We start from the raw sequence: 53,179 nt of genomic DNA on the forward strand, positions 1-53,179 counted from the left end.
GCGTCCGCATGAACAACTCCGACTCGGTGTTCGTCCTGGACCGGGACTCCCACTGGAGCCTGTGGAAGGCGGTGGAGGGCCTGGGATACGGCAAACGCGTCTTCTTCTTCCGCCACAACGACCCGGAGCACCTCGACCGCGTCCTCACCAAGGTCGGCGGCGGCAAGGTGGTCGTCGTCATGGAGAGCGTCTACTCGGCGGACGGCACCATGGGCCCCATCCCCGCGCTCCTGGACCTGTGCGAAAAGCACAACGCCATCAGCTTCGTCGACGACGCCAACGGCTTCATGATCTACGGCCCCGCCCACCGCCCCTTCGCCACCGAGTACCAGCACATGCGCGACCGGGCGGACTTCGTGATGATGTCCTTCTCCAAGGCGGTGGGCCTGGAGGGCGGGGCGATAGCCGGCCCGTCGGCGGCGGTGCAGTCCTTCGAGCTCCTGTCGGGAACCTCGATGTTCACCGCCGCCATGCAACCGCCCACCGCCGTCACCGCCAGGGAGATCATCCGCCGGCTGAGCCACGATCCCGAGATCGTCGACTCCTACCTGGCGAAGGTGACCGCGTTCCGCCGGCGGCTGGCCGACATCGGCTGCGAGACCAGCGAGACGAGCACCTACATCGTCTCGGTCCCGGTCAACGACGACGACGTCGCCGTGGAACTGCGGCAGGCGTTCCTGGACCACGGCTACCTCGTGCCCGTCTTCGTCTATCCGGCCGTCAAGCGCAACAAGGCCCTGCTCCGCCTGATCATCAGCGACGGCCACACCGAGGAGCAGCTGGACGGCTTCCTCTCCACCCTGGCGATGCTCAAGGAGCAGTTCAGGTTCTGACCTGCTTCACGCCATGATGTAACGCGTGTTACTTTCCTCTGGTGAACGAATGGGTGGTGCTGATCGTGCGGCTGCCCGCGCAGCCGTCCCGGCACCGGGTCGCGGTCTGGCGGGAGCTGCGCAAGGTGGGCGGGCTGTCGCTCGGGCAGGGCGTGTGGGCGGTGCCGCGGGTGCCGGTGTTCGCCGACGGCATCGAGCGGGCCGTCCACCTGACCGAGCGCGCGGACGGCGAGGTCGTGGTGCTGCGTGCCAGCGGACGCGAGCCCGCCGACGCGGCCCGGTTCCAGGCGATGTTCACCGCCGCCCGCGAGGAGGACTGGGCGGAGTTCACCGCCGACTGCGGCAAGTACGAGGCGGAACTGGACAAGGAGATCCGCACCGCCAAGTTCACCCTGGCCGAGCTCGAAGAAGAGGAGCAGAGCCTGGAACGGCTGCGCCGCTGGCACCGCGACCTGAAGGCCAGGGACGTGTTCGGCGCTCCGGGAGCCGGTCCCGCCGAGCGACGGCTGGCCGATTGCGCGCGCCGCTTCGAGGACTACAGCGAGCGGGTGTTCGCCCACCTGCACGCCTTCGACCAGGGCGAAGAGCCATGACCGTCTCCGTCCGGCGGACCTGGCCCCTGTACGCGGCCGGGTTCACCACCGCCTTCGGCGCGCACGGCATCGCCGCCAACCTCGGCCAGGGCGAGGCCGGCCTGGTCAGGTCGGTGCTCTACCTGGGGCTGCTACTCGCCCTGTACGACGGCGCCGAGGTGGTGCTCAAGCCGGTGTTCGGCGCGCTGGCCGACCGGATCGGCGCCCGGCCGGTCCTGCTCGGCGGGCTGATCGGCTTCGCCGCGGCCTCCGCCCTCTTCGTCCTGGTCCGCGACCCCGGCTGGTTGTGGGCGGCCCGGCTGGGCCAGGGCGCGGCCGCCTCGGCGTTCTCCCCGGCCGCCTCCGCGCTGGTGGCCCGGCTCAACCCCCAGGCGAGGCACGGCCGCGCGTTCGGCTCCTACGGCTTCTTCAAGAGCATCGGCTACACCGCCGGACCCCTGCTCGGCGGCGCGCTGGTGTGGGCCGGCGGGCTGACGCTGCTGTTCGTGGTGCTCGCCGCGCTGGCCGCCGCGGTGGCGGTGTGGGCCTGGCTCGCGGTTCCGGTGGTGCCGCCCCTGCCCAGGGCCCGGCAGAGCGTCGTGGACCTGGTCCGGCGCCTGACCGACGGCGCGTTCCTCCGCCCGGTGGCCGCGCTGGCCGCCGCCACCGCCGCCCTTTCCGTGGGGGTCGGGTTCCTGCCGCTGTCCGGAGCCACGGCCGGGCTGTCGCCGCCGGCCACCGGGGCGGCCGTCTCGGTCCTGGCCCTGTGCGCCGCGCTCGTGCAGCCGTGGGCGGGGCGCGCACTCGACTCCGGCCGCCTGCGCACCGGCACCGGGGTGGCGGCCGGTCTGCTGCTGACCGCGAGCGGCCTGGCCGCCGCCCTGCTGCCCGGCCTGCCCGGGTTGCTGCCGGCCGCCGCGCTGATCGGGGCCGGAACCGGGCTGATCACCCCGCTCGCCTTCGCCGCCCTCGCCGCCGCGACCCCGCCGGAGCGGCTCGGCCAGACCATGGGCACCGCCGAACTCGGCCGCGAACTGGGCGACGCGGGCGGGCCGTTGCTGGTCGCCGCCGTCGCCAGTGCGGCCACGCTGCCCTGGGGCTTCGCCGTCCTGGCCGCGGCCACCGCGGTCCTGCCGCTCTTCCTCCGGAGATCCGGCCCGCTCTCGCTAGTTAGATGAGGCTTACCTTATTCTCGGGAGATGAGTTCCTCTGAGATGCGTGTGGTGACGACCGATGCCGAGCTCCGGGAGATCGTCAAGGAACCGCATCAGGTCATCTGGGACAAGGACATCGCCCGCATCGACGAGCACGCGCGCACGATCATCGCGCACTCGCCGTTCGTGCTGCTGGCCACCTCGAACACCGACGGCACCTGTGACGTCTCGCCCCGCGGCGACCCCGCCGGATCGGTGCTGGTACTCGACGACCACCGGCTCGTCCTCGCCGACCGGCCCGGCAACCACCGGCTCGACAGCTTCCGCAACATGTTGCGCAACCCCCATGCCGGACTGCTGTTCATCGTGCCGGGGATGAACGAGACGCTCCGGGTCAACGGGCGCGCCTCGCTGGTGGCCGACGCGCCGTTCTTCGACGACCTGGTCGTACAGGGGAAGCGGCCGCGGCTGGCCGTACTGATCGAGGTCGAAGAGCTGTACATGCACTGCGCCAAGGCGTTCCTGCGCTCCTCGCTCTGGAAGCCGGAGACCTGGCCGGACCGCAAGAGCCTGCCCACGCTCGGGCGGATCGCCAAGGACCAGATGAACATCAAGGACGTCCCCGTGGCGGCGATCGACGAAGGGCTCGCCCTGGACGCCCGGACGAACCAGTACTGAAGCCCGTCACACCACCTTGTACGTCAGGTGGGTGACGAGGCCGGTGCCCCAGGGCTCGCCGACGGGTTCGAGCGCGTGCTCCCCGACGCCGTGCAGCAGCCGCTCGCCCCGGCCGAGGGTCAGGGGCGCGACGTGCAGGCGCAGCTCGTCGATGAGCCCCGCCGCCAGGTACCGGTTCACCGTCTCGGCGCCGCCGGCGATCGCGACGTCCCGGTCTCCGGCGGCCGCGCGCGCCCGGGCCAGGGCCGATTCGATCCCGTCGGTGACGAAGGTGTAGCTCGTGCCGCCCTTCATCGTCAGCGGCTCGCGCGGGTGGTGGGTCAGGACGAAGACCGGCGCGTGGTACGGCGGCTCGTCGCCCCACCAGCCCTTCCAGTCCAGGTCCCAGGCGCCGCGGCCGGGGCCGAACATGTTGCGGCCCATGATGAACGCCCCGGCGGCGGTGACGCCCTCGATCACCTTGGCGTGCCGTTCGGCCTCGTCGAACATCCACTGGTGCAGGCGGTCGCCCACGCCCTCGCCGAACGGGTTGTCCATGCTCTGGTGCGGTCCGGCCACGTAGCCGTCGAGGGACATCGACATGTCTGAGATGACCTTGCTCATCGTGCTTACCTCCTGCGATTCCGTGTGCTTTCACAGGAGGGTCGGAGCCGCCCGCGCGTCCTCTACACGTCCTTGGGAAAATTCCTGATGCTCTCGATGATCCGGGCGAAGCCCTCCTGGCCGTGGCCCGCGTCGATCTGGCGGCGGACGAGCGTCTGGACCATGCCGATCACCTCGGTGCTGACGCCCTGCTCGGCACTGGCCGCCACGAGGTCGTTGAGGTTGGAGAACTCCAGGCTCTGCTGCCCGGCGACGGTGTAGTCGCCGCCGTCGACGACCGCGGCGAACCCCTGGAAGGAGCCGGTCATGGCCGACAGCCAGGGCGCGGCCATGGAGGCGAACTCGCCCGCCGTCACCCCGGCCGGCGCGACCATGGCGGCGCCGTGCAGGAATCCGGCGAACATCACGTACATGCCCGCGAGCAGGGCGAGGTCGTACAGAGACGCGAGACCGGCGTCCTGCCCGAAGTAGGTGCTCGTTCCCCACAGATCCAGCAGCGGCTTGTACTGCCCGAAGACCTCGGCGGAGCCGCTGTAGAGGATCGACGACCCGGGCCCGCCGATCATGGCGGGCACGGCCATGATCCCGCCGTCCAGGTACGCGATCCCGGCACGGGCCGCCCACTCGGCCAGCTCCCGCGACTGGGCCGGTGACGTCGTGGTCACATTGACCAAGGTACGGCCGGCCAGCTCACCGGCGATCGGATCGAGCACCTCATGGACCGACGCGTGGTCCAGCAGGCACGCGATCACCAGCGGGCCGGCGAGGACCGCCGCACCGGCGCTGCCGGCGTTCCGCGCGCCGAGGGCCACGAGGTCGTCCGCCCTGCCGGGGGAGCGGTTCCAGACGGTGGTCGGGTGCCCGGCCTTCACCAGGGCGCCCGCGAGTGCGCCGCCCATCGCCCCCAGCCCGAGAACGCTCACCTGGACGTGGTCCGTCATCCTGGGTCCCCCTTCGAGTTCGTCTTTCCGGTCATCCTTCCCACCACCGGTAAAGTTGGCCAGTACCGACTATTTAGTGGGGTACCCACCCACAGGTAAGTACGTCTGAGGAGGGCGGATGGCGACATCAGCACGGCGGGGCCCCTACTTCTGCGGGATCGACGCGGCGATGGACGTGGTCTCCGGGAAGTGGAAGTCGCTGATCCTCTGGGAGCTGGACAACTACGGGACCCGCCGCTTCGCCGAGCTCCGGCGCGGGCTGCCGGGCGTCAGCGAGAAGATGCTGATCCAGCATCTGCGCGAGATGGAGGAAGACGGGCTCGTGCGTCGTGAGGTGTATCGCGAGGTGCCGCCGAAGGTCGAGTACTCCCTGACCGAGGACGGCCGCTCACTCAACGTCGCCCTGCGCTCCCTGGGACGCTGGGGCACCGAACGCATCGAGCGGATCGGGGCGGAGAAGGTGAACCTGCCGCTCTAGCTCCGCAGGCGTTCCTCGAGGATCGCCGTCATCTCCGTGGAGAGCTTGCCGAGCAGGCGGGTGAGGTCGGCGCGGTCCTGCGGGTCCCAGGCGGCCATGGCGGTCTCGAAGAGTTCGAGGTTGACCCGCAGGCAGACCTGGGCCACGTCGGTTCCCCGCGGAGTCAGCCAGATGCGCCACGCCCGGCCGTCGTCGGGGTCGCGCACGCGTTCCAGCAGGCCCTGCCGTTCGAGCTTGGTGACGGTCCTGGTGACGTGCGGGCTCTCCACGTGCAGGGCCTGCGCGATCGCGCCGACCCGCCGCGGCTCGCCGGAGTCGAGCAGGTGGATCAGGACTTGCGCGTCCGGCTGATCGACCCGCATGCCGGCGACGGTGCCCATCATGTCGTGGGTCTTGGCGCGCTTGAGCGTCGACACGACGCTGCGGAAGGCGGCGACGGTGGAAGCGAGCTCCTGGTCCATCTATTTGCTTACCTAACTTACGTATGTATTATCGTTTCCCAGTTACTTACCTAAGTTACCTAAGGAGCCGTCATGGCGACAGTCGCCGCGACCGCCGAGCGCATGACACCCACCAGGAACCCATGGCCAGGAGTGGTGGTGCTGGCGTTCGCCGCCTCCGTGGCCGCCGTCCAGAACACCGCGGTCGTCCCGTTGCTTCCCATCCTCCAGCGCGAACTGAACGCCTCGTTGACCGCCGTGAGCTGGACGCTCACGATCAGCTTGCTCGTCAGCGCGGTCGCGACACCGCTGTTGTCGCGATTCGGCGACATGTACGGCAAGCGCCGCGTGATCCTCGGCGCGCTGGCCCTGCTCATCATCGGCTCGATCATCGCCGCGGTGGCCACCACGTTGCCCTGGCTGATCGTGGGCCGCGTGCTCCAGGGCTTTGTCGCCGCCCTGGTCCCGCTGGCGATCGGCGTGGTCCGTGACGTACTGCCGCGCAACCAGCTCGCCACCGGCATCGGCGTGCTCAGCGCGACCATGGGGTTCGGCGCGGGCGGCGGCATGCTCCTGGCGGGCCTGGTCGCCGGTGACTACCACATGCTCTTCTGGGTGACGACCGCGCTGTCGGTGATCGGCTCGGTCTTCGTCTTCTTCCTGGTACGCGACACCGCGCCGGCCGGCGGCGGCCGCCCCGACCTGGCCGGCGCCGCACTGATGATCGTCTGGCTGGTGGCGCTCCTGCTGGCGATCAGCCAGGGCGGCACGTGGGGCTGGACCTCGGCGGCGACGCTCGGGGTGTTCGCGCTGGCGGCCGTGGTGGCCGTCGTCTGGGTGCTGGTCGAGCGCCGGGTGGCCGAGCCGCTGGTGCAGATGGCGATGCTGGTCCACCGCGGCACCGTCGGCGCGACCGTGGCCTCGATGCTGCTCGGGTTCGGCTTCTTCATGAGCATGACCGGCATCTCCGGCTTCGTACAGGGACCCGCGCTACGCGCCAGCGTCCTGCAGGTCGGTCTCTACCTGCTGCCCAGCACGCTGTTCATGCTGGTGATCTCGCTGTTCGCGGGCCGGCTCATGCGCCGCTTCGCCGCCGCCTCGCTGGTCGGGACGGGTTCCGCGATCGCCGGCGCGGCGGGTCTGTGGCTCGTCTTCGCGCACACCGGCCCCGCCGACATCCTGGTCGCCACCTCGCTCATGGGCATCGGGCTGGGCGTCAGCTACGCCGCGCTGGGCACGATGGCGGTCGAACACGTCCGGCCCGAGCAGACCGCGGTCGCGGCCGGGATCAACGCGCTGGTCCGCATCGCGGGCGGCAGCACGGCCGGCGCCGTGATCGCCGCCATCCTGGCCTCGCTGCCCGGGGAACACGGCTACCAGTGGGTCTTCGGCGTCGCCGCCGGGGCGGGCGCGCTGGCCGCCGCCTTCGCGTTCGTCTACGGCAGGCTCAACCGCGACCTGTCGCCCACACCGGACCCCGCCTGACCGGCCGCCGGACGTCGAGAGCCGGACGCCCGACGCAGGACGACGAGCGCCGGGCACCGGGCGACGGGCGAGGCGGCGGGAGCGCCGGGTTTTCGTTGGCCGCGACGATGCGCCGCGAGCAAATCCGTGCGATGGCCCGGTGTCCGCGTCAGGCGGGCCCTGGACAGTGTGAACATGATTTCGAAGCCCACCGCGACACCCCGCACGCTCACCCTCACCCGCGCCCGCCTCGCGAGCCCGTTCCCGGACGGCGACGGGCAGCTCATGGACATCGTGCTGCGGGACGACCGGGTCTCCGCCGTCCACCCCACGGGGACCGTTCGGAACGACGGCGCGACCCTCGACCTGGACGGCCGGGTGGTGATGCCCGGCCTGTGGGACCACCATGTGCACTTCGACATGTGGGCCCTGCGCGAGAGCCGCCTGGACGTATCGCCGGCCCGGTCGGCGGCCGAGTGCGCGGCGCTCGTGCGCGCGCGGCTGGCCGACCGGCCGCTGGATCCGGGCGCCACGCTGGTCGGCACCGGGTTCCAGGACGGGACCTGGCCCGACCTGCCCACCGCGGAACTGCTCGACGCCTGCAGCGGACCCGTCCCGGTCGTCCTGATCAGCCACGACATCCACTGCGCCTGGCTCAACACCGAGGCGCTACGGCGGTGGGCGCCGTCCCTGCGCTCGGACGGGCTGGTCCGTGAGCAGGACTGCTACGAGCTCGTGGCCAGGCTCAACGACCTCCCCGCCGAACACCTCGACGCGCTCGTGGCCGAGTCGGTCCGCCGGGCGCACGCGCGCGGAACCGTGGGGATCGTCGAGTTCGAGCGCCGGCCGAACCTGGACAGCTGGGAGCGCCGGGCCCGATCGGGGGTGACGATGCGGGTGGCGTGCGGGGTGTACACCGACCACCTCGACGACGCGATCCGGCGCGGGCTGGCCACCGGCGACGTGCTGCCCGGCACCCGGGGCCTGGTCGAGATGGGATCGTTCAAGATCGTGGTGGACGGTTCGCTGAACACGCGCACCGCGTGGTGCCACGACGCGTTCCCCGGGCTCGACGGGGAGGAGGCCTTCGGCCTGCAGGCGGTGGAGGCAGGCGACCTGCGTGACCTGGTCGGCCGGGCACACGCCGCCGGCATCGCCTCCGCCGTCCACGCGATCGGCGATCGCGCCAACACACTCGCCCTCGACACGTTCGAGACGACCGGCGCCCGCGGGACGATCGAGCACGCGCAACTCCTGAGCACGCGGGATCTGGATCGCTTCGCCCGGCTCGGGGTGGCGGCGAGCGTGCAACCGCGTCACGTCATCGACGACCGGGACGTGGCCGACCGGCACTGGCGGGGGCGTACCGAGCGGGCCTTCCCGCTGGCGTCGCTCCTGTCGGCTGGCGCCCGGGTCCTCTTCGGCTCGGACGCGCCGGTGGCGCCGCTGGATCCGTGGGTCTCGATGGCCTCGGCCGTGTCCCGGGCCGGCCGCGGTCAGCAGCCGTGGCACGCCGAGCAGCGGATCTCCGTCGACCAGGCCCTGCGCGCCTCGACCCGCCACGACCGCTTGGCCCCCGGCGTGCCCGCCGACCTCGTCGTCCTCGCGGCGGACCCCCGCGCCCTCGACGCCGAGGAACTGGCCGCCATGCCCGTCGAGGCCACGGTGGTCGCCGGTGACCTGGTCCACCGGCGCTGGTGATCTTCGGCGAACCGGGCGAACCTCCTGCCCGACCGGCTCGGCGCGCGCGAGGAGGTCGTCAACGGCGTCTGCCGTACGCACGGATCGGCGGCGCAGAGTTCGTCGGGATCACTGACGAAGTGCGGCGATGTGCCGACCTAAGGTATGCCGCACCCCAGACCGGGTTCCAGAACGTGGAGGAGTGGTCCGGCATGATCAGGCCATCGGCAGGCAGCGCGTTGCGCGCCACCTCACAGAAGAGTTTCGGACGGCGTGGCTTCTTGGCCGGGCTCGGCGCGCTGGGCATGGCGCTCGCGGTGCCGGGCTGCGCGAAGGAGGACGGCAAGCCGTCGCCGGCCGGAGCCACCGGCAGCGCCGACAAGGTGGTCGAGCACGCGTACGGCAAGACCACGGTTCCCAAGGACCCGAAGCGGATCGTCGCTCTGGGCCAGACCGACATCGACGTCCTCGTCGCGCTCGGCGTGCCGCCTGTGGCCGTCGGGGTGTTCAGCGGTGACTGGTACTCGCCGCTGCACCCGTGGAACAAGGACGCCTTCCCCAAGAACCCGGACTTTCTCGACTTCGAGGAGTACTCCATCGAGAAGATCCTGGCGCTGAAGCCGGACCTGATCACCGGGGTCATGGGCGGCATGACGAAGAAGGAGTACGACAAGCTCAGCTCGATCTGCCCGGTGGTGGCGCAGCCGAAGGGGTTCACCGACTGGAACGCGCCGCTGGAGCAGCAGACCCAGATGCTCGCGACCGCCCTGGGCCGGGAGGACAAGGGCAGGACGCTGGTGGCCGGCATCACCGACCAGGTGAAGGCGGCCGTCGCGGCCAACCCGGGCTTCGCCGGCCTGACCGTGGCGATCGCCGAGTGCTGGGGGGACACGTTCAAGGTGATCGGTCCCGCCACCCCCCGCTCCAAGTTCTTCACCAACCTCGGCTTCAAGAGCCTGCCCGAACTGGACGCCCTGGTGGGCACCGGCTACAGCGCGGACATCTCCTCCGAGAAGCTCTCCCTGATCGGAGCGGCCGACCTCGTGCTGTGGACGACCGACGGCGGCCAGGTGGAGGCGCTGAAGAAGAACCCGGTCGTCTCCGGGCTGAAGTCCACCAAGGAGGGGCGTTCCCTCTGGTCGACCGGGATGAAGATCGACTCCGCGTTCTGGTCGATGGACTGGGGCACGGTGCTGAGCCTGCCGTACGCCATCGAGCACGTCATCCCGCAGATCAAGGCGGCCATCGACGGGAACACGGGCACCAAGGTCGAGAACTTCTCCTCCTGACGGCCGGACGAGACGACACAGGAGGAACGCATGATCGAGTCCGTCGAGATACGCACCGTGCGGCTGCCGCTCCGCGCGCCGTTCCAGACGTCGAACGGCGTCAGCACCGAGCGCGAGCTCGTCCTGGCCCGGATCGCGGGAGGAGGGGCCGAGGGCTGGGGCGAGTGCGTGGCGGAGCGGGAGCCGACCTACTCCAGCGAGCACAGCCGCGGCGCCGTGGACGTCATGCGTTCGTTCCTGCTGCCTCGCCTGCTCGCGGCGGAGGTGCGCACCGCGGAGGAGGTGGCGCCCGCGCTGCGCGGCGTGGTGGGCCATCCCATGGCGAAGGCGGCGCTGGAGCTGGCGGTCCTCGACCTCGTGCTCCGTCAGCGGGGGGTGTCGCTCGCCCGGTACTTCGGCGCCACCAGGACGAGGATTCCCGCCGGCGTCTCGGTCGGCATCCAGCCGTCGGTCGCGGCGCTGCTGGACGTCGTGGGCGGGTTCGTCGACGAGGGGTACCGGCGGATCAAGCTCAAGATCCAGCCCGGCTGGGACGTGGAGCCGGTCCGGGCGGTCAGGAAGAAGTTCGGCGACGAGCTGCCGCTGCAGGTCGACGCCAACGCCGCCTACGACCTCGCCGACGCCCCGCACCTGCGCCGGCTCGACGAGTTCGGGCTGCTGCTCATCGAGCAGCCCCTGCATCACGACGACCTCTATCAGCACGCGCGACTGGCCGGGATGCTGACGACGCCGCTGTGCCTGGACGAGTCCGTGGTCTCGGCCCGCTCGGCCGCGGCGGCGATCTCGATGGGCGCCGCGAGCATCATCAACGTCAAACCGGGACGCGTCGGCGGCTACCTGGAGGCCAAGCGGATCCACGACCTGGCCCGGGCCCACGGGGTCGCCGTGTGGTGCGGCGGCATGCTGGAGAGCGGCCTCGGCCGGCGGGCCAACATCGCCCTCGCCGCGCTCCCCGGGTTCACCCTCCCGGGCGACACCTCCGCCTCGGACCGCTTCTACACGACCGACCTCACCGCCCCCGTCACGCTTGAGGCGGACGGGCACGTACTGGTCCCCTCCGAACCCGGCATCGGCGCCACGCCCGATCCGGACCTTCTACGCATGTTCACCGTGGACACCTGGAGCTACGAACGATGACCGACAGCACGCTCATACCGAGCCTCGACCAGGTCGCCGACCGGATCGAGGACCTGATGGCCCGGCACCGGCTGCCGTCGATCTCGCTCGCGATCGCCCAGGGCGACCGGGTGGAGGCCCGCGGCTTCGGGATGGCCGACCTCAAGGGGCGGCCGGCGACCGGCGGCACGCCGTACCTGCTGGCCTCGGTCACCAAGCCCGTCGTCGCGACCCTGTGCGTCATGCTCGCCGAGCGCGGGCTCATCGATCTCGACGAGCCACTGGCCGACCGGCTGCCCTGGCTCGACCGGCATCGGCCGGGGCGCGGCGGCCGGCCGACCGCCCGTCAGGCGCTGAACCACACCGCCGGGTTCGGAAGGTACTGGGACTTCGCCTACGACGACGAGCCCCTGGGCATCGAGCGGGCCGTCGACCGGTACGGCGTGCTGATCCACGAGCCGGGCACCCGCTTCGAGTACGCCAACCTGGGATACGGCGTGCTGGAGCCGTGGCTGGTCGCGGCGACCGGCCATCCGCTGGGCGAACTGCTGGAGCGGTATCTGTTCGGGCCGCTGGGGCTGAGTTCCGGCGCCTACGGGCCCGGTGCCGGAGGGGCGGAGGCGGCGGTGCCGTACACGGCCGAGCGGCATGTTCCTTATCCGACGATCACCACCAGCCACCCGGCCGCGAGCATGGCCTGGATGTCGGCGGCCGACCTGGCCAGGTTCGGGCTGACCCACACGTACGGGTCGGCGGTGCTGGCGCCGGGTTCCGCCGCGGCGGTGCGCACTCCGGGCCTGGAGGACGGGGAGCGCTACGGCCTGGGACTGAACGTCCGCCACCCCGACGGCGTCGAGGTGCTGGCGCACGCCGGGGACATGTGCGGGGTGGGCGCGTCGCTGGCCATCCTCCCGGAGTTCGGGGTGAGCGCCGCCGCCGTCGTCAACCAGACCGGATCTTTCGCCCAGACGCGCACGGCCTGCGAGATCCTCCTCGAGACCCTGGTGAGCCACATCGGACCGGAGGAGGACACGACGTCGCCCAAGCCCGTGCCGGCCGGAGAGTGGGCCGGCCAGGTGGCGACCCCCTTTGGCGCGGTACCGCTGCGAGTGGAGGTGGACGGCGACGGCTCGGTGTGGATCGAGGTCGCCGGCTCCGGCCGGGTCCAGGCGCGGGTCGAGGAGGACGAGTCGTACGACGTGATGCTCGCCGCCGAGTTGCAACTGCCCACTCCTGACGCGCTGCGGGCCAGCCCGTGGCTCGAACTCGCCCTCGACGTCGGCGACGACCGCCTGACAGGGGCCGCCAGGGCGGTCAAGCACGGCGAGAGCGGGGACCGGGTGGGCAACTGCCTCACCCACTGGTGCGAACTGGAGCGGGTCCGTTGAGCACCCGGACGCTCCCGGCGCCCGCCGTGGCGCGGGCCGGTCAGCGGCGGCTGACGCTCGGACTCGGGGTCGCGGCCGCCATCCTGCTCCTTCTCATGGCGGCGAGCCTGGCCCTGGGCGCCGAGAACGTGCCGTTCGCCGACGTCTGGCAGTCACTGACCGCGGGCGGCACCGACGCCGACGTCATCGTGCGCGGCGTACGGCTGCCGCGGACGATCCTCGCGGTCCTGGTCGGCGCCGCACTGGCGGTCGCCGGCGCGCTGATGCAGGCGCTGAGCCGCAACCCGCTCGCCGAGCCCGGCCTGCTCGGCGTCAACGCCGGCGCCGCCCTGGGCGTGGTGATCGCGATGGCGCACCTCGGGGTCGCCTCGCTCACCGGCTACGTCTGGTTCGCCCTCATCGGAGCCAGCATCGCGACGGTCGCGGTCTACACCCTCGGCTCCGCGGGCACGGCGGGAGCCAGCCCGGCCCGGCTCGCCCTGGCCGGCGCGGCCATCACCGCGGCGCTCACCGGAGTGATCTCCGCGATCGTCCTGCTGTCCTCGACGGTGTTCAACGGGTTCCGGGCCTGGAGCGTCGGAACGTTGTCCGGCCGCACGGCTCCGGTGGTGATCCAGGTGGCGCCGTTCATCGTGGTCGGAATCGTGCTGACGCTGTTCCTGGTCTCCTCGCTCAACGCGCTGGCCCTCGGCGAGGACGCGGCGAAGGGGCTGGGGGCCAACGTGGGGCGTACCCGCCTGCTGGGAGTCGTCGCGACGACGCTGCTGTGCGGCGCCGCCACGGCGGCGGCCGGGCCGATCTCGTTCGTCGGCCTGGTCGTGCCGCACATGGTCCGCACCTTCACCGGCCCCGACCATCGCTGGCTGCTGCCCTACTGCCTGCTCGCCGGGCCGATCCTCATGGTGGCCGCCGACCTGGCCGGGCGCCTGATCGCCCGGCCGGGCGAGCTGCCCACGGCACTGGTCACCGCCATCGTCGGCGCGCCCGTGTTCGTCTACCTGATCCGCCGGCGCCGGATGGCCGGGCTGTGAGCGCGGTGAAGACGGCCCGCCGGGCGCAGGCGGCGCCGCACACGGCCGCGCGGCTGTCCTGGCGCGGATGGTCGGTCCTGTGGCGTCCGCGCGCCGTGCTGGCGAGCGCCGCGGTCGTGCTGGCCGCCCTCGGCTTCGCCCTGGTGCAGCTGGGCGTCGGCGACTACCCGATGTCCCCGGGCGAGGTCCTGGCGACGCTGACCGGCAACCGGGGCGCCGCCCAGGAGTTCGTGATCTTCGATCTCCGGCTTCCCCGGCTGCTCACCGCCGGGCTGGTCGGACTCGCGCTGGGCGCCAGCGGCGCGATCTTCCAGTCGGTGACCCGCAACCCCCTGGGCAGCCCCGAGATCATGGGCTTCACCATGGGCGCCTCGGCGGGCGCCGTGGCCATGGTCCTCGTCTTCGGCGGCCAGGAAGGCTCCGGCATGGCCGGCGCCCTCATCGGCGGCTTCGCCACCGCCGCCACCGTCTACGGGCTCGCCCATCGCCGCGGCATCCAGGGGTTCCGCCTGATCCTGGTCGGTGTCGCCGCCACCGCGCTGCTCGACAGCCTCATCTCCTACCTCCTTCTGCGTGCCCGGCTGCAGGACGCGGAGAGCGCGTACACCTGGCTGGTGGGCAGCCTCAACGGGGCCGACTGGCAGCAGGTCCAGATCATCGGGCTGACCGTCTGCCTGATGATCGTCCCGGTGCTCGCGATCGGGAGCCAGATGCGCCTCCTGGAGATGGGCGACGATCTCGCGCAGGGGCTCGGCGTCCGCGTCAAGCCGACCCGGATGCGGTTGCTGGTGATCGGGACGGTGCTGTGCGCGGGAGCCGTCGCGACCGCGGGGCCGATCGCGTTCGTCGCGCTGGCCGCACCGCAGATCATGCGCCGCCTGACCGGCGGCTCGGTGTCCATCGTGCCCGCGGCCCTGATGGGGGCCCTGATCCTGATCGTCAGCGACCTCGCCGCCCAGCGCGTCTGGCCGGACTCCCAGATGCCGGTCGGCATCCCGACCCTTTGTATCGGCGGTACCTACCTGGCCTGGCTGCTGTACCAGCAGAGCCGTGCCTCCCGCCTCTGACCTGGAGTGCCCATGAAGATAGAGAACGCGCCCGACGCGCTCCACGGCAACCGCCTGCGCGCGCACAACCTTTCTCTGCGGTACGGCGAGCGGGTCGTCGCCGAGAACCTGTCGATCGACATCCCCGACGGCTCGCTCACGATGATCGTCGGCCCGAACGCCTGCGGGAAGTCCACCCTGTTGCGCGCGCTCGCGCGGCTCCTGCAACCCGAGCGCGGCAGCGTCGTACTCGACGGGGAGGACATCGCGAAGTACCCGTCGAAGGAGGTCGCGCGCCGGCTCGGCCTCCTCCCGCAGACCTCGATCGCCCCCGACGGCATCACCGTGGCCGACCTCGTGGCCCGCGGCCGCTTCCCGCACCAGAAGTTCCTGCGCCAGTGGTCGGCCGACGACGACGTGGCCGTGGCCGGCGCGCTCGAACGGACGAACACCGGCGATCTCGCGACCCGCTACGTCGACGAGCTCTCCGGCGGGCAGCGCCAGCGCGTGTGGCTGGCCATGGCACTCGCCCAGGAGACTCCGCTGCTGCTGCTCGACGAGCCGACGACCTACCTCGACATCACCCACCAGGTCGAGGTGCTGGACCTCTGCGCCGAACTGCAGGAGAGCGGGGAGCGCACGATCGTGGTCGTGCTGCACGAACTCAACCTCGCCGCCCGGTACGCCACCCACCTGATCGCCATGCGCGACGGGTCGGTGGTGGCCAGCGGGTCGCCCAAGGACATCGTCACCCCGGAGCTGATCGAGAAGGTCTACCAGCTTCCCTGCTCGATCATCGACGACCCCGAGACCGGAACGCCGCTGGTCATCCCGGCGGCCCGTACCAGGACCACCGCACCGTGTACGTGAACCCCGACTTCAAGGCCGGCACCGGGCAGGCCCACGACCTGATGGAACGCTGGCCGTTCGCGGTCGTCATCGCGCTCGACCCGGACGTGCTGCTGTCGTTCGTGCCGGTGGAGCTCCGCCGCGACCAGGGCCGGCACGGGACCCTGGTCGGGCACGTCTCGGCCGCCGACCCCGTGGCCGGCGCGCTCCGCCAGGGCACCGCCCTGCGCGTCGCCTTCACCGGGCCCGTCGCCTACGTGAGCCCGGCGTGGTACGCCGAGCGGGGCCTGCCGACCTACAACTTCGGCGCGGTCGAGGCGGCGGGAACCGCCCGGCCGCTCGACGATCCGAAGCTGGTCAAGCGGCACCTGATGGCGCTGGGCGCCGCGCACGAAGGGGCGCGTACCGACGGGCTGGACAGGTGGCGGCCCGACGGCTGGGCGCGGCACCGCACCGAGGAGCTCCTGGGAGAGCTGCAGGCGTTCGAGATGCCGATCGATCGGCTGGAGGTGAAGCTGAAGATCGGTCAGAACCGCTCGCCGGGCGACCGGCTGGGCACCATCGCCGGTCTGGAGGCGTCACACCATGTCGAGGCGGCGGCCTTGATGCGGGCACGCTACGGATGCCCGCACTGACCGGCCGGTGGGTCGGGCGCACGAACCGGCCGGGCCGCTCTCGTCGTTTCCACCGAGATCCGCGCTGGTGGACGTGCTTACCATGGGCGGACCACTCCGGGAACGACAGGCAGGTGAACAGTGGGAACCACCCCGAATCCCATCGAGGACGGACGCTCCTCCCACGGTGAGACCGCTGGTCGCGGACCGACCCTGGGCAGGGTCCTGCAGCACTTGGGACCGATGCTGCTCGCCACGCTCGCGGGCACGCCTCGCTACCTGGCGCCCGTCGGCGGCGTCGTCGTCCACGACGCGGACGACCCGCCGCCGATCCCCGTGGGGGCGATCGTGCTCGGCGTCGGCGTCACGGCGCCGGACGAGGTCCGCTCGCTGGTCCGGCTGGCCTGCCTGCACGCCGCCGCCGCGGTGCTCATCCGGCAGCCGCGCGAACGCGGGCTCGCCGTCGACGACCTGCTTCCCGACGAGGGGATGGTCGTGCTCGGCCTGCCGGCGGGAGTGTCCTGGCAGCAGGTGATCGCGGTGCTCGGGACGGCTCTGCAGTCGCCCCCGCACCCGAAGGTCCGCGACCTGGGCGGGCGCGAGGTCGGCGATCTCTTCGGTATGGCCGGCGCCATCAGCGATCTCATCGGCGCCCACGTCACCATCGAGGACCGCAACTCCGTGGTGCTGGCCTACTCCGACCACCAGGGGGAGACCGACCCGATCCGCGTCGAGGTGATCCTGGGACGCCGGACACCCGAGCCCTACTGGGTCTTCGACGAGGAGCGCGGGGCGCTGCGCGCGATCCGCGAGTCCGTGCGCCCGGTGTTCCTGCCGCCACTCGACCTCCCCGACGGCCGCGTCACCCGGGGCCGGGTCGCGGTCGCCGTCCGCGCCGGTGACGAGATCCTGGGCTCGATCTGGGGCGTCGTCGATAAGCCGCTCACCACCGAGAAGGACGACCTGCTGCTCGACGCCTCCCGGCTCGTGGCCCTGCACATGCTCCAGCTGCGGGCCGGCGCCGACGGAGCCAGGCGGCTGCGGACCGACCTCGTGGCCACCGCCCTGACCGGCGGCCCCGAGGCCCGTTCCGCGCTGGACCGGCTGCGCCTGGCCGGGCATTCCCTGATCGTCGTCGCGCTGACGCTGAACGAGCCGGCCGACGGCGCGTACACCGCGGCCGCCGCACACGTCACCAAGCTGCAGCGGCTGGCGGTCTCGTTCCAGGTCCACCTGGCGGGGACCTGGGCCGACACGGCCGTGGCGCTTCTCGACGACACCGTCTACGCGCTCGTGCCGTCCCGGCGCGAGGACACCGAGGTCAGCCTGGAACTCACCTGCCGGAGCTTCATCGGACGGGGCGCCGAGGGCGCCGTCGTGGGCATCGGCAGAGTCGTGCACGAGGCCGCCGAGCTGGAGCTGTCACGGGCGGACGCGGACCGTGCGCTGCGGGTGCTGGGACGGCGCCCGCCCGAGCCGTCGTCGGCGCCCTGGGCCGACCGGGTGGCCCGCGCGTGCGACATCGAGGTGGAGGCGCTCATGATGGAGCTGCGCGACCTCGCCGCGAGTTCGAAACGCGGGCCGTTCGGCGCCTACGCGCGGCTGCTCGCCTACGACGAGACCCGGGACTCGACGTTCATGGTGGAGACGTTGCGCGCCTGGCTGGACGCCCACGGCGACGTGATGGCCGCCTCCGCGGCGACGCACGTCCACCAGAACACCTTCCGGTACCGGCTCAAGCGGATGTCGGAGATCGGGGAGTTCTCGCTCGACGACCCGGCGGCGAGGTTCACGCTGCAGCTCCAGCTGCATCTCTACCCGCCGGAGCCCGCCACCGGACGCTCCAGCAGGTAGCAGCCGTCCCGGCGGACGTCGACGACCGCCCAGCCGTCGGAGAGCGCCCACGTCATGGCCTTGCGCAGGCCGGCGCGCCACGCGCTGGCGGCGGCCGGGTTCGTGTGCCGCAGCGTCTCGATGTCCGCCGGGATCTGCAGCGCCAGCAGCTCGGCCCCCGAGCCGGGACTGTCCAGGAGCGGATGGTCGCCGTCCTGGCGGAGCAGGTAGTGCGGCTCTCTGTCCAGGCCGGCAGAAGGCCGCGGGTACGGGCGCAGCAGGTTCCAGTTGGCCAGCGCCCGGTCCGAGTCGTCGTGACCGTTGAGCGTGTCGCCCATGTCGCCGTAGAAGTTCTCGAAGTAACGGTCGATGCGCGCGCCCAGGCGGTGCACGTTCAGGTAGGCGTTGCGGGCCACGAGGGGGTCGAAGGTCCAGGTGATGTTCGTGGCTCCCACGCTCAGCGCCCAGTGGCGCTGGTGCAGCTTCAGGGCGTTGCCCGCCCCGCGCCCGCGCAGCTCGGGCAGGACACCGGCGAGATGACTGTGCAACGTACGCGCCCGCGGCGGCCCGAAGAAGCCGGCCGCGGCGCCCACCACCCGGTCACCGGCCCGCACCACGGCGACGTAGTTGCCGCTGTGGGCGAGAGCGATCAACGCGCCGGGGATCAGCAGGCTGTTCTCCCGCTGGTTCCAGACCCGATCGAAGAGCCGGCTCGCGGCCTCGCAGTCGGCCTGGGAGGAGGCCAGACCGATCGTCACTCCGGCACGCCCGGCGGCGTCGGCCGCGAGCGAGGCCGCACTGAGCAGCCAGCCGTCCGCAACCTTGTTGTCATTCGTCATCACGCTTCTGCTCCACCTCACGCCTTGTCACGGACCGGGCCATCCTGACCGGCGGGACATGGGCAGCGGCACAGACCGGCTCACAAATTCCGCCGGGCTCCTTGGGTGATCCAGACGAACAGGCGTTCATGAACCGGCTTTGCCGAAGTGGCAAAGGGATTTGCGGCGATCCCCACCGAGGCCGCAAGCTGACGGCGTCAAAGAACGGAGAACGCATGTCGAGGCTCACACACCGGCTGGTTTCGTCCCCGGCGGGCAGGACGCATCTCGTGGAGCAGGGTGCCGGACCGCTGGTGCTTCTGGTGCACGGGTTCCCGGAGTTCTGGTACTCCTGGCGCCACCAGCTGCCGGTCCTGGCCGCGGCCGGATACCGTGCCGTGGCCGTTGACGTCCGCGGTTACGGGCGCTCCGCCAAACCGGCGGAGGTGTCCGCGTACCGGATGCTCGAACTGGTCGAGGACAACGTCGCCGTCGTGGAGGCGCTCGGCGCCGACAGCGCGGTGATCGTCGGGCACGACTGGGGCGCGACCATCGCCGCGACCTCCGCGCTCACCCGGCCGGACGTCTTCAGCGCGCTCGCCCTGCTGAGCGTTCCCTATACGCCGCCCGGTGGTCCGCGGCCCAGCGAGGTCTTCGCCGGCATGGGCGGCGACGACGAGTTCTACGTGTCCTACTTCCAGGAGCCCGGCAGGGCCGAAGCCGAGATCGAACCGGACGTCCGCGGCTGGCTGGCGGGCTTCTACGCCGCCTTGTCCGCCGGCACCATGCCCGCGCCCGGCGCCCCGGACCCGCACTTCGTCAGCCGCGGCGGGAGGTTGCGCGACCGGTTCCCGGCCGGGCGGCTGCCCGCCTGGCTCGGTGAGGACGACCTCGACCTGTACGCCGCGGAGTTCGAGCGGACCGGCCTGACCGGGGCGCTCAACCGCTACCGCAACATGGACCGGGACTGGGAGGACCTCGCCGCCCATTCCGGCCGGCCCATCACCCAGCCGTCCCTGTTCCTGGGCGGGGCCCAGGACGCCTCCACCACCTGGCTGACCGAGGCGATCCAGGCCTACCCCGCCACGCTGCCCGGCCTGATGGGCTCGCACATCCTCGACGGGTGCGGCCACTGGATTCAGCAGGAGCGCGGGGACGAGGTCAACCGGATCCTCACCGGCTGGCTCGCGGCCCTCCCCACCTGATCACCTCTGGTCACCCATCGTCTCCGCCAGGCGGTCGATCTCGGCGGCCAGGCGCTCGCGCACGCCGGTCATGGCGGCGATGCGCGCGTCCAGCGCTCCGAGCCGCTCGGAGTAGGTCAGGATCAGCGACAGGCAGTCCTTGGGCGGATCGGGTTCGCCGGTGCCCAGGCAGTGCACGAACCGCAGCACGTCCTCCGAGCTCAGCCCGGCGTGCAGCAGGCGGGCGATGTCGCGCACGAGCGGGACGGCGCCGTCGTCGTACCTCCGGTAGCCGTTGTGATCGCGCTCCGCGCTGATCAGGCCCTGCTCCTCGTAGTAGCGCAGCGCCCGGGTGGACACACCCGCGCAACGCGCCACCTCGCCGATCCGCATCACCGGTCCACCCTTCTTCCGCCGGACGTGAACGCCCTCCAGAACAACGCCAGCGACACCAGCACGCATCCCGCGGCGGTCGCGGGCACGGCAAGCGGGCCGAACGTCTCCAGAGCCAGGCCGCCGATCCCGCCGGCCAGGGAGAATCCGAGGAACATGGCGCTGTTGTTGAGCGCGATCAGCTCGTTGGCGGCACCCGGGCCGTCGGCCCGCTCCAGCAGCCAGGCCTGGGTGGCCGGTGCGATTCCCCAGGTGGCGAGGCCGTACAGGATCACGAGCGACGTGACGACGGGGAGGGGGTACGGCCCGCCGGCGAGCCCCAGGACGGCCATGAGCAGAGGCGCGGCGAACACGCCGAGCAGGAGGATCATCAGCGCGCGCAGGGCCCCCAGCGCGTCGACCAGGCGGCCGCCCGCGAACGCGCCGACGATCCCGGCCAGGCCCACGGCGGTGATGAGCGGGGCGACGGCGGCGCCGCGGATGCCGCCGATCCGGCCGACGATCTCGGTGATGTAGACGTAGGACATCATGCCGCCGGCGCCGCTGGGGATCATCGCCAGGAGCGCCGCGGCGGTGCCGGGACGGCGTAGCGGCGCCAGCCGGTCCTTGAGACGGGACGCTCCCGTGCCCGGCAGCGCGGGCAGGGACAGCAGCAGTCCGAGCCCGGCGAGCAGGGCGATCGCGGCGACGTAGACCATCGTGGCCCGCCAGCCCAGCTCGCCGCCGATCCAGGTGCCGACCGGTACCCCGGCCACCAGCGAGGTCGTCAGCCCGGCCCCGACGACCGCGAGGAAGCGCCCCTGCCGGCCCTCGGGGGCGGCCGTGGCGGCGACGGCGAAGGCGGCGGGAGAGGCGGTGGCGGCGGCCAGTCCGGAGACGATCCGCGCCACCATCAGCAGGCCGTACGTGGGGGCGACGGCGGCGGCGAGGTTGGCCAGGACGAACACGGCGGCGGCCCCGGCGAGCACCGGCCGCCGCGGCAGCCGGGAGGTCAGGAGGGCGGCGACCGGCGCGCCCAGCGCGTAGGTCAGCGCGAACACCGTGACGAGCTGGCCGCTCATCGCGACCGACACGTCCAGGTCGCGGGCGATGTCCGGGAGGACGCCGGCGATGATCAGGTCGTCGGTGCCGAAGGAGAAGGCGAGGAGGAAAAGGCTCAGCAGCCACAACGGCAGCCGCGGGCCGCTCCCTTGCGTATTCATGCGGCGACGCTAGGACCTTCACGCCGGCGTCAAGGTCAAGGGGAAACGCGCGCACCGATGAGTCTGCGACGCTGCCGGGGTCAGTACCGGCGACCTGCCGACCATACGCGGAGGACATCATGGCGCTCGACCTCTTTGCCGGGATACCCGTCACCGATTACGCCGCGGCGCTGCCGTGGTACGAGCGGTTCTTCGGTGCGGGGCCGTCGTTCCTGCCGAACGAGATCGAGGCGGTGTGGGAGGTGGCCGAGCACCGGTACGTCTACATCGTGCAGGACCCGAAGCGGGCGGGGAACGCCCTGGTGTTCTCCTACGTCGAGGACCTGGACGAGCGGGTCGCCGCGCTCGCCGGGCGGGGCATCGAGCCGGCGGACCGCGAGACGTTCGACGGCGGCGTGGTCAAGGTGATCTACCGGGACCCGGAGGGCAACGAGATCAGCTACGGCGGCGGCCCCGGAGCCTGACGCCGGGAGACGATCGGTTCCGAGGGCGGCCCGGCCCGCGCCGGGCCGCCCTCGGCGGCGGGTCAGCCGACCGCGTACGCGCGCAGGATGGTTTGCGTCACGGTGTCACCGGCGCTGTCGGTCACGGTCGCGCGCAGGGAGACGAACCCCGGCGTGCCCGGGTTCGTCAGCACGGCGCGCCAGTCCCGGCCGGCGCGGCCGACCGGGACGGGACGCCAGTTCGCGCCGTCGTCGACGGACATCTCCAGCCGGACCGACGTCACCGCCGCCCGCGCCGAGCCGGGATTGCGCTCGATCCGCAGCGGCAGCCGGGTCACGCTGCCCGGCTTGGCGCGGTTGGACGCGTCCAGCCCCTCGGGGCTGTAGCGGACCGCCATGAGCGGCAGCGGCCGCTCCCCGGTCGTGGTCGCGGAGCGGAACGACCACACCGACTCCACCCCGGTGGACAGCGCGGAGTGCGGAACCTCCCTGCGCATCGACGCGGTCAGCGTGTAGCGGCCGGCCCCGGCGGGCAGGTCCGCGCGCAGCTCGCAGCCTTGCGGCCGGTAGACGTCGCAGTTCGCGAGGTCGGCCCTGGCCAGCACCTGGCCGCCCTTGGCGAGCGTGGCGACGCCGGTGGCGGCGAGGTCGGTGCCCGTTCTGTCCCTGCCGCCGTCGGCGAACATCCCCAGCGCGGAGAAACTCAGGCCGTCCCCGGTACGGCTGCCGCCCGGCGACAGGAACGACGGCCCGGTGGCCGCCGCGTTCCACACCTCACGGGTGTGCCCGCGCTTCATGAGCTTCCCGCCGTCGAACATGATCGACGTGCCGGCCTCCAGCCCGCTGTCGTAGGTCAGCCCGGGTGAGCGGTAGTGGGTGAGCGTGCCGGGCAGGGCGATCTCGCCGACCGGCGCGTCCAGCCCGATGCCGTGCAGCCCGACCAGGGGTGTGCCGGTGGCCTCCACCGCGGCGGCGCGGTAGGTGGTGGTGACCTTGGCCAGATCCCGTTGCCTGGCGTGATACGCGGGATCCTCGGGCAGGCCGCCGGTACGACGGTCCACCAGCGTGTAGACGTCCTTGCTGAGCCAGGTGGTCGTCAGGCTGTAGACCAGGCCGGGCGACGGGGCCGGCACGACGAAGACCTCGGAGTTGAGGTCCGTGCCGCCCATGAATCCCCAGCTGCTCCACTTGCCGTGCTCCAGCCCGAGACCGAAGACGGGCTGGAGCCGGGCGCTCGGATCGTCGAGGGTGGCCTTCACCCCCTTGCCCCGGCGCGCGTCCACGGTGACCCGCTGGTCGCCGCCGTCCACCTTCAGCGGGCTGTCGGCGACCGTCATCGCCATCTTGCCCTCGATCCGCTGCCAGATGAACGTGTACAGATTCCAGTCGCCTTCGGGCAGCCGGATCTTGGCCACGCCGTCCCGGAAGGCGGGCACATGGACGGCCCCGGTCCTGGCGTCGTAGATCTCGCTGGAGAACGGGTCGGTGGGCAGGCCCTGCCTGCCGATGGCGGTGATGGTCACGTCGTAGGACTCCGGCTCGACGTACGCGCCGGCCAGGGTGCGGATCACCGTCTCGCCCGACCTGGCGGTCACCGTTCCCGGGTAGTCGCCCGCGGCCTTTCCATCGGCGTCGATGGTGAGCGTGACCGACGCCTCGCCCCTGGCCGGGACCGTGATCTGGCCGGGCGGCGGCTTCAGCACCTCGCCGTCCGCCGACAGGTCGAGGGTGAGCGGGCTGTCGCCGGAGTTGGCATAGGTGATCGTCCTGGTCGCCGTCCGGCCGCCGGTGCCGTCCCAGGGGAAGCTCGCCCACAGGTTCGCCTGCCGGGGTACGACCTGCTGCCGCAGCGCGCGTACCAGATCGATCGTCCCCGCTCCCTGCTGGTAGAGCGTCGCGCCGGGGACGGCGGCGGCGCTGCCGGTCAGCGCGGCCTTGAGCTGCGCGCCCGTCCACTCCGGATGGCGCTGGGCCAGGATCGCCGCCGCGCCCGCCACGTGCGGGGTGGCCATCGACGTGCCGCTCATCGCCCGGTGGCCGCCCCCGGGAGCGGCGGCCGTGATGTCCACGCCCGGCGCGGTCACGTCGGGTTTGATCGCGTGGTCGTTCACACGTGGTCCGGGGCTGGAGAAGTCGGCCATCCGGCCCTGCCTGTCCACCGCGCCCACGGTGAGGGCCGCTTCGGCGCTGCCCGGACTGGACACCTTGCCATGCGGCCCCGCGTTCCCCGACGCGGCGACGAACAGCGTGCCGGTCCGCTCCGACAGCGTGTCGACCGCCTGCTCCACCGGATCCAGCTCCGGGCCGTCGGGAGCGCCGAAGCTCATGTTGACGACCTTGGCCTTGACCTCGACCGCCGCCCACTCCATACCGGCGAGGATGGCCGAGTCGGTCGGTCCCGCGGGCCCGCCCACCTTCCCCATGGCCAGGCTCGCCTCGGGCGCCACGCCCCGGTACTTCTCGCCCCTGCCGAGCACGATCGAGGAGACGTGGGTGCCGTGGCCAAGGTTGTCGCGCATGTCGGGTTCGTCGCTGAAGTTCCGCTCCTGCACCACCGCGCCCTTGAAGGCCGGGTGCTCGGCGTCGTAGCCGGAGTCGAGGACCGCGACGGTGACGCCCTTGCCCGTCATGCCCTGCTGCCACGCTTGGGGCGCGCCGATCTGCTTGACGCTCTCGTCCAGCGTGAACGGCCTGCGGCCGTCCAGCCACACTTTGGTACGGCCCGCCGCCAGCGTGCGAGACGCGGTGAGCCGCCGCCAGGCCTGGGCGGCATCCGCCTTGGGCACCCGCGCCGCGGTCATGCCCAGGCCGGGCAGCCGCCGTACCTCCAGGGAGCCCAGGGGCGCGGTGAGGCCCTGCTCGATGACGGGGATGTCGGGGGTGTCGGCGTCGCCGTACCGCCAGGCCAGGAGCTGGGTGATGTCGAACAGCCGCCGGTCCAGCACGCCCTGGGCGACCAGCGGCATGGCGTCGGACGGGATCACGTACAGGTGGCCCCCGCGCACCTGCTTCACGAAGCCGACCTGCCTGCCGGGCCCCGGCTCCACGCGATGCCCCTGCCCGGCGAGTACGACGCGGTCGCCGGTGATCAGGGTCACCGCGTTCGCCCGCGGGGCCGGCGCCTCCGCCGCCGCGGCCGGGGTCGAGCCGATCGTCGCCGCCAGGAGGGCGGCCAGCACTGATCTGCCTAACGTCTTCATGACTGGGTCAATGTCCGGAGAGATCCATTTGTTACACCCTGACTTTCGGCAGGGGTGGCGGTTGACGAACGGCGGATGATCCGCCCGGCCCTGCGTTGCCAGACTCGCCCTCCATGAACACAGACTTTCCCGGGCGGTGGATCGGCGGGGTGACGCTCGTCCTGGGGCCGGTGGTCCTGTGCGCCGGACTGCTGCTGCGCCACCTCGCCACGGTCTCCGCCCTCACCCCTCAACAGCGGGAATGGGCCGAGACACAGCCGTTCGCCGCCTATGGCCAGCTGCTGGCGTACACCGTCGAACCCGCCCTGTTCGCCCTCGCCTACGCGGTCTTCGCGCTGGGGGCGCTGCTGCTCCTGCCCGCCTTCGTCGCCCTGGCCCAGCGGGTGGGCGGCGGCCTCGCCTTCTGGGGCGCCACGCTGCTGGCCGCCGGCCTCTTCGCCCGCCTGTACTTCGCCGGCGCCGACCAGACCGCCTTCCAGCTCACCGAGGTCATCGGGCTGGACCAGGCCACGAGCGCGATCATGAAGGAGTACGTGGACATCTCCTACGGGCCGTGGCTGGTGCCGGTCTGGGCCTCGGTCGGCCAGTACGCGGGCTCGCTCCTGCTGGCCGTCGCCGCCTGGCGTTCCGGGCTCCTCGGTACGGCCCGCGCGGTGATGCTGCTCCTGGCCGGAGGCACCTGGATGGGCGTGCTGAAGAGCGCCTCGATCCCCGACGTGCTGGTCGCCGGCCTGCTCTGCGTGGCCCTGGTCCCGCTGGGCGTACGGATCCTGGCCGACCGGCCGCTCACCCCACCGGGGCGGTCGAAGGTGCTGAGCTGGTGACCGGGGTCAGCGCTGCTTGATCAGGCCGTTCAGCAGGTCCGTGACCTGGACGGAACCCGGCTCGCTCGCGGGGGCCGGTGTGTGCGACCTGGCCCGGCCGTCCAGGCGCGCGCACCGCTTCCTCGCGTTCTTCATGGTGACCGTCTTGCCGGCCTTCTTGGCCTTCGCCACCAGCCTGGCCGGGTCACAGGCGGCCGTCACCGTCCCGTGCGCCTCGGCGGGCGCGGGCAGTGCGGGCAGCACGCCGATGGCGGCACCGACCAGCCCGATGGACGTCAACCGTGCCGCCGCCCGCATGAAAGTCATGCCTTCTCCCTTGGTGTTGTCCGGGGTGGTACCGATCTGGCGACCACCGCCCACAACCCAAACCCAGATACCGCCCAGTCAACGCCGCGTTTGATACGAACCAGGCCAAACGCCGACCCTTCACTGACCGTCAGCGGCCGGCCGCGTAGCCCTGGGCGCCGCGGGGGTTGGCCGCCGCGCGGAGGAACGTGCCGTCGCGGGACACCGCGCTGAGCCTGCCGAGCGACCACCCGTCGCGGGTTTCCACCTCGTGACCGCGGCGGCGCAGCTCCGCCACGACGCCGGGGCCGATCCTGTCCTCGACGTGCATGACGCCGGGGCGGGACGCGCGCGGGTAGAAGGAGCTGGGGAAGTGTTCCGTGTGGAACATCGGGGCGTCGACGGCCTCCTGCAGGTTCAGCCCGCCGCCGTGGACGAGGGCGAGGAAGAAGTTCACGCTCCACTGGTCCTGCTGGTCGCCGCCCGGGGTGCCGAAGGCCATCCAGGGCTTGCCGTCGCGCAGGGCGAACGACGGGGACAGGGTGGTACGGGGGCGGATGCCGGGACGCAGGGAGTTGGGCAGGCCCTCCTGGAGCCAGAACATCTGCGCGCGCGTGCCCAGGCAGAAGCCCAGGGACGGAATCGTGGGAGAGCTCTGCAGCCAGCCGCCGCTCGGGGTGGCGGAGACCATGTTGCCGTAGCGGTCGACGACGTCCACGTGGCAGGTGTCCCCGCGTACCCGGCCGTCGGCGCCGACCGTCGGCTCGCCCACGCCGCGGGCGCTCAACAGGCCTTCGGGGGCCGGGTAGTCGGGGAGTCGCGGCTTGCGGCCGCCGGGGGAGCCCGGGCGCAGGTCGAAGGAGGCCTCCGTGCCGACGAGGCCGCGGCGCTCGGCGTTGTAGGCGTCGCTGAGCAGGTCGCGCATGGGGACGTCCGGCGTGTCGCCGTACCAGGCCTCGCGGTCGGCGAAGGCCAGCTTGGCGCACTCGATCACCGTGTGGACGTAGTCGGCGCTCAGGTGACCCATCGCGGTCAGGTCGTAGCCGGACAGCAACGCGAGCTGCTGGAGGAACGCCGGACCCTGACCCCACGGCCCCGTCTTGCACACCGTGTGGCCGTGATAGTCGAACCTCAGCGGCTCCTCCACGGTCGCCGACCATGAGGCGAGGTCGTCGCCGGTGAGCAACCCGCCGTGTACCTCGCCCGAGCTGTCACGCCACGCGGTCGTGGCGCTGAACTCGGCGATCGCCTCGGCGACGAAGCCGCGGTACCAGGCGTCGCGGGCATTGGCGATCTGCGCCTCCCTGGTGCTGCCGACGGCCTCGGCGACGATGCGGCGATAGGTGGCGGCGAGCACGGGGTTCGTCAGCCGTGACCCGGGCACGGGCGCCTTCCCGCCGGGCAGCCACGTCGCCGCGGAGGTCGGCCAGTCGCCGGTGAACAACCGCTCGACCGTCTCGATGGTGGCCGAGATGCGGTCCAGAACCGGTACGCCGTGCTCGGCGTAGTGGATCGCGGGTTCGAGCACCTCGGCGACCGACCAGGTGCCCCAGCGCTCCAGCATGAGCATCCAGCCGCCGAACGCCCCGGGCACCGTGGCGGCGAGCAAGCCGGTGCCCGGCATGACCTCGACGCCGAGGCCGGTGAGGCGGTCGATGGTCGCCGAGCAGGGAGCGACGCCCTGGCCGCAGACGACGGACACCTTCCGCGCGGACTCGTCCCAGAGCAGGATCGGCACCTCGCCGGCCGGCCCGTTCAGGTGTGGTTCCGCCACCTGCAGGACGAATCCGGCCGCGACCGCCGCGTCGAACGCGTTGCCGCCGCCTTCGAGCACGCTCATGCCTGTCGCGGAGGCCAGCCAGTGGGTGCTGGCGACCATTCCGAAATTTCCCGCCAGTTCGGGCCGGGTGGTGAACACACTGGATCCTTTCGGCTGCGGCGGATCGATGGGGGTTCGTCGAGCCCGCGTCATTGTAGGCGGACGCCTTAAGCGTTATGGTCATCTCATCTGAGAACAGTATCTCATTTGAGAATGGAGTAGCCATCGTGTTCATTCATGCGGCGACGGACAGCGTGTTCATCGCTCCGGGCTGGGACCGGGTGCCGGCGGAGGAGACCCGCCGGCTGGGGGAGGTGCCGGCCGCCGACGTCGGCGACGCGCTGCAGCGGATGACCGTCATGGACGGCGGCATCCGGCTGTTCACCGAGCGCGCCGCGCTCCTCGGGAACGCCCTGCCGGTGGACGTGCGCTCGGGTGACAACCTGGCCATCCACCGGGCGCTCGACGAGGCCAGGCCGGGCGACGTCCTGGTCGTCAACGGGCACGGGGACATGACCCGAGCGCTGATCGGCGGCCTCATCGGCGAGATCATGGTCAACGCCGGGGTCGTCGGCGCGGTGGTCGACGGCGCCGTACGCGACGTCCAGACGCTGTCGGAGATGGGCCTGCCCGTGTACGCGCGGGCGATCACCCCCGCAGGACCGTTCAAGAACGGCCCCGGCGCCATCGGAGCCCCGGTGGCGGTCGGCGGCGTGGTGGTGGCGGCGGGCGACGTGCTCGTCGGTGACGCCGACGGCGTCGTCGTCGTCCCTCGGGACCGGGTGAAGGGGGTCGTGGCCGCGATCGACGGGATCGTCGAGAGGGAGGCGGCGCTCCGGCAGCGCATCCTCGCCGTGCGTACGGCGGCGGCCCGGTGACCGCCTTCCGGATGGAGGAACTGCGCCGCCTCTCGCGGCGTCCGGCCCTGGCCCCGGCCCCGCCGGGAGCCGTCTCCCTCGCCATGGGCGAACCGGACTTCCCGACACCTGCGCCGGTGGTCGAGGCGGCCGTGGCCGCCCTGCGCGAGGGGTACACCCATTACGCCGACCAGAAAGGCCTGCGGGAACTGCGCGCCGCGCTCGCCTCCGGGCTGCCGGCGCGTCCCGGCCGGACCTGGACCGCCGACGACGTCGTGATCACCCACGGCGCCACCGCCGCGCTGGCCGCCGTCGTGCTCGCGACGGTCGGCCCCGGCGACCGCGTGGTCATCCCGGAGCCCGCCTACTCGCTCTACGCCGACCTGGTCGTCCTCGCCGGAGGCACCGTGGACTTCGTTCCACTCGCCCCCGACCTGCACTGGGACCTCGACGCGCTGGCCGCCGCGCTTCCCGGGGCCACGATGATGATCTTCTCGAACCCCTCGAACCCGACCGGCATCGTGCACGGCGAGCGGGAGCTCAAGGCGCTCGGGGAACTCCTCGACGGCTCCGACGTCCTGGTCGTCAGCGATGAGGCCTACCACCGGCTGGTCTATCCGGGGCATGTGTTCACCTCCGCGCTGGAGATCGAATCGTTGCGGGACCGGACGGTCTACGTGCAGACGTTCTCCAAGACGTACGCGATGACCGGCTGGCGGGTGGGGTACCTGGCCGGGCCGCGCGAGGTGGTCGACGCGGCGGCCCACATGCACCGGACCTGCGACGGCTCGTTGAACACGGCGGTCCAGTACGCGGCCCTCGCCGCCCTCGATCTGCCGGACGGCGTGGTCGAGGCCATGGTCGGCACGTACCGGCGGCGCCGCGAGCTCGTGGTCGCGCACCTGTCCGGCATCCCCGGCCTGCACCTGGCTCCGCCCGAGGGGGCGTTCTACGGGTTCCTCCGCTACGACGCCGGCCTGCCGTCCGAGGTGGTCGCCCGCGAGCTCGCCGAGCGGAAGGTGATGGTCCGGGCCGGCGCCGAGTACGGGCCTTCGGGCGAGGGGCACGTACGGATCTCGTTCGCCGCCTCCGAGGACGACCTGCGGACCGGGCTGGCCCGCATCGTCGATCACCTGGGCGGTGCGAGATCCTGACGCGCCCGGTCCGCGCGGGTCCGCGCGGTCGAACGCCCGCCACCCGGACGGGATATCCTTCGCCTGCACTTCGATGAGGGCGGAGGAGGCCTGTGACCGATCAGCGGGACGCCCCACGTGGGGAGGGCAAACTGCGTAGCGACACCCGCCGCAACCGCCGGCGCCTCCTCGAGGCCGTCGGGGAACTCGCCAGGGAAGCGCCCGACCAGCTCACCATGCAGGCCGTCGCGTCCCGAGCGGAGATCGGCCCGGCCACCGCCTACCGCTACTACTCCACCGTGGACGACGTGCTCGCGGCCTATGTGCTCAGCGTCGTCGAGGAACTCCGCGACTTCACCGCGGCCTCGACCGCGGAAGGGCAGCCGCTGTTCGACTCCGTGGTGGACAAATGGGTGGATTTGCTCGCCGAGCACGGCCCGGCGCTGGTGCAGATCCGATCGCGGCGGGGCTACCTGGAGCGGCTCCACGACGGGAACGAGATCATCACCGCCCTGCGTGACGCCTGGGCCGAGCCGGTGCGCGGGCTGCTCGCCGACATCGGCCTCCCGGACGACATAATCGAGTACGCCCTGTTCCTTAACAACATGATGTACGACCCGCGGGAAATCCAGGATCTGCTGCAGCAGACGGACCTGTCCCGCCGGGAGGTCATCACCCGGCTGACCGAGGCCTATCGCGGCGCGTTGCGCGGGTGGGCGCGCGCGGGCTGATCCGCCACGCGGGCATCGTGTTGCCCGGCTTCTTACCTGGCCGCCGTTGGCGGCACCACACTGGGCCGCCGTTGGCGGCAACGCAGTTGGCCGCTGGTGAAGGCGCTGCACTTGGCCGTCGTTGACGGCGCCGCCGTACCAGCGGGTCGGTGTCGGCGAGCGCGCTGATCGCGACCGTGGGCGCCGCCACCGTGCCGCCCGTCACCGACGGGCGGCGAGTGCGGCGTCACGTCACCCAGAACCGCTGCGGTGTCCGCCGCGCCATGCGCGCATCATGAAGTCGGGCAGCTCTAATCGTGTGATGCGGGCCTCCCTAAACAAGCAGTGAAGTGATACGCTCATCTCAAATCAGATAAGTGTCTACGTATCTTGTCGGACGAAGGGGGCCAGCAGTGGCCACTCATCAGGAAAAGCGCGAACCCGCCACCTCCATACGCGCGGGTGAGCTCGAAGTCGGATATATCGATGGCGGCAGTGGTGTGCCGCTCGTGCTCGTTCATGGCGGAGAGAGCGACCGGACCCAGTTCGCGACACTCCGCACGCACCTCGGCGCGGGCATCCGGGCGATCTCCTACGATCAACGCGATTCGGGGATCACCGTGAACCCGCCGCTTCCGTACACGCTGGGCGACCTCGCCGATGACCTCGTCGCCCTGCTGGACGCGCTGGGGCTCCAGCGCGCGCACCTCCTGGGCACTTCCTTCGGCGGCGCCGTCGCGCAGCACGCCGCGCTCCGGCATCCCGGGCGGGTCGCCTCGCTCATCCTGGTCGCCACCACGCCGAGCTACGCGATGTGCGTCGAGGCGGTCGACGAGCTGCTGGGCATGTCCCACGACGACCGGCAGAACGCGCTCTCGGGCTTCTTCCTCACCCCAGAAGGCGAGGCCGATCTGCGTACCCGAGCCGCCCAGACGCTCACCGTCCGCGATCCCGAGCAGAGCGCCCGCCGCCACGCCGTCGCCCGGCAGCACGAGGTCCGCGACCGCCTCGGGGAGATCACCGCGCCCACCCTGATCGTGCACGGCACGGCGGACCGGCTGGCCCCCTACGCCGGCGCCGTTCTGATGGAGCAGCGGATCCCGGACGCCGAACTGCGTTCGATCGAGGGCGGGCGGCACGCGATCACGATGGAGTTCGCGGACTCGATCGGCCGCTGGGTGCGCGAGTTTCTCAAGGTGACGGCCGCGTGAACGGCACCACGCGCGCCCGCGTCCGGGTCACTGGTGACGGCGGCGTGAACGGCGCCACGCGCGCCCGCGTCCGGGTCGCCGCGGCGGGCATCGCCGGGCGGGCTCCGCAGGTGCGCGGCGCGGAGTTCGCGCGGGCACACGTTCAGCGGGGGCAGCGGTGATCGACGCCGCCCGCGAGGTCGCGAGCCGCATGGCCGAGGCGGCCCAGGCTTGGCTGGCCTCCCTGAACGCCGACCAGCTCGCGCTCGCGGCCGGACCACCGCCCGGCGCCGACGGCACGGCCGACGCCGAACGCACCCGCTGGTACTACACGCCCACCGACCACGGCGGCCTCACCTTCCACCAGCAGCGCCCCGCCCAGCACCGGCTGGTGATGCGGCTGGTCGCGAGCGGACTGTCCGAAGCCGGATACACCACCGTCGCCACCGTGCTCGGCCTGGAGAACGTGCTCGACCGCGTCGAGGGCTTCTCGGTGAACTGGGGACGGGAACGTTCCCGCGACCCCGCCATGTACTACCTGAGGGTCTTCGGCGAGCCCGGCGGGCAGCGGCCGTGGGGATGGCGGTTCGGCGGCCACCACGTCTCGCTCAACTACCTCGTCGTGGACGGGCGCGTCGCCGCCACCACCCCGTGCTTCCTGGGCGCCGACCCGGCCGCGTCGCCACTGCTGGGCGGCGCGACGCTGCGCCCGCTGGGAACGGCCGAGGACCTGGCCCGCGAGCTGGTCCGCTCCCTGCGCCCCGAGTCCGCCGCCCGCGCCGTGCTGCTGGGGCGCGCCCCGAACGACATCGTGGCGGGCAACAGCGACCGGATCGGCGACCGCGTGGTGCGGCGCAGCGAACTCTGGCGCCCCGGCCAGCACACCCCGGACGGTGCCGAGAACCCGGCCACCGGCCTCTACGGCACGGACCAGCAGGCCCTGGCCCTCACCCCGGCCCCCAAGGGCGTGCCCGGCGCCGAACTGGACACCACGCAGAGGGAACTGCTGCGCGCCCTGCTCGCCACCTACCTCGACCGCGTCCCCGACGGGCTGTCCCGGCTGCCCCTCTACGACGACCCGGCGGCGCTGGACGCCGTGCACCTCGCCTGGGCCGGCTCCACGACGGCGGGCGAGCCGCACTACTACCGACTGCAGGGCCCGCGGCTGCTCGTCGAGTGGACCAACATCCACCGCGGCGTCAACCACGCCCACGCCGTGTGGCGGGACCCGGAGAGTGACTTCGGCGGCGACGTCCTCGCCGCCCACCACGCCGCCCACCACCGGCCATAGGACGAGATGTGAACGACATGTCCGGTCACCAGCCACCCCTAACCGCCGCAAGCCGCCGCCCGCCGCAAGAACCCATCAGCGTGTACGCGCCGAACCGGCCCACACCGGAGCGGCACGCCAACACGTCCGCACCGGCGAACCCGCGCGGCGCCCGGGATCACGCGGCAAGACAATGAGCACCACCGCACACGGCACCCGCACCAGCGCCACCACCGGCACCGGTTCCAGCACTCGCGCCACCACCGGCACGGGCGCCACCACCACCGGCGCTAGCGCTAGCACCCGCGCCAGCGTCAGCACCCGCACCCGGACCCGCGCCCGCGGGCGGCGGTTTGTGGGGTGGCGGGTCACGACGCTGGGGCTGATGCTCGCTCTCACCTTCGCGACGGGCGTCGTCGACGCTGTCGGGTATCTGCGCCTGGACCAGGTGTTCGCGGGCAACATGACGGGCAACGTGGTCATCCTCGGCATGGCGGCCATCGGCGGGACGGGGCTGCCCGTGCTCGGTCCGGTCGTGGCGCTAGTGTCCTTCGTCGCCGGTGCGGCCGTGGCCGGGCGGGTGCTGCGTACCGCGGCCCCGGGCTGGAGCGGCAGGTGCACGAGTCTGCTGGGAGGTGTCGGGCTGGTTCTGGCCGCCACGGCGGTCGGCCTGGCCGTGGTCGGCGCGGGCAGCCCTGCCGCCCGCGCGTCGATGGCGGCGTCGCTCGCCCTCGCCATGGGGGTGCAGGCGGCGACGGCGCGCCACCTGGGGGTGAAGGACGTCACCACCGTGGTCGTCACCTCCACGCTGACCGGCCTCGCGGCGGACTCGCGGCTGGGGGCGGCCCGCGGTCAAGGGGCACGGCGCCGGGTCGCGGCCGTCGCCCTCATGATCGTCGGAGCGGTCGCCGGCGCGGCACTGTGCCAGGTGCACGAAGGCGTGGCGGTGGCGGTGGCAGCGCTCGTCGTGCTGGTGGTGACCGGCCTAGGCCACGCGTACACCCGCCCGGCAATTCACCCTGACCAGCCCATACCCACGCCCGACCCCACGCCCGACCCCACGCTCTGACCGCCCGCACGCACGACAAGGCACCACACCCCGACCGCCCGCACATCCGGCCCACACCCTGACCGTCCCGTGCTCATGTCCGGCACCACACCCCGACCGCCCGTACTCACGCCAAGGCACCACACCCCGACCGTGTACGCGGCGATCGCCGAGGGAGACCAGTGATGAAGATCCCACGAAGCCCACCGCCAAGCCCGACGACCTGAACCACCGCGCCATCGACGGCCCGCACCCACGCGACCGGCCGTCTCGACCGGCCACCGGCTGCCCGGCGGCTTCGCCCTCGACATCGGCGGCGGCCCGCACGACGCCGGCCGCGGCCGAGGATGCCGCCCCTTCGCGGGACCGATCGTGGCCATCGCGAAGTTCGTCCGGCTCCTGAACAACCTTGGGCCCGCACCGGCACGCCCGCCGCGCGGCGGCGGGTGTGCTCGCGGCGGGCTTCGTACTTCGCGCTCGCGGCGTGAGTACTCCCGGCGAGGCGGCGGCGTTACGCACGCCGCCCACCTCCCTACTCGCCCGGAAACGAGGAAAGGACCTTCCATGACCACACCCCTGGCCCCCCCGATCCGCATGGGGAGGGCCGCTGTCGTGGCTCTCGGCATGCTGGCAGCCGTCACCGGTGTCCTTGAGTCGGTGGTGGCGCCGACGCTCCCGCTGCTGCAACGCGAACTGTCCATCAATCCCACCCAGGGGGCACTGCTCAGCACCGCGATGCTCGTCACCGGTGCTCTCGTCGCGCCCATCGCGGGTAATCTCGGCGACCGTTACGGCGGGAAATGGGTCCTGGTCCGGCTGATGGCGGTGGTCTCGGCCGGGGGTCTGGTGTCCTCGCTGGCGCCGAACATGGCGGTGCTGCTGCTCGGTCAGGTACTGCAGGGCGCGATGGTGGGCACGCTGCCACTCTCGATCATCCTGGTACGCAAGTACCTCTCGCCGGGAGAGTCCCAGGTGGCCATCGGGGTGGTCAGCGGGTTGTTCATCGGCGGCGGCATGCTGGGCACGCTGATCGCCGGGCCGATCGCGGAAGGGCTGTCGCGGCACTGGATGTTCGCGATTCCGACGTTCGCCGTCATCGTGACGACCCTGTTCGTCCAGAAGCTGATGCCGCACGATCCGCCCGCCCGGTCGGACGCCAGGATCGACTGGCCGGGACTGGCTCTCCTGAGCGGCGTTCTCCTGACGCTCATGCTCGGGCTCTCGATGGCCCCCGAGATCGGCAGCCGGCCCGTCCTGCTCGGCGCCGTCGTGGTGCTCCTGGTCGTCCTCGTGGCCGGATGGATCTTCGTGGAACGCCGCTCGCCCGCGCCGATGGTCGATCTGCGGCTGCTCACGAGGCCCGCGATCTGGAGTTCCTACGTGATCACGTTCGCGGTCTGCGTGGGTACCGCGGTGTCGATGTTCCTCGTCCCGCAACTGTTCTCGCTGTCCGCCGACGGGTACGGCTTCGCGGCCAGCTCCACCGACATCGGGCGCTACCTGTTGCCCGGCGCCATCGCGGCGGCGGTCAGCGGGCCGGTGGGCGGGGTCCTGGCGCGGCGGTTCGGCTCGCCCGCCGTGGTCGGCGCCGGGGTCGGCGTCATGGCGGCGACGCTGCTCACGCTGGCGTTCCTGCACAGCGAGGTCTGGCACCTCGTCGTCGCCAAGGCGCTGATCGCCCTGGCCAGTGGTATCTGCATCACGGCGATGGTCGTCAAGACCGCCACCTCCGTCGATCACGGCAACACCGGCACCGCGACCAGCCTGGTCCTGGTGACTCGCGTGATCGGCTTCGCCGCGGGCGCGCAGGTCAGCGGCGCCTTCCTCACCGCCGGGACCGCCGCCGGTTCGACTGTCCCGGCGGAGTCGGCCTACGTCACCGGCTTCGTCGTCGCCGGCGTCGTCACGGCGTTGTCGCTGCTGGTCGTCCGTACCATGAGCAAAGGAGTCAAGGAATGACATCGAGGCGCACGATTCTCGTCTCGGGGGCGAGCATCGCGGGGCCCGCCCTCGCGTTCTGGCTGAACCGCTACGGATACGCGGTCACGGTGGTGGAGAAATCGGGCACGCTCCGTGCCGGCGGTTATCCCATCGACGTGCGCGGCACCGCGCTGGAGGTCGTCCGCAGGATGGGAATCCTGCCGCGGCTGCGGGACGTGCACATCGACCTGCGCCGGCTGACCTTCCTCGACGGGGACGGCGGTGAGGTGGCCTCGATCCATCCGCATGCCGTCAGCGGAGGTGTCGAGGGGAAGGACCTGGAGGTGCGGCGCGGGGATCTGACCAACGCTCTGTACGCGGCGGTCCGTGACGACGTGGAGTTCGTGTTCAACGACTCCATCGACACCCTCGACCAGTCCGGCGACGGGGTCGACGTCACCTTCAGCGGGGGCGGCAGCCGTACGTTCGACATGGTGGTCGGCGCGGAGGGCCTGCACTCGCGCACGCGGGAGATGCTGTTCGGGCCCGAGGAGCAATTTCACCGTTACCTCGGCTACTGCTTCGCGGTGTTCACCATGCGCAACACCTTCGGGCTCTCGCACGAGACCGTCATGTGGAACACCCCTGGCAGGGCCGCGGCCCTCTACGCCGTGGGGGACAACGACGACGTGCACGCCTTCCTGAACTTCGCCCGGCCGCAACCGCCGTTCGACGCGTTCCCGGACCCGGAGGCGCAGCGGAACCTGGTGGCCGAGGTCTTCGCCGACGCGGGATGGGAGGTTCCGGGCATGCTGGCCGCCATGCGCGAGACGGACGACGTGTTCTTCGACGCGGTCAGCCAGATCCGCATGCCCGGCTGGTCCAGCGGCAGGGTCGCGCTGGTGGGCGACGCCGCGTACGCGCCCTCGTTCCTTTCCGGGCAGGGCACCAGCCTCGCGCTCGTCGGCGCGTACATGCTCGCGGGTTCTCTCGTCGGCCGGGACCCCGCGGCGGGCTTCGCCGCCTACGAGCAGAGCACCCGCGAGTTCGTGACCGTGAACCAGGGACTGGTCGGCGAGGGCGGCGCCACGCTCTTTCCGACCACCGCGGAGGCTCTGGAGCAGCGCAACGACAGGCTGCGCAAGCTCAGCGCCATCCCCCCGGCTGAGGGACGACCGGCCCATTCGGCCCTCACCCTGCCCGAATTCACGCCCACGATGACCGGTTGACCCTCACGTGGCGTGAGGCGGCATAGTCGACGCCGTGGAGGATCACTGGACCGTGGGGCACGTGGCCGGGCTGGCCGGCGTGAGCGTCCGCACGCTGCATCACTATGACGAGATCGGGCTGGTCCGGCCGTCGGCGCGGACCTCGGCCGGGTACCGGGCCTATTCGGCGGGCGACGTGGAGCGGCTGCGGGAGGTGCTGGCCTACCGGCGGCTGGGCTTCGGGCTGCGGGAGGTCGCGGAACTGGTCGGCGACCCGTCCACCGACGCGGTCGCGCACCTGCGCCGGCTGCGCGGCCTGCTGCTGGAGCGGCGCGATCGCGCCGGTGCCATGGTGGCGGCCATCGACAGGGAACTCGAGGCACGGGCGAAGGGGCTGAAGGTGACACCGGAGGAACAACTGGAGGTGCTCGGCGCACGGCTGTACGACACGATCGGCGGCGCCTACACCGCGACGCGGCGGACCGACCCGCGCATCGCCGCGCAGATCTGGGACGCCCTCGGAGACGCGCGGACGGTGCTGAACGTCGGGGCCGGCACCGGCTCCTACGAGCCCGCCGATCGCGACGTGACCGCGGCGGAGCCGTCGGCGGTCATGCGGGCGCAGCGGCCCGCCGGGTCGGCGCCGTGCGTGGACGCCGCCGCGGAGAACCTGCCGTTCGAGGACCGGTCCTTCGACGCCGCGATGGCCGTCTCCACCGTTCACCACTGGGGTGACCCGATGGCGGGGTTGCGTGAGATGCGGCGCGTGGCCCGTCGCGTGGTGGTGCTCACCTTCGACACCGACGAGCCGGGATGGCAGGACCGGTTCTGGCTGACCCGCGACTACCTGCCGGAGTTCGCCGGCGTGCTCGCGGAGTTTCCCTCGCTGGCCGCGATGGCCGGCGCGATCGGCGCCCGCGCCGAGCCGGTGCCCATCCCGTGGGACTGCGCCGACGGCCTTTTCGAGGCGTACTGGCGCAGGCCGGGCGCGTACCTGGAGGATCGTGTGCGGCGCGCGATGTCGGTGTGGACGAAGGTCGGGCCGCGGGTCGAGCGGCGGGCGGTGCGCAGCCTCGGCGAGGACCTCGACTCGGGCCGGTGGGACGAGCGCAACGGCGACTTCGCCGGCCTCGACGCGGCGGATCTCGGCCTCCGCCTGCTCGTGGCCTGAACCGTCCCGGCGCGTGTGCCGCTCACGTGGTTCTTGCCCGGTTTCGGGGGCGGGTGCGATGCTGCTCCCCGCGTGATCGCCACCGAGGGGAGTGCGGGATGGGTGACCTCGGGCCGCCGTCGTGGGGAGTCCTGGACCGGGCAGAACCCTTCAGCGACTGCTTCGGCTACGACCGTGGCACGCCCATCGACCGCCGCCACATCGACGCCTTCCTGACGGCCGCCGCCCACCTGATCGAACCACCGCTCCTGGAGGTCGGGGAGAACGTCTACGCCCGGCGGTTCGCGGGCGACACGGCGCGGACCGACGTCGTGGACATCGACCCGGACAACGAGGACGCGACGCTCATCGCCGACCTGGCCGGGCACGAGTCCCTGCCCGCCGCGCGTTACCGCTGCGTCCTGCTCGTCCAGACCCTTCAGTACGTACGGGACCCCCGCGCGGCGCTGGTCAACGTGCGGCGCAGCCTGGTACCCGGAGGCAGCCTGCTGGTGACGGTGCCGGGGATCAGCCGTACCGACCCGGTGGACGACGCCCTCATGGCCGACCGGTGGAGGTTCACCCCGGCGGGCCTGCGCGACCTGCTGTCGGAGGTGTTCGGGCCCGGCTCCGTCCAGTGCCGCGGTTACGGCGGGCTGCGCAGCGCCACGGCCTTCCTGTACGGCCTGGCCGCCGAGGAGAGCGGCCCGCCGGAAGAGGACGGAGGCGGCGCGGAGTTCCCCATCGTGGTCTGCGGCACCGCGCTGGCCGGTCCGTGAGCGCGGAACCGGCGCCCGGGGCGATCGTCATCGACGGGGCCGACGACGACCTGCTCGCGACCCTGGTGCGCGCCCTGCGGCGGTTGTGCGCGGGGGAGCGGGCTCGTCACCTGCGGGCGCCGCCCGTCCTCGCCGCCGCGGTGGCGGAGCGGGCGGGCTACGCCGCGTCCTTCCCGCATCTGCTCGCCGCGGTCAGCCAGAACGGCGCCGCCACGGACCTGGTGCTGACCCCGGCGGCCTGCCACCACGTGTATCCGCGCTACGAGGGCCGCACCCTCGCCGGCCCGGAGGAGCTGAGCGTGGTCGCCGACTGCTTCCGCCAGGAGGCCACGACGGAGCCCGGCCGCCTCAGATCCTTCCGCATGTACGAGACGGTCCGGCTGGGGACACCCGAGCAGTGCCTGACCTGGCGCGATGACCGCCTCGACCGGCTCACGCGCTGGCTGGAGGCCGTGGGCGTGCGGCCGGAGGCCCGCCCGGCGAACGACCCGTTCTGGGGACGGACGGGTAAGCTGCTCGCCGCCGCGCAGCAGGCCGACGGGCTCAAGTGGGAGCTCACGGCCGACGTCGCCGGAGGCGTCCGTCAGGCGGTGGTGTCGGTGAACTACCACAAGGAGCACTTCGGGGCGGCGTTCGGCATCCGGGCCGCCGGCGGTGCGCCCGCCCACACCGCCTGCGTCGGCGTCGGCCTGGAGCGGCTGCTGCTGGCCCTGCGGCACGCCCACGGCCCCGATCCGGAGCACTGGCCCGCCGGGGTGGCCGCCGCCCTGACGCCGTAGCCGCGCGCCGTAGCCGCGCGCCGAGGCCGCGCGCGCCGAGGCCGTGCGCCGAGGCCGTGCGCCGGGGCTTGGTCAGGTCGTCTCGGCCGCCTCGCGCAGTGTCGTGCGGACAGCCTCGCCCAGCTCCGCCAGACGGTGGAGCGGGAGCTCAAGCGCGGTGACCTCGTCGGCCCAGGGAGCGATCCGCAGGACCAGGTCGCGGGCCTGCCGCTTGGTCAGCCCGTCATGCGCCCGGATCAGCCCTTCCCGCCAGGTGTTGATGAGCTTGCCGTGGGCCCGGTCAAGGAGCCGGCGCAGCAGGAGCTCGGCGGGGTCATCGGCGGGCGGACGCCGTACCGCGTCGATGGCGGTGTCCTGGACGGTGATCGTGTAGACCGGCGACAGCAACGCGGCGGTCTCCGTCACGTCGCCCGGGGGCTCGGCGGGGAAGGCGCGGACGTGGCCCGCCCTGGCCGCGAGCAGCAGGCGGGGCAGCGCCGTCTCCAGGCCGGCGGGTACGGCGACGGCCACCCGCTCCGGCGCGGCGGCGTACGGCTTGGCCAGCCAGGTCGCCAGGCGCACCCGCGGCGTCTGCGGCAGGAAGCCGGCGGGCCAGTCGCCCACCAGCAGCTCCGGGGCGAAGCCGGCGGCCTGCTTGAGCAAGCGCTCGTCCCCCGCGCCGGCCTTGCTCTCCACCGACTGCGGCCCGTGCGTGTAGATGGCTGCGGCGAACCGCTCCACCCGGGCGGCCACGGCCGGCTTGGTCTTCGTGGTGGGCCGCAGGATGTAGAGGTCGGCGGCCGACCCGATGGCTTCCGCCCCGAAATAGCGATTGAGGTCGGGATACATGGCCTCGTAGGCAAGGTTGAGGTCGTGCAGGGACGTCTGCACCTTCAGGGCGAGCATCGGCGTGCGCTCGCTGGCCCCGTACGCCAGCATCACCCGCCCCTGCTCCGGATCCCTGAGCCCCTCCACGCACCGGGCGACGAACAGGCCGATGCCCTCCGGGGTGTAGGGCGGGTCCGTCACGGTCACGTCGGCGTACCCGTGGAGAGAGGACGGCAGGCTCAGCCGCAGGTCGGCCCACCGCGTACGCACCCACAGGCCGAGGTCGGCCGCGCACCGGTCGATGTAGGCCAGGATGCGCTCGTCGATGTCGGCCACCGCGATGTCCACCTCGGGGTAGAGGGAGGCGATGGCGAGCGAGGTCAGGTCGTGGTCGCCGACGCACAGCACGCGCGCCCCGGGCGGCCAGGATCGCGCCCCGAGCAGCAGCGCCCGCCGCACCACGGTCTCCGGGGTGGCCGAGACGTGGTCGAGCGACTGCCGTGCCCGCGGCGCCCCCGCGATCAGCTTCCCCATCCGCTCCACCAGGTCCGCGTGGCCGGGCAGGAGATGATCGACGGGCCCGGCGGCGCTGACGGGAGGGTGACCGGCGCCGAGCAGGTCGCGCACCCGATCGGGGGACAGGCGGTAGCGGTCGCCGGAGCGTTCCGGGCTCACCTCGCGGAGCATGGCCTCGATCGAGCGCCTGGAGACGGCCGTCCGCCGCACCAGATCGGGAAGTGCCCACCACGAGCCGTCGCCCAGCACGGTCAGCACCTCGCCGGCGCGTCTCGGGTCCAGGCCGGTCGCCGCCGCCAGGTCGCGTACGTTCTGCTCCTCGTCCACAGCGGAACCCTAACGGGGGTCGCGGGTATCCGCGATCAAGCCGCGGAGCGCCACCAGCGCTCGACCGTCTCGCGGGTGGCGGCGAAGTGCTCGCCGGCGTAGCGGACCGCCGCCTCCGTTCCGTCTCCACGTGCCCCTGTCCCGGCGCGGGGCAGCGCGCGGGCGGCCGCGTTCAGGAAGCCGGAGATGTCGTCGTCCGTCAGCGCCGCCGAGGGCATGAACCGCTGGCCGTACGCCATCGGGTAGCCGCTGTCCCGCAGCGAGGCGAAGAAGCGCCGTCCCAGGTCCGGATCGGCGAAGACGACGTCGAACATGGTCGGCCGGGCACGCGCCCACGCCGCCACGGCCGCCTCGTCGAACAGGCCGTCCAGCCCACGCATGAGCCGCTCGCCCGCCGCCCGCATCGCCTCGACCACGACCCCGCCGGCACTCGCGTCGAGCGTCGCCAGCGCCGCGGCGAAGGGCGTGGTCTCCCTCTGGTAGGTGTTGCCCAGGTGTGTACGGCGGGCCGCCGCCATGACCGCGGAATCCCCGGCGACGGCCGAGAGCGCGAACCCGTTGGCCAGGCCCTTGCTCAGCGTGATCAGGTCGGGGGTCAGCCCCGCCGCGGCGTGGTAGCCGCCCCAGGCGTAGCGGAAGCCGGTCATGACCTCGTCCACGATGACCAGGCCGCCGTGGGCGCGGGCGATGCGCTCGACCTCGCGGGCGAACGCGGGCGGGAAGACGTTCACCTCGGGTGTCACGATCACCGCGGCCAGGTCGCCGCGCCCGCGCGCCAGCCGTTCGAGCAGGTCGAGGTCGTAGCCGAAGTCCGCGGTGTCGGGGTCGCGGTCGGCCAGCCCCATCGCGGGGCGGTACTGCAACTGCCAGTCGTGCCATCCGTGGTAGCCGGAGGTGAGCACGGTACGGGCGCCGGTGTGCAGCCGCGCCAGGCGGACGGCGGCGGTCGTCGCGCAGGACCCGGTCCTGAAGAACTCGACGGCCCGCGCGCACGGGAAGATCTCGACGATCCGGCGGGCCACCTCCTCGCGCAGCGGTGAGGTCGCCTCCGGCAGGATGCCCCCGCGGTGCATCTCCGCGACCGCCGCGTCCACCACCGGCCGGTACCCGGCGCCGAGCGGCGCGGCGCCGCTGCACGACGACAGGTCCACGTGGCAGCGGCCCCGCGTGTCCCACACTCGCGTGCCGGAGGCGCGCTCGAAGGCCGGTCCCGGGCCGGGCGAGGCCAGCGCGCTCGCCCGCCCGTCCTGGGCGATGGACGTGGCAGTCGTTCTGGCCATGGGTTCTCCCTCGAATCAGATGGTGGCCGTCGCGAGGTCCCGGGCGATCCGCCGGGCGATCCGGGAGGCGTTCGCCAGGATGGTGAAGGTCGGATTCACCCCGCCGGGATAGGGGAAGAACCCGCCGTCCACCACGTAGACGTTCTCCTGGTCGTGGATCCTGCCGTCGGCGTCGACCACGGAGGTCCTGGGGTCGTCGCCCGCCCGGCATCCGCCGTGCAGATGGCGGCTGCCGCGTTCGTATCCGGATGCTTCGAGCCGGATATCGGCGGCGCCCGCCTGCGCGAGGAGTTTCTTCGCCTTTTCCGCGAGGTAGCGCAGCCGTGCCGCGTCCAAGGGATGTGTCGCGTATTCCATCATCAGCTGTGGTGCGCCGAGTCCGTTCTTCTTTTTGGACAGGCGTACGCGATTGCGCCACATGGGCTGGTCGGCGGCGAGGTAGTGCACGCGCAGCGGCAGCTTTCCGTCGCGGGGGGCGCGTTCGGCGGGGCTGGCCTCGTACAGGATGCCGCCCAGGCCTTTCGGGCAGGCGTCGTCGAGGTAGTGGTCGGAGAAGGACACGGTCGAGAACGGCCCGCCGGCGTTGTGGGCGCTCCGGGTGGGTGTGGCGACGGTGCCGGCCGCGTACCCGCTGACCTTGAAGCAGAGACCGCGTCCCACGACGTCGTGGCGATTGCCGAGGCCGGCCGGGGACCAGCGTGAGGGCGAGCGCAGGAGAAGGGCCGAGGACTGCACGGCGTTCGCGGCCAGCACCACGCACCTCGCCCGGGTCGTGTGCCGGACCTCGGCGCGCTGGTCGAGCCATTCGACCGCGCTCACCCGGTCGCAGGCGGAGGCGCGCACGCGCAGCGCCCTGCTCCCCGTCGCCACGACGAGCGAGCCCTCCTCGACGGCCGGGTCCAGGAGGGTGGCGACCACGTCCGCCTTCGCGCCCGTGGGGCAGGCGTGTTCGTTGCAGGGCCCGCAGCGATGGCAGGCGGGGCGGCCGCGGTACTCGGCCGAGTTGATGAGCAGGGGCGTCGGAAAGGGGCGCAGGCCCAGGTGGCGGCCGGCGCCGGCGAGCAGGCGGCCGGGCGGGCTGTAGGCGTGCGGCGGCAGCGAGGCGGGCGCGCCGTCGGGTTCGAGCGGGTCGGCGCCGCGGGTCCTGGCCACGCCGAGCAGGCGTTCCATCTCGTCGTAGTGCTCGCGCAGGTCGGCGTACGCGATGGGCCAGCGGGGATCGAGGGCGTCGGCGGCGACGTGCTCGCGGGCGTCGAAGTCGACGTGCCGCAGCCGGAATCCGATGCCGGCGAACAGGCCCATCCCGCCACCCAGGGCCCGCGCGGACCACGGGCGCCCGACGAGGGCCGGCCGGCGTCGTCCGAGCCGGGCGAGCGCGGGCTCCCATCCGGGTTCGAGGGCTTCGAGCGTCGCGCCGGGGCCGACCCTGTCGCCCTCTTCCAGCAGCAGCACCCGCAGGCCGCGCCGGGCCAGTAGGTGAGCCGTGACGGCCCCGCCGGGACCGCTGCCGATGACGCACACGTCGGCCGAGCGATAGACGGCCGAGGCGTCCCGCACAGCGCTCACCCGCCCCCCGGAGTGCGTGATCTTCGCAAGGGTCACAGGTTAGCAACGAACCCGGCGATCACGTCAAACAGCTCATTATTACCATGCGTCACAATTGCTGACAGATTGCGGTAGTTCAAATATGGAGCAATATGCGGGAATTCCCGGGAAACGGATCGACCGCAGTGGGGGTTATGGACTGAGTGCGATCTTGTGTGCTCTTATATGGCCCTCGCAAGCCGTCGTCCACACCGTCGTGGGCTAGCACCGGTGGCCGTCTCACACACCGGGAGTAACGTGGGAGTTGAATCGGAACGCGACAACGACGACACGCGCCAGGTATACGCGCTGCATATCAAGCTTCTGAAAAGGGGAGACTCGCCACGCCTGCTCGGCGTGGACGAGGAACACGTCCGCCGGCTGGCCGCCGTCGAGACCGAGCTCCCGCCCATCCTCGTGCACCGCGAGACCATGCGCGTCATCGACGGGATGCACCGGCTCGGCGCCGCCATACTCAACGGCCGGCAGATGATCGACGCGCGCTTCTTCGAGGGCGGCGAGGAAGCGGTCTTCCTGGCGGCGGTACGGGCCAACGCCACCCACGGCCTGCCGCTGTCGCTGCAGGACCGGCGCGCGGCGGCGCTACGCATCATCGAATCCCACCCCGGCATGTCCGACCGGTCGATCGCCGAGGTCACGGGGCTGTCGGCGAAAACGGTGAGCGGACTGCGCCGGTGCTCGACCGTGGATTTCCCACAGTTGAACGCCCGCGTCGGCAAGGACGGCCGCCGCCGCCCGCTGAACGCCGAGGAGGGCCGGGTGCGCGCGGCCCTCGTGATCGCCGCCAACCCCGATGCCTCCCTGCGGAAGATCGCGCAGGACGCGGCGGTCTCGGTCGGCACCGCGCACGCCGTACGCCAGCGGATCCGGCGTGGTGAGGACCCCCTGGCGGCACAGACCGCGGAACGGCACGCCGACGCCCCCGACACCGCGAACACCACCAAACGCCGCCGCCCGGAGCACCGGACCACCGATGTGGTCATGCGGCTGCAGTCCATTCAGCGCGACCCGTCGCTACGGCTTTCCGAGGCGGGCAGGCACCTGCTCCGCTGGATGCACATCCACGTGACGGCCAAGGACATGCAGCCGAACCTGCTCGACGCGGTCCCCTCCCACCTGGCTCCCATCGTGGCCGACCTGGCGCTGCAGTGCGCGGAGATCTGGATCGACTTCGCCCATGACGTACGGGAACGCCTCGATGACCAGGCGGAGGGCCCGCCGCACTCCCGCTCGCAGGCAAGGGGGCAGTAGTGGAACGACGATCGGCCGAGTTCACCGGGCAGAGCACCGGATCGGGACCCGCCACCTGCGGGCAGGTGTCCATGTGGCTGGACATCACCGGCAAGGACCCGAGCGAGGCGTTCTTCAACCCGTCCGGCGAGGTGGAGATACCGTCCGGGCTCACCGTCGAGGACGTGCTGGACGAGCTGGGCGCGCTGATGTGCCGGCACGAGTCGCTCCGCACCTTCCTGACCGAGGACGCCGGCGGCCGGCTGACGCAGACGGTGACCGGCGCGGGCCGGCTGCCGGTGGACCTGGCCGACCTCGGCGCCGACGGCGAGGGGTTGTGGGCGGCGCTGGCCGGACGCCGCCAGGTGGTGGAGCGGTTGCCGTGGGACCTGTCCGCTGAGCTGCCGTTACGCCCCACGGTGTTCCACCGCGCCGGCGAGCCGCTGGCCGTCCTGCTGAGCGTCGCGCACACGGCCGCCGACGGCACCGGGGTACGCAACCTCGTCGCCGACCTCGCCACGATGATCGAGGCCAGGGCCAAAGGCCTGGACCGGCCCCCGCGGCCCGCCGCCCGGCAGCCGCTGGAGCAGGCCCGCCACGAACGCTCCGGCGAGGGCGCCCGGCGGCTCGCGGGCGCGCTGGACCACTGGCGCGCCAGGCTGGCCACGGTGCCGCCCACGATGTTCCCCGCGGCCGCGGCGCCCGGCCCGCCCTCCTACCACGCGGCGGTCCTCTTCTCCAGGGCCGCCGATCTCGCGCTGAACCTCCAGGCGAAGCGTCACGACGTCAGCGGGACGGCGATCCTGCTCGGGGCCACGGGGCTGGTGCTCGGCGCGTACACCGGGATGCCGGTCTGCGCCGTCCAGCTCATCTGCGCCAACCGCACCCGGGAGCCGGAACGGCGCGCCGTCGCCTGCATGATCCAGGGCGCGCTCGTCACGCTGGACCTGCGCGGGGCGAGTTTCGGCGACGTCGTCACCCGGGCCTGGACGGCCTCGCTGCGCGCCTACCGCAACAGCCTGTACGACAAGCGGGAGCTGCGCCGGATCATCCGGTCGGCCGAGGAGGAACGCGGCGTACCGCTCGACCTGTCGTGCGTGTTCAACGACATGCGCGAGGAGACCCGCCCGGACCGGCGGCTGATCGGCTCCGCCGACGAGGCGGCCGTGCGGCACGCGCTGCGCGACAGCCTCATCCGGCCGGAGCCCGCGGTGGAGCAGGAGAAGTTCGCGCTGTACGCCGAGGACACCCCCGAGATGCTGCGGCTGACCCTGCACGCCGACGCCCGCTACCTGGACGCCGGCGCCCTGCGGGACGTGCTGCTCGGCATCGAGCGGCTGCTGGTCGAGTCGGCGTTCGGCGAGGTCCGCCTGGACGAGGTGGGCGCGCTGACCGGCATCGCCCCGCCCCGAGCGGAGGCGACGGCGTGAGCGTGCCCGGCGGGACGCTGCGGTCGCTGCGGCTGATCCCGGACGAGGCCCGCAACCCGGAGGTGCCGTGGAGTTCGGCCGAGCGAGAATACGGCCTGCCCCCCGACGTCCTGCGGGCCATGGTCGCCGCCGGGCTCGGCGGCCCGGACGGCTTCGACCACTTCGACCTGCTCAACGTCTCACTCGACCTGGGCGTGCGTTCCCTGTGGACGTTCGGCCCGCCCTCATGGGCGAAAGGCCTGCGCGCCGGTACGGCCACGCGCGCCGAGATCGAGTACGTGCCGGAGTGCGCGCACGAACCAGGCGAGGACCGGGCCTGCGACTTCCACGTCCTGCTGCCGACCGGATGGGCCCCGTGCCCGGAAGGCTCGGCCGTCGCTCACTTCGACCTGCCCGCCGCCTGGCCCAAGCCGGAGCCGCCCGCCGCCGAACTGCTGGAGGAGTTCGGCCGCGTCCGGTTCGTGCGCCTGCCCATGACGGTCGGGCTCGACCCGGACTTCGTCGGGCGCACCGGCATCGCGGACTGCACGGGCGGCTCGCTCTTCCTGGTGCGGGAGGGGCGCCGCCGCGGCCTGCCGATCCGCCTCGCCCAGGGCGTGATCATCTCGCCGCCGTTCTCCGTCCTGCACTACTGGGCGGAGATCGAGAACGACGGGGTGTGGGTGCCGCACGATCCGCTGATCGTGGGGGCGATGCTGCGCTGGGGGCTGCTCGACCCCGCCGAGTGGGGCGTGCTGAGCTCCACCGGCGCCGTCCTCGCCCGCATCTCCGGGGAGATGGGGCCCGTGGGACTCGACGCCGGCCGCCCGGCCGGGGTGTCCTTCGCGACTGTTGTGCAGACCGGACCGAGAGGATGAACGCGGTGCCTGCGAGAGCCGTACACGGTGACGAGCGAACTCACGTGGAGCGCCGCGTGCGCGACCTGCTGGTCAGGAAGGACCTGCTGCCAGGCGTCATCGAGTCCGCCGACGCCGGGGCCGACCTGTGGGAGCTGGGGATGGAGTCGCTCGCCATGGTGGGCGTCATGGTCGCGGTGGAGGACGAGTTCCGCGTCGAGTTCCCCGACGAGATGCTCACCCGGGCGACGTTCCGGTCGCTGGCCGTGATCACGGACGCGGTCATGGGCCTGACGCACGGGAAAGACCGCCCATGACCGGAGATCCGCGGCGGACCTGCCGGGAACTGGCCGATGGGGTGCTGGCCGAGCACGCGGCGGCGGTCGACAGGGACGCGCGCTTTCCCAAGGAGGCGCTGTCGGCCCTGCGCGCGCACGGCCTGCTCGCCGCCGCGGCCCCGGTGGAGCGCGGGGGTCTCGGCGCGGACGTGCCCGCGCTCGCCGGCATGGCCGCGGCCCTGGCGCGCGGCTGCGGCGCCACCGCCATGATCTGGGCGATGCACCAGGTGCAGCTCGCCTGCCTGCTGGCCGGCGAACAAGCGCCGGAGCTGCGCGAAGCCGTGACCAGGGTGGTACGCGACCAGCTCCTCATCGCCTCCGCGACCAGCGAGGCGGGCATCGGCGGCGCGCTGCGCACCAGCTCCTGCGCGGTCGAGCGCGACGGCGCCGGCGCCCGCCTGGACAAGCGCGCCACCACCGTCTCGTACGGCGTCGAGGCCGACGCCCTGCTCGTCAGCGCCCGCCGGGGCCCCGGCTCACCGCCCAGTGACCAGGTCGCGGTGCTCGCCGACTCCGCGCGTACGCGCCTGGAGGTCCTGGGCGGCTGGAACCCCCTCGGCATGCGCGGCACGTGCAGCCCGGCGCTGCGGGTCCGCGCCGAGTTCGAGGAGTGGCGGATCCTGCCGGTGCCGTTCGGCGACCTCGTCGCCCGGGTCATGACCCCGCTGTCCCACGTGCTGTGGTCCGGGGTCTGGTACGGCCTGGCCGCCGAGGCCGCCGACCGGGCCGTGCGCCACGCGAGGGCACGCGGGGAGGCCGCGGGGCCGCCGAGCGCGAGCCTGGCCGAGACGCGCTGGCGGCTGGCGGGCCTGGAGGCGCAACTCGACGCCGCGGCCAGGGACACGCAGGACGTCATGACCGGGACGGCGGAGCCGACCGTCGCCTTCACGCTCCGGGTCAACGCGCTCAAGCTGGCCGTGTCGCAGGTCGCGGTGGACGTCGCGCTGGCGGCCATGCGGGCGTGCGGCATGGCCGGCTACTCCGAGGAGGGCCCCTTCTCCGTGGCCCGGCTCCTGCGCGACCTGCTGTCCGCGCCCCTGATGATCAACAACGAGCGCCTGGTGGCCATCAGCTCCCAGCTCGCCCTCGTGGCCAGGGAGCGCTGATGGTCGAGACCCGGTCCCATGCGCTCCCGCCCGGCGAGACCTGGGCCCACGTGCTCCCGCCCGGCGAGGCCTACTCGCCGGCCAGCGGCGGGTCGCTCGGCACAGTCGCCGCCGAGCTCACCCGCGAGCACACCAGGCACGGCGGCGCCACGGTGATCGTCGCCGACCGCGGCGAGGAGCACACGGAGCGGGAGGCGCGGCTGCTGGCCTACCACAGCCCCGGCGAGACGCTGGAGGAGCACGAGCGGCGGGAGGACGACGCGTCGGCCGGGCGGGGCGAGCGCCGCGCCCACTACGCCAGGTTCTTCCGGCCGGCGCTGGAGGCGCTGCCGGCCGGCTTCGACGGACCGGTCGTGCTGCACAACGCGGTCGCCGCCGTCCCTGAGCTGCGGCGGACGCGACCGCGGGCGCGGGTGTGCCTGTACCTGCACGCCGACATGTTCCGTTCGTTCCCGGCGGCCGAGCGGGCGCGTGTGGTGGCCGAGGCGGACTTGGTGGTGTGCGTGAGCCGGTTCGTGGCCGAGCGCTTCCTCGACGGGACCGGCCTGCCGCTGTCGGCCGTCGCGGTGGTGCACAACGGGCACGACCCGGCCAGGTTCCACCCCGGCCCGCGGCCGGACGGGGAGGCGCCTGTCGTGCTCTTCACCGGCCGGCTCGCCCCGGAGAAGGGGCCGATGGCGCTGATCAACGCCTGCGTGGAGCTGGCCCGCGCCGGCGCCCGATTCCGGCTGCGGATCGTGGGCAACGCGGAACTGCACGCGTCCTCGGCGCCGGACCGCTACGAGCGGCAGGTGAAGCACCGCGCCTCCTTGCTGGGTGACCGGGTGGAGTTCTCGCCGTTCGTGGACCGCGCCGTCATCGGACAGGTGTACCGCGAGGCCGACGTGCTGTGCGTGCCCTCGCTGTGTGAGGACGCCAGCCCTCTCGTCCTGACCGAGGGCCTGGCCAGCGGCCTGGCCTGCCTGGCGAGCGCGCGCGGGGGAGTGCCGGAGGTGGGGCGGGACGCGGTGCGCTACTTCGACTACCGGCGGCCCGGCGACCTCGCCCGGCAACTCGGGCGCCTGGTCCGCGAGCCGGGCCTGCGGGCCGAGCTGAGGCGGCGGGCGCTGGGCCGCGGGCGCGAGCTGACCTGGGAGAGCCGCTACCGCCTGCTGCGGTCGCGGCTGGCGGGAGTGGTCCGGTGAGCCGCACGGTGCTCGTCGTGTCGGCGCATCTCGATGACGCCGTGCTGTCGCGTGGCGGCACGATCGCCGCGCTGAACGCCCGAGGAGCGCGGGTCGTGGTGGTGACGGTGTTCGCCGGGTGCGCGGGCGATCCGATGCCGCCGTTCGCCGGGCAGTACCACGGCTGGTGGCGTAAGGCCTGCCCCGCGATCGGCGGCACGGCCGCCGACGGCATGCGGCTGCGCCGTGAAGAGGACCGGCGGGCCTGCGCGGTCCTGGGCGCCGAGCCGGTCCACCTGGACTTCCTGGAGGCGCTGTACCGGCGCGGCCCCGGCGGGTCGCCCCGCTGCGCCGTGGGCGACGACCTGTTCTCGCCGCCGGGGCCGGGCGACCTCACGCTGGTGAAGGCCGTCGCCGCCGAGCTGGTCGAATGGATCTCCCGGCTGGCTCCGGACGAGGTGCACGCGCCCGCGGCGGTGGGCGGTCACCTCGACCACGTGCTGACGGCACAAGGCTGCGCGGCGGCCCTGCGGGACGTCGCGGACGGGCCGCGGGCCCGCTGGTACGAGGACCTTCCCTACGCGCTCGAACAACCCGCTCACCGTCCGGCGGCCGTCGAGCCCCTGACGGGCGACGACTGGCGGCGCAAGATCGAGGCCGCCGCCGCGTACCGGTCACAGCACCCCATGCTCTGGGACGACGACTGGCCGGACCTGTTGCTCGCACACGCCCGCGCGGCCGGCGGGGACAGCCCGGCCGAACGACACTGGGACGCCGCCCCGCCCCCCGATGGAGATCATTGACATGTCCGCCAAGCCCGTTGATAACATCCTGCCCGACTCCGGAGCCGGAGGTCCTATGGCACCGTCCCCGTCCGTGCGGTCCTTCGACGTCTCGCCCGGCCAGGCCGCGTGGCTGCCCGCCGCGGCCGGGGCCCTCGCCGCCGACGGCGCGGTGCTGCTCACCGGTACGGGCCTGGCCGGCATGGCCCGCGAGGTCGGTGCGCGCATGCTCGCGGAGGTCCCTGTGCTGGTGGACCACCACGACGTGCTCAGGGCCTACGACGACGGCCACATGCGGCACCGGCCGCCCGGCGGCGGCGACGGGCACGTGGCGGCGTTCCTCGGCCATCCGGCCGTGCTCGCCCTGTGCCGCGAGCCGCTGGCCGAGCCCCGCGTGCTCAGCTACCACGGGCACACCGTGCTGCCCGGCTCCCGGCCGCAGCCGGTCCACGCCGACTGGGAGCCGCTGTGGCCGCGGAGCGTGGCCGCGCACCCGCCGTTCATGCTGGCCGTCAACATCGCCCTGGTGGACACCGGCGCGGACAACGGCAGCATCGAGGTCTGGCCGGGCACTCACGAACTGGCCTCCCAGGACGTCTACCGTCCCGGCTCGCTGTGCGTACGCGAGGAACTCCTGGAGGAACGGCGGCGGGCACGACCACCCGAGCGCGTCGCGATGCGGGCCGGAGACGTGCTGGTGCGCGACGTGCGCTTGTGGCACCGGGGCACCACGAACACGACCGGCACGGCCCGCCCGATGTTGTGGCTGCTGCTGGCCGCGTCCTGGCTGCGCGCCGAGCCGTCGGTCCTGCTGGAAGCGGAGGTACGCGGCGAGGTGGAGGCGCTGGCCGTCGAGGTGGCCGCCGAGTACGTCGGTCACCCGGTCGGCGCCCTGTCGGAAGGCGGGGCGGAGTGAGCACCACTCAGGGAGGGCATGTGCCGTACGAGGTCCGTCCGATCACCGAGCGGGACGTCGAAGAGGTGCTGGTGCTGTGGGGCCTGAACGCCGGTGAGCATGTGCCCCTGCTCTCCTACGATCGCTGGGGGCCCGGCGTGGCCGTTCCGGCGCGGCCCGAGGTGACGGAGGTGGAGGCGTTCACCCGCGACCCGCTTGAGGGCACCAGGGATCTGCTGCGGGCCGCGCTCACCGACGAGCTGTCGTTCTGCCTGGTGGCCGGCACCGGGCACGAGCTGGAGGGATTCCTGAGCGGGGAGATCCACACCCAGTCCGTCAACGACTTCCGCATCGGCTCCGTCCGCGAGTTCTACGTCCGGCAGGAGAGCCGGCGCCGCGGCATCGGGTCCGCGCTCGTCGAGGCGGCGATCGCGGAGTTTCGCCGGCGCCGGGCGCGGATGTTCCGCGCCGAGGTCAACCCGACCTGGAAGGACGGCATGGCGTTCTGGCGGGCGCGGAGCGCGTGGCTGCAGGACGCCGTGGTGTTCAACCACTACGAGTGAGCATTCATCCGCGAAACGCCTGGGGAGCATGATGAGCCTGCAGAACGACGGCGTCACGGTGGTCGCCGAGGACTCCACCC

Annotated in this window: 52 protein-coding genes (1 of these 52 cut by a window edge); 40 read left to right on the top strand and 12 right to left on the bottom strand. The window is 72.5% G+C overall.

Annotation, left to right across the window (positions count from 1 at the left end):
- The 4 genes in view from ACFWYW_RS16920 to ACFWYW_RS16935 are tightly spaced (at most 41 nt apart) and all read left to right on the top strand, a layout consistent with a single transcriptional unit that may run on beyond the window.
- Positions 1–833 carry the 3' portion of an aminotransferase class I/II-fold pyridoxal phosphate-dependent enzyme gene (locus tag ACFWYW_RS16920; RefSeq protein ID WP_379610272.1) on the top strand. Its footprint begins 400 nt before the window's first position, so only the last 833 of its 1,233 coding nucleotides appear in the window; the start codon falls outside the window, past its left edge; its stop codon occupies positions 831–833.
- Between the two features lie 41 nt (positions 834–874).
- Positions 875–1,426, top strand: a complete 552-nt coding sequence (locus tag ACFWYW_RS16925; protein ID WP_379610271.1) for a Chromate resistance protein ChrB — start codon at positions 875–877, stop codon at positions 1,424–1,426.
- A complete protein-coding gene (locus tag ACFWYW_RS16930) occupies positions 1,423–2,583 on the top strand; it encodes an MFS transporter (protein ID WP_379610269.1) in 1,161 nt (386 codons plus the stop codon). Before ACFWYW_RS16925 ends, ACFWYW_RS16930 begins: the two co-directional genes overlap by 4 nt.
- A 21-nt stretch (positions 2,584–2,604) precedes the next feature.
- On the top strand, positions 2,605–3,237 hold the full coding sequence (locus ACFWYW_RS16935; RefSeq protein WP_379610267.1) for a pyridoxamine 5'-phosphate oxidase family protein: 633 nt from the start codon (positions 2,605–2,607) through the stop codon (positions 3,235–3,237).
- A 6-nt stretch (positions 3,238–3,243) separates the two neighbouring features.
- Here the strand turns inward: ACFWYW_RS16935 and ACFWYW_RS16940 are convergent, their stop codons facing one another.
- Positions 3,244–3,840 (bottom strand): dihydrofolate reductase family protein, encoded by a 597-nt coding sequence (locus ACFWYW_RS16940; protein WP_379610266.1) that lies wholly within the window; start codon positions 3,838–3,840, stop codon positions 3,244–3,246.
- A gap of 62 nt (positions 3,841–3,902) precedes the next feature.
- Positions 3,903–4,781, bottom strand: coding sequence for an NAD(P)-dependent oxidoreductase (locus ACFWYW_RS16945; RefSeq protein ID WP_379610265.1), 879 nt, complete (start codon positions 4,779–4,781; stop codon positions 3,903–3,905).
- A gap of 118 nt (positions 4,782–4,899) precedes the next feature.
- Between ACFWYW_RS16945 and ACFWYW_RS16950 the strand changes: the two genes are divergently transcribed.
- Positions 4,900–5,259 carry a winged helix-turn-helix transcriptional regulator gene (locus tag ACFWYW_RS16950; RefSeq protein ID WP_379610264.1) on the top strand — a complete coding sequence of 120 codons (360 nt, stop codon included), beginning with the start codon at positions 4,900–4,902 and terminating at the stop codon, positions 5,257–5,259.
- On the opposite strand, the gene ACFWYW_RS16955 is transcribed toward ACFWYW_RS16950, so the two are convergent.
- On the bottom strand, positions 5,256–5,720 hold the full coding sequence (locus ACFWYW_RS16955; protein WP_379610262.1) for a MarR family winged helix-turn-helix transcriptional regulator: 465 nt from the start codon (positions 5,718–5,720) through the stop codon (positions 5,256–5,258). The two genes, ACFWYW_RS16950 and ACFWYW_RS16955, sit on opposite strands and share 4 nt — an antisense overlap.
- A 72-nt stretch (positions 5,721–5,792) precedes the next feature.
- Here ACFWYW_RS16955 and ACFWYW_RS16960 point away from each other — a divergent pair, with 72 nt between their 5' ends.
- The 10 genes from ACFWYW_RS16960 to ACFWYW_RS17005 all read left to right on the top strand — a co-directional run bounded on the left by ACFWYW_RS16960 (position 5,793) and on the right by ACFWYW_RS17005 (position 18,030).
- Positions 5,793–7,184 carry an MFS transporter gene (locus ACFWYW_RS16960; protein WP_379610260.1) on the top strand — a complete coding sequence of 464 codons (1,392 nt, stop codon included), beginning with the start codon at positions 5,793–5,795 and terminating at the stop codon, positions 7,182–7,184.
- 174 nt (positions 7,185–7,358) lie between these two features.
- Positions 7,359–8,864, top strand: a complete 1,506-nt coding sequence (locus tag ACFWYW_RS16965) for an amidohydrolase (protein WP_379610259.1) — start codon at positions 7,359–7,361, stop codon at positions 8,862–8,864.
- Between the two features lie 191 nt (positions 8,865–9,055).
- Positions 9,056–10,132, top strand: coding sequence for an ABC transporter substrate-binding protein (locus ACFWYW_RS16970; RefSeq protein ID WP_379610258.1), 1,077 nt, complete (start codon positions 9,056–9,058; stop codon positions 10,130–10,132).
- A gap of 30 nt (positions 10,133–10,162) precedes the next feature.
- The gene (menC, locus tag ACFWYW_RS16975; protein ID WP_379610257.1) at positions 10,163–11,269 is read left to right on the top strand and encodes an o-succinylbenzoate synthase; all 1,107 of its coding nucleotides are present in this window, start codon (positions 10,163–10,165) and stop codon (positions 11,267–11,269) included.
- Positions 11,266–12,636, top strand: coding sequence for a serine hydrolase domain-containing protein (locus ACFWYW_RS16980; protein WP_379610255.1), 1,371 nt, complete (start codon positions 11,266–11,268; stop codon positions 12,634–12,636). The genes menC and ACFWYW_RS16980 overlap by 4 nt, the downstream gene beginning before the upstream one ends.
- Positions 12,633–13,667, top strand: a complete 1,035-nt coding sequence (locus ACFWYW_RS16985) for a FecCD family ABC transporter permease (protein ID WP_379610254.1) — start codon at positions 12,633–12,635, stop codon at positions 13,665–13,667. The genes ACFWYW_RS16980 and ACFWYW_RS16985 overlap by 4 nt, the downstream gene beginning before the upstream one ends.
- Positions 13,664–14,734 carry a FecCD family ABC transporter permease gene (locus ACFWYW_RS16990; RefSeq protein WP_379610252.1) on the top strand — a complete coding sequence of 357 codons (1,071 nt, stop codon included), beginning with the start codon at positions 13,664–13,666 and terminating at the stop codon, positions 14,732–14,734. Before ACFWYW_RS16985 ends, ACFWYW_RS16990 begins: the two co-directional genes overlap by 4 nt.
- A gap of 12 nt (positions 14,735–14,746) precedes the next feature.
- Positions 14,747–15,583, top strand: coding sequence for an ABC transporter ATP-binding protein (locus tag ACFWYW_RS16995; protein WP_379610250.1), 837 nt, complete (start codon positions 14,747–14,749; stop codon positions 15,581–15,583).
- Complete coding sequence (locus ACFWYW_RS17000; RefSeq protein ID WP_379610249.1) at positions 15,574–16,197, top strand: FMN-binding negative transcriptional regulator; 624 nt, start codon at positions 15,574–15,576, stop codon at positions 16,195–16,197. The genes ACFWYW_RS16995 and ACFWYW_RS17000 overlap by 10 nt, the downstream gene beginning before the upstream one ends.
- Before the next feature lie 222 nt (positions 16,198–16,419).
- A complete protein-coding gene (locus ACFWYW_RS17005; protein WP_379610248.1) occupies positions 16,420–18,030 on the top strand; it encodes a PucR family transcriptional regulator in 1,611 nt (536 codons plus the stop codon).
- On the opposite strand, the gene ACFWYW_RS17010 is transcribed toward ACFWYW_RS17005, so the two are convergent.
- On the bottom strand, positions 17,991–18,848 hold the full coding sequence (locus tag ACFWYW_RS17010) for a GNAT family N-acetyltransferase (RefSeq protein ID WP_379610461.1): 858 nt from the start codon (positions 18,846–18,848) through the stop codon (positions 17,991–17,993). The two genes, ACFWYW_RS17005 and ACFWYW_RS17010, sit on opposite strands and share 40 nt — an antisense overlap.
- A 215-nt stretch (positions 18,849–19,063) precedes the next feature.
- On the opposite strand from ACFWYW_RS17010, the gene ACFWYW_RS17015 reads away from it, so the two are divergent.
- On the top strand, positions 19,064–20,032 hold the full coding sequence (locus ACFWYW_RS17015) for an alpha/beta hydrolase (protein ID WP_379610247.1): 969 nt from the start codon (positions 19,064–19,066) through the stop codon (positions 20,030–20,032).
- Here ACFWYW_RS17015 and ACFWYW_RS17020 read toward each other — a convergent pair whose 3' ends face one another.
- Positions 20,033–20,404: a MerR family DNA-binding transcriptional regulator gene (locus ACFWYW_RS17020; RefSeq protein WP_379610246.1), complete on the bottom strand. Its 372-nt coding sequence runs from the start codon at positions 20,402–20,404 to the stop codon at positions 20,033–20,035.
- Positions 20,404–21,606: an MFS transporter gene (locus ACFWYW_RS17025; protein ID WP_379610245.1), complete on the bottom strand. Its 1,203-nt coding sequence runs from the start codon at positions 21,604–21,606 to the stop codon at positions 20,404–20,406. The genes ACFWYW_RS17020 and ACFWYW_RS17025 overlap by 1 nt, the downstream gene beginning before the upstream one ends.
- Before the next feature lie 119 nt (positions 21,607–21,725).
- On the opposite strand from ACFWYW_RS17025, the gene ACFWYW_RS17030 reads away from it, so the two are divergent.
- Positions 21,726–22,070, top strand: coding sequence for a VOC family protein (locus tag ACFWYW_RS17030; RefSeq protein WP_379610244.1), 345 nt, complete (start codon positions 21,726–21,728; stop codon positions 22,068–22,070).
- A gap of 62 nt (positions 22,071–22,132) precedes the next feature.
- On the opposite strand, the gene ACFWYW_RS17035 is transcribed toward ACFWYW_RS17030, so the two are convergent.
- The gene (locus ACFWYW_RS17035) at positions 22,133–25,249 is read right to left on the bottom strand and encodes a S8 family serine peptidase (RefSeq protein ID WP_379610243.1); all 3,117 of its coding nucleotides are present in this window, start codon (positions 25,247–25,249) and stop codon (positions 22,133–22,135) included.
- Between the two features lie 113 nt (positions 25,250–25,362).
- On the opposite strand from ACFWYW_RS17035, the gene ACFWYW_RS17040 reads away from it, so the two are divergent.
- A complete protein-coding gene (locus ACFWYW_RS17040; protein ID WP_379610242.1) occupies positions 25,363–26,073 on the top strand; it encodes a hypothetical protein in 711 nt (236 codons plus the stop codon).
- Between the two features lie 6 nt (positions 26,074–26,079).
- On the opposite strand, the gene ACFWYW_RS17045 is transcribed toward ACFWYW_RS17040, so the two are convergent.
- Positions 26,080–26,379 (bottom strand): hypothetical protein, encoded by a 300-nt coding sequence (locus ACFWYW_RS17045; RefSeq protein WP_379610241.1) that lies wholly within the window; start codon positions 26,377–26,379, stop codon positions 26,080–26,082.
- 130 nt (positions 26,380–26,509) lie between these two features.
- Complete coding sequence (locus ACFWYW_RS17050) at positions 26,510–28,330, bottom strand: gamma-glutamyltransferase family protein (RefSeq protein WP_379610240.1); 1,821 nt, start codon at positions 28,328–28,330, stop codon at positions 26,510–26,512.
- Positions 28,331–28,404: 74 nt separating this feature from the next.
- On the opposite strand from ACFWYW_RS17050, the gene ACFWYW_RS17055 reads away from it, so the two are divergent.
- From ACFWYW_RS17055 to ACFWYW_RS17115, 13 genes are all read left to right on the top strand, one after another.
- Positions 28,405–29,055 (top strand): methyltransferase, encoded by a 651-nt coding sequence (locus ACFWYW_RS17055; RefSeq protein WP_379610239.1) that lies wholly within the window; start codon positions 28,405–28,407, stop codon positions 29,053–29,055.
- Positions 29,052–30,188, top strand: a complete 1,137-nt coding sequence (locus ACFWYW_RS17060; RefSeq protein ID WP_379610238.1) for a pyridoxal phosphate-dependent aminotransferase — start codon at positions 29,052–29,054, stop codon at positions 30,186–30,188. The genes ACFWYW_RS17055 and ACFWYW_RS17060 overlap by 4 nt, the downstream gene beginning before the upstream one ends.
- A gap of 92 nt (positions 30,189–30,280) precedes the next feature.
- The gene (locus ACFWYW_RS17065; RefSeq protein ID WP_379610237.1) at positions 30,281–30,898 is read left to right on the top strand and encodes a TetR/AcrR family transcriptional regulator; all 618 of its coding nucleotides are present in this window, start codon (positions 30,281–30,283) and stop codon (positions 30,896–30,898) included.
- Positions 30,899–31,047: 149 nt separating this feature from the next.
- A complete protein-coding gene (locus ACFWYW_RS17070; RefSeq protein ID WP_379610236.1) occupies positions 31,048–31,176 on the top strand; it encodes a hypothetical protein in 129 nt (42 codons plus the stop codon).
- Positions 31,177–31,290: 114 nt separating this feature from the next.
- The gene (locus tag ACFWYW_RS17075) at positions 31,291–32,088 is read left to right on the top strand and encodes an alpha/beta fold hydrolase (protein ID WP_379610235.1); all 798 of its coding nucleotides are present in this window, start codon (positions 31,291–31,293) and stop codon (positions 32,086–32,088) included.
- Positions 32,085–32,249: a hypothetical protein gene (locus ACFWYW_RS17080; RefSeq protein WP_379610234.1), complete on the top strand. Its 165-nt coding sequence runs from the start codon at positions 32,085–32,087 to the stop codon at positions 32,247–32,249. Before ACFWYW_RS17075 ends, ACFWYW_RS17080 begins: the two co-directional genes overlap by 4 nt.
- On the top strand, positions 32,246–33,358 hold the full coding sequence (locus tag ACFWYW_RS17085; protein ID WP_379610233.1) for a DUF3500 domain-containing protein: 1,113 nt from the start codon (positions 32,246–32,248) through the stop codon (positions 33,356–33,358). Before ACFWYW_RS17080 ends, ACFWYW_RS17085 begins: the two co-directional genes overlap by 4 nt.
- Positions 33,359–33,530: 172 nt before the next feature.
- On the top strand, positions 33,531–34,406 hold the full coding sequence (locus ACFWYW_RS17090; RefSeq protein ID WP_379610232.1) for a YoaK family protein: 876 nt from the start codon (positions 33,531–33,533) through the stop codon (positions 34,404–34,406).
- A gap of 543 nt (positions 34,407–34,949) precedes the next feature.
- A complete protein-coding gene (locus ACFWYW_RS17095) occupies positions 34,950–36,344 on the top strand; it encodes an MFS transporter (RefSeq protein WP_379610230.1) in 1,395 nt (464 codons plus the stop codon).
- Positions 36,341–37,534 carry an FAD-dependent monooxygenase gene (locus tag ACFWYW_RS17100; protein ID WP_379610229.1) on the top strand — a complete coding sequence of 398 codons (1,194 nt, stop codon included), beginning with the start codon at positions 36,341–36,343 and terminating at the stop codon, positions 37,532–37,534. Before ACFWYW_RS17095 ends, ACFWYW_RS17100 begins: the two co-directional genes overlap by 4 nt.
- 34 nt (positions 37,535–37,568) lie before the next feature.
- Positions 37,569–38,684 carry a MerR family transcriptional regulator gene (locus ACFWYW_RS17105; protein WP_379610228.1) on the top strand — a complete coding sequence of 372 codons (1,116 nt, stop codon included), beginning with the start codon at positions 37,569–37,571 and terminating at the stop codon, positions 38,682–38,684.
- Between the two features lie 98 nt (positions 38,685–38,782).
- Positions 38,783–39,442: a methyltransferase domain-containing protein gene (locus ACFWYW_RS17110; protein WP_379610227.1), complete on the top strand. Its 660-nt coding sequence runs from the start codon at positions 38,783–38,785 to the stop codon at positions 39,440–39,442.
- The gene (locus ACFWYW_RS17115) at positions 39,439–40,221 is read left to right on the top strand and encodes a hypothetical protein (RefSeq protein WP_379610225.1); all 783 of its coding nucleotides are present in this window, start codon (positions 39,439–39,441) and stop codon (positions 40,219–40,221) included. Before ACFWYW_RS17110 ends, ACFWYW_RS17115 begins: the two co-directional genes overlap by 4 nt.
- A gap of 72 nt (positions 40,222–40,293) precedes the next feature.
- Here the strand turns inward: ACFWYW_RS17115 and ACFWYW_RS17120 are convergent, their stop codons facing one another.
- Genes ACFWYW_RS17120 through ACFWYW_RS17130 form a run of 3 tightly spaced genes read right to left on the bottom strand, consistent with a single transcriptional unit; the run spans position 40,294 to position 44,717 of the window.
- Positions 40,294–41,871 carry a bis-aminopropyl spermidine synthase family protein gene (locus tag ACFWYW_RS17120; RefSeq protein WP_379610224.1) on the bottom strand — a complete coding sequence of 526 codons (1,578 nt, stop codon included), beginning with the start codon at positions 41,869–41,871 and terminating at the stop codon, positions 40,294–40,296.
- A 35-nt stretch (positions 41,872–41,906) separates the two neighbouring features.
- Entirely contained in the window at positions 41,907–43,151 is a 1,245-nt protein-coding gene (locus tag ACFWYW_RS17125; protein ID WP_379610222.1) for an aminotransferase class III-fold pyridoxal phosphate-dependent enzyme, read from the bottom strand.
- A 15-nt stretch (positions 43,152–43,166) separates the two neighbouring features.
- Positions 43,167–44,717, bottom strand: a complete 1,551-nt coding sequence (locus tag ACFWYW_RS17130; RefSeq protein ID WP_379610221.1) for an FAD-dependent oxidoreductase — start codon at positions 44,715–44,717, stop codon at positions 43,167–43,169.
- A gap of 276 nt (positions 44,718–44,993) precedes the next feature.
- Between ACFWYW_RS17130 and ACFWYW_RS17135 the strand changes: the two genes are divergently transcribed.
- The 9 genes from ACFWYW_RS17135 (at position 44,994) to ACFWYW_RS17175 (ending at position 53,099) form a co-directional block, all read left to right on the top strand.
- Positions 44,994–46,007, top strand: coding sequence for a streptomycin biosynthesis regulator (locus ACFWYW_RS17135; RefSeq protein ID WP_379610220.1), 1,014 nt, complete (start codon positions 44,994–44,996; stop codon positions 46,005–46,007).
- A complete protein-coding gene (locus ACFWYW_RS17140) occupies positions 46,007–47,416 on the top strand; it encodes a condensation domain-containing protein (RefSeq protein WP_379610219.1) in 1,410 nt (469 codons plus the stop codon). Before ACFWYW_RS17135 ends, ACFWYW_RS17140 begins: the two co-directional genes overlap by 1 nt.
- Positions 47,413–48,273 carry a hypothetical protein gene (locus tag ACFWYW_RS17145; RefSeq protein ID WP_379610218.1) on the top strand — a complete coding sequence of 287 codons (861 nt, stop codon included), beginning with the start codon at positions 47,413–47,415 and terminating at the stop codon, positions 48,271–48,273. The genes ACFWYW_RS17140 and ACFWYW_RS17145 overlap by 4 nt, the downstream gene beginning before the upstream one ends.
- 56 nt (positions 48,274–48,329) lie before the next feature.
- Positions 48,330–48,569 carry an acyl carrier protein gene (locus ACFWYW_RS17150; RefSeq protein ID WP_379610217.1) on the top strand — a complete coding sequence of 80 codons (240 nt, stop codon included), beginning with the start codon at positions 48,330–48,332 and terminating at the stop codon, positions 48,567–48,569.
- Positions 48,566–49,696 (top strand): acyl-CoA dehydrogenase family protein, encoded by a 1,131-nt coding sequence (locus ACFWYW_RS17155; protein WP_379610216.1) that lies wholly within the window; start codon positions 48,566–48,568, stop codon positions 49,694–49,696. The genes ACFWYW_RS17150 and ACFWYW_RS17155 overlap by 4 nt, the downstream gene beginning before the upstream one ends.
- Positions 49,696–50,880 (top strand): glycosyltransferase family 4 protein, encoded by a 1,185-nt coding sequence (locus ACFWYW_RS17160; protein WP_379610215.1) that lies wholly within the window; start codon positions 49,696–49,698, stop codon positions 50,878–50,880. The genes ACFWYW_RS17155 and ACFWYW_RS17160 overlap by 1 nt, the downstream gene beginning before the upstream one ends.
- On the top strand, positions 50,877–51,662 hold the full coding sequence (locus ACFWYW_RS17165) for a PIG-L deacetylase family protein (RefSeq protein ID WP_379610214.1): 786 nt from the start codon (positions 50,877–50,879) through the stop codon (positions 51,660–51,662). Before ACFWYW_RS17160 ends, ACFWYW_RS17165 begins: the two co-directional genes overlap by 4 nt.
- A 73-nt stretch (positions 51,663–51,735) precedes the next feature.
- Entirely contained in the window at positions 51,736–52,557 is an 822-nt protein-coding gene (locus ACFWYW_RS17170) for a phytanoyl-CoA dioxygenase family protein (RefSeq protein WP_379610213.1), read from the top strand.
- 20 nt (positions 52,558–52,577) lie between these two features.
- Positions 52,578–53,099: a GNAT family N-acetyltransferase gene (locus tag ACFWYW_RS17175; protein WP_379610211.1), complete on the top strand. Its 522-nt coding sequence runs from the start codon at positions 52,578–52,580 to the stop codon at positions 53,097–53,099.
- Positions 53,100–53,179 lie beyond the last annotated feature (80 nt).

The sequence above is a fragment of the Nonomuraea sp. NPDC059023 genome (genome assembly GCF_042740095.1).
Taxonomy (GTDB): Bacteria; Actinomycetota; Actinomycetes; order Streptosporangiales; family Streptosporangiaceae; genus Nonomuraea.

What these genes read in the sequence shown, in the direction of transcription:
- ACFWYW_RS16930 (WP_379610269.1), top strand. Translation starts at nt 1,423, where the DNA reads ATGACCGTCTCCGTCCGGCGGACCTGGCCCCTGTACGCGGCCGGGTTC.
- ACFWYW_RS16935 (WP_379610267.1), top strand. Translation starts at nt 2,605, where the DNA reads ATGAGTTCCTCTGAGATGCGTGTGGTGACGACCGATGCCGAGCTCCGG.
- ACFWYW_RS16940 (WP_379610266.1), bottom strand. Translation starts at nt 3,840, where the DNA reads ATGAGCAAGGTCATCTCAGACATGTCGATGTCCCTCGACGGCTACGTG.
- ACFWYW_RS16945 (WP_379610265.1), bottom strand. Translation starts at nt 4,781, where the DNA reads ATGACGGACCACGTCCAGGTGAGCGTTCTCGGGCTGGGGGCGATGGGC.
- ACFWYW_RS16950 (WP_379610264.1), top strand. Translation starts at nt 4,900, where the DNA reads ATGGCGACATCAGCACGGCGGGGCCCCTACTTCTGCGGGATCGACGCG.
- ACFWYW_RS16955 (WP_379610262.1), bottom strand. Translation starts at nt 5,720, where the DNA reads ATGGACCAGGAGCTCGCTTCCACCGTCGCCGCCTTCCGCAGCGTCGTG.
- ACFWYW_RS16960 (WP_379610260.1), top strand. Translation starts at nt 5,793, where the DNA reads ATGGCGACAGTCGCCGCGACCGCCGAGCGCATGACACCCACCAGGAAC.
- ACFWYW_RS16965 (WP_379610259.1), top strand. Translation starts at nt 7,359, where the DNA reads ATGATTTCGAAGCCCACCGCGACACCCCGCACGCTCACCCTCACCCGC.
- ACFWYW_RS16970 (WP_379610258.1), top strand. Translation starts at nt 9,056, where the DNA reads ATGATCAGGCCATCGGCAGGCAGCGCGTTGCGCGCCACCTCACAGAAG.
- menC (WP_379610257.1), top strand. Translation starts at nt 10,163, where the DNA reads ATGATCGAGTCCGTCGAGATACGCACCGTGCGGCTGCCGCTCCGCGCG.
- ACFWYW_RS16980 (WP_379610255.1), top strand. Translation starts at nt 11,266, where the DNA reads ATGACCGACAGCACGCTCATACCGAGCCTCGACCAGGTCGCCGACCGG.
- ACFWYW_RS16995 (WP_379610250.1), top strand. Translation starts at nt 14,747, where the DNA reads ATGAAGATAGAGAACGCGCCCGACGCGCTCCACGGCAACCGCCTGCGC.
- ACFWYW_RS17005 (WP_379610248.1), top strand. Translation starts at nt 16,420, where the DNA reads ATGCTGCTCGCCACGCTCGCGGGCACGCCTCGCTACCTGGCGCCCGTC.
- ACFWYW_RS17010 (WP_379610461.1), bottom strand. Translation starts at nt 18,848, where the DNA reads ATGACGAATGACAACAAGGTTGCGGACGGCTGGCTGCTCAGTGCGGCC.
- ACFWYW_RS17015 (WP_379610247.1), top strand. Translation starts at nt 19,064, where the DNA reads ATGTCGAGGCTCACACACCGGCTGGTTTCGTCCCCGGCGGGCAGGACG.
- ACFWYW_RS17020 (WP_379610246.1), bottom strand. Translation starts at nt 20,404, where the DNA reads ATGCGGATCGGCGAGGTGGCGCGTTGCGCGGGTGTGTCCACCCGGGCG.
- ACFWYW_RS17025 (WP_379610245.1), bottom strand. Translation starts at nt 21,606, where the DNA reads ATGAATACGCAAGGGAGCGGCCCGCGGCTGCCGTTGTGGCTGCTGAGC.
- ACFWYW_RS17030 (WP_379610244.1), top strand. Translation starts at nt 21,726, where the DNA reads ATGGCGCTCGACCTCTTTGCCGGGATACCCGTCACCGATTACGCCGCG.
- ACFWYW_RS17035 (WP_379610243.1), bottom strand. Translation starts at nt 25,249, where the DNA reads ATGAAGACGTTAGGCAGATCAGTGCTGGCCGCCCTCCTGGCGGCGACG.
- ACFWYW_RS17040 (WP_379610242.1), top strand. Translation starts at nt 25,363, where the DNA reads ATGAACACAGACTTTCCCGGGCGGTGGATCGGCGGGGTGACGCTCGTC.
- ACFWYW_RS17045 (WP_379610241.1), bottom strand. Translation starts at nt 26,379, where the DNA reads ATGACTTTCATGCGGGCGGCGGCACGGTTGACGTCCATCGGGCTGGTC.
- ACFWYW_RS17050 (WP_379610240.1), bottom strand. Translation starts at nt 28,330, where the DNA reads ATGACGCGGGCTCGACGAACCCCCATCGATCCGCCGCAGCCGAAAGGA.
- ACFWYW_RS17090 (WP_379610232.1), top strand. Translation starts at nt 33,531, where the DNA reads ATGAGCACCACCGCACACGGCACCCGCACCAGCGCCACCACCGGCACC.
- ACFWYW_RS17095 (WP_379610230.1), top strand. Translation starts at nt 34,950, where the DNA reads ATGACCACACCCCTGGCCCCCCCGATCCGCATGGGGAGGGCCGCTGTC.
- ACFWYW_RS17100 (WP_379610229.1), top strand. Translation starts at nt 36,341, where the DNA reads ATGACATCGAGGCGCACGATTCTCGTCTCGGGGGCGAGCATCGCGGGG.
- ACFWYW_RS17110 (WP_379610227.1), top strand. Translation starts at nt 38,783, where the DNA reads ATGGGTGACCTCGGGCCGCCGTCGTGGGGAGTCCTGGACCGGGCAGAA.
- ACFWYW_RS17125 (WP_379610222.1), bottom strand. Translation starts at nt 43,151, where the DNA reads ATGGCCAGAACGACTGCCACGTCCATCGCCCAGGACGGGCGGGCGAGC.
- ACFWYW_RS17155 (WP_379610216.1), top strand. Translation starts at nt 48,566, where the DNA reads ATGACCGGAGATCCGCGGCGGACCTGCCGGGAACTGGCCGATGGGGTG.
- ACFWYW_RS17160 (WP_379610215.1), top strand. Translation starts at nt 49,696, where the DNA reads ATGGTCGAGACCCGGTCCCATGCGCTCCCGCCCGGCGAGACCTGGGCC.